Source organism: Grimontia sp. AD028 (assembly GCF_000973155.1).
Lineage (GTDB): Bacteria > Pseudomonadota > Gammaproteobacteria > Enterobacterales > Vibrionaceae > Enterovibrio > Enterovibrio indicus.
Genome location: NZ_LASY01000018.1, coordinates 1 through 57,671 on the forward strand (window position 1 = coordinate 1; position 57,671 = coordinate 57,671).

48 protein-coding genes, 1 tRNA gene and 1 riboswitch (1 of these 50 running past the window's edge) are annotated in these 57,671 nt (G+C 48.2%); of the genes, 22 read left to right on the plus strand and 27 right to left on the minus strand.

Annotated features, from left to right (window positions below; all coding sequences use genetic code 11):
* Window positions 1-288: 288 nt before the first annotated feature.
* Genes RN22_RS04485 through RN22_RS04500 form a run of 4 tightly spaced genes read left to right on the plus strand, consistent with a single transcriptional unit; the run spans window position 289 to window position 4,369 of the window.
* Window positions 289-939, plus strand: a complete 651-nt coding sequence (locus RN22_RS04485; RefSeq protein WP_082111356.1) for a GntR family transcriptional regulator — start codon at window positions 289-291, stop codon at window positions 937-939.
* A gap of 41 nt (window positions 940-980) precedes the next feature.
* Window positions 981-2,045 carry a Gfo/Idh/MocA family protein gene (locus tag RN22_RS04490; RefSeq protein WP_046303272.1) on the plus strand — a complete coding sequence of 355 codons (1,065 nt, stop codon included), beginning with the start codon at window positions 981-983 and terminating at the stop codon, window positions 2,043-2,045.
* An 11-nt stretch (window positions 2,046-2,056) separates the two neighbouring features.
* Entirely contained in the window at window positions 2,057-2,512 is a 456-nt protein-coding gene (aroQ, locus tag RN22_RS04495) for a type II 3-dehydroquinate dehydratase (RefSeq protein WP_046303273.1), read from the plus strand.
* A 3-nt stretch (window positions 2,513-2,515) separates the two neighbouring features.
* Window positions 2,516-4,369 carry a bifunctional sugar phosphate isomerase/epimerase/4-hydroxyphenylpyruvate dioxygenase family protein gene (locus tag RN22_RS04500; RefSeq protein ID WP_046303274.1) on the plus strand — a complete coding sequence of 618 codons (1,854 nt, stop codon included), beginning with the start codon at window positions 2,516-2,518 and terminating at the stop codon, window positions 4,367-4,369.
* A gap of 51 nt (window positions 4,370-4,420) precedes the next feature.
* Here the strand turns inward: RN22_RS04500 and RN22_RS04505 are convergent, their stop codons facing one another.
* Window positions 4,421-4,651: a hexameric tyrosine-coordinated heme protein gene (locus RN22_RS04505; RefSeq protein ID WP_046303275.1), complete on the minus strand. Its 231-nt coding sequence runs from the start codon at window positions 4,649-4,651 to the stop codon at window positions 4,421-4,423.
* Window positions 4,652-4,779: 128 nt separating this feature from the next.
* On the opposite strand from RN22_RS04505, the gene RN22_RS04510 reads away from it, so the two are divergent.
* A complete protein-coding gene (locus RN22_RS04510) occupies window positions 4,780-5,193 on the plus strand; it encodes a MarR family winged helix-turn-helix transcriptional regulator (protein ID WP_039850553.1) in 414 nt (137 codons plus the stop codon).
* 42 nt (window positions 5,194-5,235) lie between these two features.
* Here RN22_RS04510 and RN22_RS04515 read toward each other — a convergent pair whose 3' ends face one another.
* From RN22_RS04515 to RN22_RS04535, 5 genes are all read right to left on the minus strand, one after another.
* Window positions 5,236-6,246, minus strand: coding sequence for a GTP-binding protein (locus RN22_RS04515; protein ID WP_046303276.1), 1,011 nt, complete (start codon window positions 6,244-6,246; stop codon window positions 5,236-5,238).
* A complete protein-coding gene (locus RN22_RS04520; protein WP_046303277.1) occupies window positions 6,236-6,796 on the minus strand; it encodes a carbonate dehydratase in 561 nt (186 codons plus the stop codon). Before RN22_RS04520 ends, RN22_RS04515 begins: the two co-directional genes overlap by 11 nt.
* 81 nt (window positions 6,797-6,877) lie before the next feature.
* Window positions 6,878-7,330 (minus strand): Fur family transcriptional regulator, encoded by a 453-nt coding sequence (locus tag RN22_RS04525; protein WP_046303278.1) that lies wholly within the window; start codon window positions 7,328-7,330, stop codon window positions 6,878-6,880.
* Between the two features lie 215 nt (window positions 7,331-7,545).
* On the minus strand, window positions 7,546-7,899 hold the full coding sequence (locus tag RN22_RS04530) for a tRNA-binding protein (RefSeq protein WP_046303279.1): 354 nt from the start codon (window positions 7,897-7,899) through the stop codon (window positions 7,546-7,548).
* 79 nt (window positions 7,900-7,978) lie between these two features.
* Window positions 7,979-8,356, minus strand: coding sequence for a VOC family protein (locus RN22_RS04535; protein WP_046303280.1), 378 nt, complete (start codon window positions 8,354-8,356; stop codon window positions 7,979-7,981).
* A gap of 155 nt (window positions 8,357-8,511) precedes the next feature.
* Between RN22_RS04535 and RN22_RS04540 the strand changes: the two genes are divergently transcribed.
* Window positions 8,512-8,871 carry a hypothetical protein gene (locus RN22_RS04540; RefSeq protein ID WP_046303281.1) on the plus strand — a complete coding sequence of 120 codons (360 nt, stop codon included), beginning with the start codon at window positions 8,512-8,514 and terminating at the stop codon, window positions 8,869-8,871.
* A 400-nt stretch (window positions 8,872-9,271) separates the two neighbouring features.
* On the opposite strand, the gene RN22_RS04545 is transcribed toward RN22_RS04540, so the two are convergent.
* Window positions 9,272-9,946: an imm11 family protein gene (locus RN22_RS04545; protein ID WP_046303282.1), complete on the minus strand. Its 675-nt coding sequence runs from the start codon at window positions 9,944-9,946 to the stop codon at window positions 9,272-9,274.
* A 345-nt stretch (window positions 9,947-10,291) separates the two neighbouring features.
* Here RN22_RS04545 and RN22_RS04550 point away from each other — a divergent pair, with 345 nt between their 5' ends.
* The gene (locus RN22_RS04550; protein ID WP_046303283.1) at window positions 10,292-10,738 is read left to right on the plus strand and encodes a hypothetical protein; all 447 of its coding nucleotides are present in this window, start codon (window positions 10,292-10,294) and stop codon (window positions 10,736-10,738) included.
* Window positions 10,739-11,956: 1,218 nt separating this feature from the next.
* Here the strand turns inward: RN22_RS04550 and RN22_RS04565 are convergent.
* The gene (locus RN22_RS04565) at window positions 11,957-12,460 is read right to left on the minus strand and encodes a hypothetical protein (protein WP_046303285.1); all 504 of its coding nucleotides are present in this window, start codon (window positions 12,458-12,460) and stop codon (window positions 11,957-11,959) included.
* A 172-nt stretch (window positions 12,461-12,632) separates the two neighbouring features.
* On the opposite strand from RN22_RS04565, the gene RN22_RS04570 reads away from it, so the two are divergent.
* Entirely contained in the window at window positions 12,633-12,815 is a 183-nt protein-coding gene (locus tag RN22_RS04570) for a hypothetical protein (protein WP_046303286.1), read from the plus strand.
* 181 nt (window positions 12,816-12,996) lie between these two features.
* Window positions 12,997-14,448, plus strand: a complete 1,452-nt coding sequence (modF, locus tag RN22_RS04575) for a molybdate ABC transporter ATP-binding protein ModF (protein WP_046303287.1) — start codon at window positions 12,997-12,999, stop codon at window positions 14,446-14,448.
* 63 nt (window positions 14,449-14,511) lie between these two features.
* Here modF and RN22_RS04580 read toward each other — a convergent pair whose 3' ends face one another.
* The 9 genes from RN22_RS04580 to RN22_RS04620 all read right to left on the minus strand — a co-directional run bounded on the left by RN22_RS04580 (window position 14,512) and on the right by RN22_RS04620 (window position 22,037).
* Window positions 14,512-14,850, minus strand: a complete 339-nt coding sequence (locus RN22_RS04580) for a hypothetical protein (RefSeq protein ID WP_046303288.1) — start codon at window positions 14,848-14,850, stop codon at window positions 14,512-14,514.
* 119 nt (window positions 14,851-14,969) lie between these two features.
* Entirely contained in the window at window positions 14,970-15,980 is a 1,011-nt protein-coding gene (locus RN22_RS04585; protein ID WP_046303289.1) for an aldo/keto reductase, read from the minus strand.
* Window positions 15,981-16,028: 48 nt separating this feature from the next.
* A complete protein-coding gene (locus tag RN22_RS04590) occupies window positions 16,029-16,973 on the minus strand; it encodes a Gfo/Idh/MocA family oxidoreductase (protein ID WP_002542361.1) in 945 nt (314 codons plus the stop codon).
* Window positions 16,974-16,976: 3 nt separating this feature from the next.
* Complete coding sequence (locus tag RN22_RS04595; protein ID WP_046303290.1) at window positions 16,977-17,855, minus strand: class III extradiol dioxygenase subunit beta; 879 nt, start codon at window positions 17,853-17,855, stop codon at window positions 16,977-16,979.
* Window positions 17,848-18,285, minus strand: coding sequence for a protocatechuate 4,5-dioxygenase subunit alpha (gene ligA, locus RN22_RS04600; RefSeq protein WP_039850619.1), 438 nt, complete (start codon window positions 18,283-18,285; stop codon window positions 17,848-17,850). The genes RN22_RS04595 and ligA overlap by 8 nt, the downstream gene beginning before the upstream one ends.
* A 13-nt stretch (window positions 18,286-18,298) precedes the next feature.
* Complete coding sequence (locus RN22_RS04605; protein WP_046303291.1) at window positions 18,299-19,348, minus strand: amidohydrolase family protein; 1,050 nt, start codon at window positions 19,346-19,348, stop codon at window positions 18,299-18,301.
* The gene (locus RN22_RS04610) at window positions 19,345-20,055 is read right to left on the minus strand and encodes a 4-carboxy-4-hydroxy-2-oxoadipate aldolase/oxaloacetate decarboxylase (protein ID WP_046303292.1); all 711 of its coding nucleotides are present in this window, start codon (window positions 20,053-20,055) and stop codon (window positions 19,345-19,347) included. The genes RN22_RS04605 and RN22_RS04610 overlap by 4 nt, the downstream gene beginning before the upstream one ends.
* 18 nt (window positions 20,056-20,073) lie before the next feature.
* Window positions 20,074-20,946, minus strand: a complete 873-nt coding sequence (locus RN22_RS04615; RefSeq protein WP_002542356.1) for an amidohydrolase — start codon at window positions 20,944-20,946, stop codon at window positions 20,074-20,076.
* Window positions 20,947-20,975: 29 nt separating this feature from the next.
* Entirely contained in the window at window positions 20,976-22,037 is a 1,062-nt protein-coding gene (locus RN22_RS04620; protein ID WP_046303293.1) for a 4-oxalomesaconate tautomerase, read from the minus strand.
* Between the two features lie 119 nt (window positions 22,038-22,156).
* Here RN22_RS04620 and RN22_RS04625 point away from each other — a divergent pair, with 119 nt between their 5' ends.
* From RN22_RS04625 to RN22_RS04650, 6 genes are all read left to right on the plus strand, one after another.
* A complete protein-coding gene (locus RN22_RS04625) occupies window positions 22,157-23,044 on the plus strand; it encodes a helix-turn-helix domain-containing protein (RefSeq protein WP_046303294.1) in 888 nt (295 codons plus the stop codon).
* A gap of 321 nt (window positions 23,045-23,365) precedes the next feature.
* Window positions 23,366-24,370 carry a sialic acid TRAP transporter substrate-binding protein SiaP gene (locus RN22_RS04630; protein ID WP_039850618.1) on the plus strand — a complete coding sequence of 335 codons (1,005 nt, stop codon included), beginning with the start codon at window positions 23,366-23,368 and terminating at the stop codon, window positions 24,368-24,370.
* A 173-nt stretch (window positions 24,371-24,543) separates the two neighbouring features.
* Window positions 24,544-25,692, plus strand: a complete 1,149-nt coding sequence (locus RN22_RS04635; protein ID WP_046303295.1) for a Gfo/Idh/MocA family protein — start codon at window positions 24,544-24,546, stop codon at window positions 25,690-25,692.
* A gap of 217 nt (window positions 25,693-25,909) precedes the next feature.
* Complete coding sequence (locus RN22_RS04640; RefSeq protein ID WP_046303296.1) at window positions 25,910-26,566, plus strand: hypothetical protein; 657 nt, start codon at window positions 25,910-25,912, stop codon at window positions 26,564-26,566.
* Window positions 26,567-26,599: 33 nt separating this feature from the next.
* Window positions 26,600-27,793: a Gfo/Idh/MocA family protein gene (locus RN22_RS04645; RefSeq protein WP_046303297.1), complete on the plus strand. Its 1,194-nt coding sequence runs from the start codon at window positions 26,600-26,602 to the stop codon at window positions 27,791-27,793.
* 18 nt (window positions 27,794-27,811) lie between these two features.
* Window positions 27,812-28,867, plus strand: a complete 1,056-nt coding sequence (locus RN22_RS04650) for a LacI family DNA-binding transcriptional regulator (protein ID WP_082111357.1) — start codon at window positions 27,812-27,814, stop codon at window positions 28,865-28,867.
* 15 nt (window positions 28,868-28,882) lie between these two features.
* On the opposite strand, the gene RN22_RS04655 is transcribed toward RN22_RS04650, so the two are convergent.
* Window positions 28,883-29,938 carry an AraC family transcriptional regulator gene (locus tag RN22_RS04655; RefSeq protein WP_082111358.1) on the minus strand — a complete coding sequence of 352 codons (1,056 nt, stop codon included), beginning with the start codon at window positions 29,936-29,938 and terminating at the stop codon, window positions 28,883-28,885.
* A 660-nt stretch (window positions 29,939-30,598) separates the two neighbouring features.
* Between RN22_RS04655 and RN22_RS04660 the strand changes: the two genes are divergently transcribed.
* Window positions 30,599-41,983 (plus strand): S8 family serine peptidase, encoded by an 11,385-nt coding sequence (locus RN22_RS04660; RefSeq protein WP_046303298.1) that lies wholly within the window; start codon window positions 30,599-30,601, stop codon window positions 41,981-41,983.
* A 543-nt stretch (window positions 41,984-42,526) separates the two neighbouring features.
* Here the strand turns inward: RN22_RS04660 and RN22_RS04665 are convergent.
* Window positions 42,527-43,681: an amidase family protein gene (locus RN22_RS04665; protein WP_046303299.1), complete on the minus strand. Its 1,155-nt coding sequence runs from the start codon at window positions 43,679-43,681 to the stop codon at window positions 42,527-42,529.
* Window positions 43,682-43,743: 62 nt separating this feature from the next.
* Window positions 43,744-44,880, minus strand: a complete 1,137-nt coding sequence (locus tag RN22_RS04670; protein ID WP_046303300.1) for a hypothetical protein — start codon at window positions 44,878-44,880, stop codon at window positions 43,744-43,746.
* A 386-nt stretch (window positions 44,881-45,266) separates the two neighbouring features.
* Window positions 45,267-45,379: riboswitch (glycine riboswitch) on the plus strand.
* Between the two features lie 70 nt (window positions 45,380-45,449).
* On the opposite strand from RN22_RS04670, the gene RN22_RS04675 reads away from it, so the two are divergent.
* A complete protein-coding gene (locus tag RN22_RS04675) occupies window positions 45,450-46,838 on the plus strand; it encodes a sodium:alanine symporter family protein (protein WP_046303301.1) in 1,389 nt (462 codons plus the stop codon).
* A gap of 61 nt (window positions 46,839-46,899) precedes the next feature.
* Here RN22_RS04675 and RN22_RS04680 read toward each other — a convergent pair whose 3' ends face one another.
* From RN22_RS04680 to RN22_RS04690, 3 genes are all read right to left on the minus strand, one after another.
* Complete coding sequence (locus RN22_RS04680; RefSeq protein ID WP_046303302.1) at window positions 46,900-47,580, minus strand: HAD family hydrolase; 681 nt, start codon at window positions 47,578-47,580, stop codon at window positions 46,900-46,902.
* A gap of 275 nt (window positions 47,581-47,855) precedes the next feature.
* Window positions 47,856-48,113: a DUF6482 family protein gene (locus RN22_RS04685; protein WP_002540574.1), complete on the minus strand. Its 258-nt coding sequence runs from the start codon at window positions 48,111-48,113 to the stop codon at window positions 47,856-47,858.
* A 118-nt stretch (window positions 48,114-48,231) separates the two neighbouring features.
* Window positions 48,232-48,305: transfer RNA gene (locus RN22_RS04690), tRNA-Cys, on the minus strand.
* A gap of 347 nt (window positions 48,306-48,652) precedes the next feature.
* Between RN22_RS04690 and RN22_RS04695 the strand changes: the two genes are divergently transcribed.
* From RN22_RS04695 to RN22_RS04710, 4 genes are all read left to right on the plus strand, one after another.
* On the plus strand, window positions 48,653-50,809 hold the full coding sequence (locus RN22_RS04695; RefSeq protein WP_046303303.1) for an adenosylcobalamin-dependent ribonucleoside-diphosphate reductase: 2,157 nt from the start codon (window positions 48,653-48,655) through the stop codon (window positions 50,807-50,809).
* 64 nt (window positions 50,810-50,873) lie between these two features.
* Window positions 50,874-51,572 carry a hypothetical protein gene (locus RN22_RS04700; protein WP_002540572.1) on the plus strand — a complete coding sequence of 233 codons (699 nt, stop codon included), beginning with the start codon at window positions 50,874-50,876 and terminating at the stop codon, window positions 51,570-51,572.
* A gap of 192 nt (window positions 51,573-51,764) precedes the next feature.
* Complete coding sequence (locus RN22_RS04705; protein ID WP_046303304.1) at window positions 51,765-52,355, plus strand: FMN-dependent NADH-azoreductase; 591 nt, start codon at window positions 51,765-51,767, stop codon at window positions 52,353-52,355.
* 172 nt (window positions 52,356-52,527) lie between these two features.
* Window positions 52,528-53,004: a hypothetical protein gene (locus tag RN22_RS04710; RefSeq protein WP_046303305.1), complete on the plus strand. Its 477-nt coding sequence runs from the start codon at window positions 52,528-52,530 to the stop codon at window positions 53,002-53,004.
* A 108-nt stretch (window positions 53,005-53,112) separates the two neighbouring features.
* On the opposite strand, the gene RN22_RS04715 is transcribed toward RN22_RS04710, so the two are convergent.
* Window positions 53,113-54,468 (minus strand): MipA/OmpV family protein, encoded by a 1,356-nt coding sequence (locus RN22_RS04715; RefSeq protein WP_052737493.1) that lies wholly within the window; start codon window positions 54,466-54,468, stop codon window positions 53,113-53,115.
* A gap of 160 nt (window positions 54,469-54,628) precedes the next feature.
* Window positions 54,629-55,264, minus strand: coding sequence for a 2OG-Fe dioxygenase family protein (locus RN22_RS04720; protein ID WP_046303307.1), 636 nt, complete (start codon window positions 55,262-55,264; stop codon window positions 54,629-54,631).
* A gap of 322 nt (window positions 55,265-55,586) precedes the next feature.
* Between RN22_RS04720 and RN22_RS04725 the strand changes: the two genes are divergently transcribed.
* Complete coding sequence (locus RN22_RS04725) at window positions 55,587-56,345, plus strand: hypothetical protein (protein WP_046303308.1); 759 nt, start codon at window positions 55,587-55,589, stop codon at window positions 56,343-56,345.
* Between the two features lie 30 nt (window positions 56,346-56,375).
* Here RN22_RS04725 and RN22_RS04730 read toward each other — a convergent pair whose 3' ends face one another.
* The gene (locus tag RN22_RS04730; protein WP_046303309.1) at window positions 56,376-57,146 is read right to left on the minus strand and encodes a class II glutamine amidotransferase; all 771 of its coding nucleotides are present in this window, start codon (window positions 57,144-57,146) and stop codon (window positions 56,376-56,378) included.
* Between the two features lie 91 nt (window positions 57,147-57,237).
* Window positions 57,238-57,671, minus strand: partial view of an NnrS family protein gene (locus RN22_RS04735; RefSeq protein WP_046303330.1) — the 3' end only. 754 nt of this gene lie beyond the right edge of the window; only the last 434 of its 1,188 coding nucleotides appear in the window; the start codon falls outside the window, past its right edge; its stop codon occupies window positions 57,238-57,240.

Genomic DNA, 57,671 nt, shown 5'->3' on the forward strand with positions numbered 1-57,671 from the left:
TCTGAATGCGAGCATCTTCATGTTGTTTGGGTATAAGACGAAGCCTCATGGCATTCGCCCTTATTGACCTGTTACTAGCCTAGACGAAGTGATTGTGGATTTGTTACCCGATTGTGTCTCATTTGTTAAAACGTCACCTATTTTTCAAATTAGGGGATATTTTTAGATTTATAGCCCATTCACAAAAACGAGACAGATGCGAAGAAATTTAGGGAGTAAAACTGAAAAGGCATCGTGATGAAGTCGATGCAGATTTCTTAAGACTCAGTTTCTTTGAGGCACGGATAAATGACGCTGTACGAAACACTTCGCACGGATTTGTTGAAAGGTGAGTTTGAGCCGGGAAGCCGACTCAGAATGGAATCGCTGAAAGAACGCTATGGCAGTGGTGTGAATCTTTTGCGCGAAAGCCTGACAAGACTCTCCTCTGAAGGCTTGGTGATTGCAGAAGGCCAGAAAGGTTTTCATGTCGCAAGCTTTTCAATCCAGAAGATGGAAGAACTCACCCGACTTCGCATTCTTCTTGAAACAGATGGCGCCCGCGCGTCCTTTGAAAACGGCGATATGGAATGGGAAAGCAACCTGGTTGCTGCCCACCATAAACTCGAACACGTCGAGAGCAAAATGCGCGAAAACATCGATGAGTATTTCATGATGTGGCACCGATGCGATTACGAATTTCATGCAGCTTTGATTGGCGCATGCCAGTCAGAATTACACATGCACTATCACAGACAGGTCTACGATCAATTTAGGCAGTTTGTCGTCATGGAACTTCGCACAGAAGGATTTCGTGGCAAATACGTGGTTGATGAACACCAAAGCGTGTTGGAGGCGGCATTGAATCGCGACCTCGATGCCTGTGTGAAAGCATTGGAAACCCATCTAGGTGGTTTCCTTACCCGAATGAAAGAAACAAGTGCCCAAAACCGACAGTAAAGCCTGTCGCATCATAATCATAACAAGGAAGTAAGCAGTAAATGGAGAAGCCAAGAATCGCCGTCGTCGGAGCAGGATTGATCGGCAAAAACCACATTCGACTCGTCTCGGAGAGCAAAGCGTGTGACTTAGCCGCCATTGTTGATCCGTTTGAAGCGAGCATCGACCTCGCCAACGAATATGGCGTGCCCCACTTTGAAACTCTCGTGGAATTGCTGGATTCAGGTTTGGCGGATGGCGTAATTCTCGCCACCCCTAATAACCTGCATGTCCCGCAAGCCAAGCTCTGTATTGAATATCGCATGCCGGCACTGATTGAGAAGCCAGTGTCTCACACCGTTGAAGAAGCCAACTCATTACTCGACATCGCCACCAAAGAACCCGGTATCTGGGATACTTTGCTGGTTGGTCACCACCGCATGCATAGCCCAATCATCAAGCGTACCCGTGAAATCATTGAAACGGGTGCTATTGGTCAGGTGGTAGCAGCTCATGGTAGCGCCATGTTCTACAAACCCGATGATTACTTTGTCGCTGCGCCATGGCGAACCAAAGAAGGTGGCGGCCCTATTCTGATAAACCTTATTCATGACATCGGCAACTTACGTTACCTATGTGGCGAAATCGTTGCTGTGCAATCCATGGCGTCTAATCGCCGCCGTCAGTTCGAAGTCGAAGACACTGTTTCGATCAATCTCAGCTTTGCCAACGGTGCACTCGGTACTTTCCTGCTTTCAGACACCGCTGGCTCTGGTAAGAGTTGGGAACAAACCTCGCAGGAAAACAAAGCCTACGCAAGCTATCCCGATGAGGATTGTTACCACATCGCAGGCACCAATGGTTCGATTTCAGTGCCAACCATGCGTCTCAAATACTACAAGAATGAAGAAGATCGCTCATGGTGGAAACCGTTCGAATGTGAAGATGTGTCGCTTCACCGCAAAGACCCATTGGTTGAGCAGCTCAACCACTTCTGCCGCGTGATCCGTAAAGAAGAAAAGCCATTAGTCACAGTACGAGACGGCCTGCAAAACCTTCGCGTGACTGAAGCCGTTGTTGAAGCGGTGAAAACCGGTCGCACCGTATACATTGACGACATCGCATAGGAGGGCGTGACATGAAATCTATTCTCGTGATGAACGGCCCAAACCTGAACATGTTGGGTCAGCGCGAGCCTGGGCTCTACGGACACAGCACCTTGGCAGATGTCGAACAGCTTTGCCGAGATACCGGCGAAAAGCACGGTGTCGTCGTCGAGTGCTTCCAAAGTAACCATGAAGGTGAACTGATTGAAGCACTGCACAATGCAGGCCGCGCAGTGAAAGCAGGAAAAATGATCGGCGTTGTGTTCAACGCCGGCGCTTACACGCATACCTCTATCGCCCTTTATGACGCGATTAAAGCGGCTGAAGTCCCTGTGATTGAGCTTCATATTTCCAATGTGCATGCTCGTGAATCGTTTCGCCATCACTCCTACCTTTCACCTGTTGCAGTCGGTGTGATTGTCGGGTTTGGAATTGAAGGCTACGCCCTGGCTATCGACGGGCTGGTCGCAAAGCTGGGGAGCAAATAACGCATGATTTACTCCATCGCAACGGTTTGCCTTTCAGGCACCCTGAGACAAAAAATCGAAGCCATCGCCAAAGCAGGTTTTCGTGGGATTGAAATCTTCGAGAATGATCTGATCACTCACAACGGTTCGGTTCACGAAATCCGAAGCATGTTAGACGATCACGGTCTTGAGGTTGTTACCTATCAACCCTTCCGCGATTTCGAAGGCCTTCCTTCCCCTTACCGGGAAAAAGCGTTTGATCGCGCGGAAAGAAAGTTTGACCTGATGGAAGAACTGGGCACCGATTTGTTGATGGTCTGCAGCAGTGTATCGCCCCAAGCTTTGGGCGGTATCCAACGGGCAGCAGATGATTTCCATGAGCTTGGCGAGCGCGCAGCCAAACGCAATATGCGGGTTGCCTATGAAGCCTTGGGATGGGGTAAATATGTTTATGATTATCGCGACTCATGGGAAATTGTGCGTCGCGCTAATCACAAAAATGTCGGGCTGTGTCTCGACACTTTCCACATTTTTTCTCGCCAGACCGAGCTGGATACCATGCTCAACATTCCCGGCGACAGAATTTTCCTCGTACAGGTTGCGGATGCCCCTAGCCTTTCGATGGATCATCTCAGTTGGAGCCGACACTATCGCTGCTTCCCTGGACAGGGCGACCTTCCTATTGGTCAGTTTGTGTCTAACCTTCACGCGACGGGTTACGACGGGCCTTTCTCTCTTGAGATTTTCAACGATCAATTCCGTGCGGGCTCGACGGAAAAAACCGCCCGAGACGGCTACCGTTCACTGGTTTACGCCAACCGCGCGGCAGAAAAGTCCGCTGATACAGAAGCGCTTGAAATTCCAAGCGTCAACCCGCCCAGCGAAGTACAGTTTATTGAATTCGCCGTCAGCGACAATGAAAAGCTCGCCCTGACCAAGCTGCTGTCTCAGCTTGGCTTTTGTCACGCCGCTACCCACAAACGTAAAGATGTGGAATTGTGGAAACAGGGGAATATTCATCTGGTGATGAATATGGAGCCAGATAGCTTCGCCCAAAATTTCCACCAGCAGCATGGCGTCTCCGTTTGTGCTGTGGGTTTAACCTGTACCAACGTGGGCGATATGGTGGAGAGAGCCAAGAAGCTTGAGTTCTCGCCGGTTTACGGAAACCCAGAAAACGACACGCATGGCATTCCTGCCATCTATGGCCCGGGTCAAAGCCTCCTTTACATGGTGGATGACGCCGACCAGCCTCCGCATTGGGAGCGCGAGTTCAAATGGCATGAAGACGCCACTCAACACGCTTTCCTTAACAAAGTTGACCACGTAGCCACCACCATGAGCTATGAAGAAATGCTTCACTCGGTGCTGCTCTATCGTGCAATGTTCAGTATGAAAACCATGCCGACCGTCAGCGTTTCAGACCCTGGTGGCTTGGTGAAAAGTCAGGCCCTACAAACGCCAGATAAAGGGGTAAGTTTCACGCTTAACAGTACCCAAGCTTCGCGCACCGTATCTAGCCGAATTCTTGATCAATACGCGGGTACCGGCGTCAACCATATCGCTCTTTCAACCAAGGATATTTTTGCCACCGCCGAATTTATGGCAAAACAGCAGACTGAGACGATGCCCGTCACCGCCAATTATTATGATGACTTGGCCGCCCGGTTTACCCTTTCTGATGAAGTGATTGAAAAGCTCAAACGCTATAACATTCTTTACGATGAGGACGAGAATGGCAGCTTCTACCAACTCTACACTTCGATGTTTGCAGGCAGGTTCTGTTTCGAAATCGTTCAGAGAAATGGGTATCAGGGATTTGGCGCTGCAAACAGTCAGATGAGATTGACCATGCAGGCAAGGGAATTGAGCAGCTGACCTAACCACTCAAAGCCATCACCATGATGGCTTTGAGTCCTTAACATACAGTCAAGCCTTCCAATAATTATTCGCCGCCGCAACCGTCTGAAAATTCACGGCAATAACGTGGGAAACCGCGATCAAACTGTCTGCACTTTCCGCATATTCGGGACGTAGCTTCTCTCTCGCTTCCGCTGAAGGCTGTGTATATTTCACGCCCATTCGGGACATTTTAATGGCAAGTTGATAGCCAGCTTCTGGGCTGTCTGTGATTAACGTCGGTAACCATGCATCACTCATATTACTCTCCTTATTCTTAATTGCTCGCATACATACTGTTCGCACACAAACTATATGTCAACGAAATGATGTGACAATCAAGGCAAGTCGTAGATAATGAGACAAGTTACAAGTTATTGGAGATCACCTTGGCCGTTGCAGATATCGATAAACAGCTTTGTTTCGCCCTTTATTCAGCGTCTAACCGCGTGACGTCTTTGTATAGACAATTGCTGGACCCATTGGGACTGACCTATACACAGTTTGTGGTGATGATGGTGCTTTGGAAAGAAGACAAGCTATCTATCACTGAGTTGGCTTCAAGAGCAGAACTCAGCAAAGCAACGATGACGCCGCTGTTAAAACGATTGGAACAAAAAGGACTTATCCAACGTGCCGCCCTCCCAGACAATGACAGGCAGAAGTCTGTCGTATTAACCCAAGAAGGCATTGAGCTGTCCCGAAACAGCGCAGACATTACCGACAAAATATTCTGTATGACCGGACTCAGCGCTGAAGAAGCGAACACCATGATCTCGCTTTGTAAAAAGCTAGGCCGCTAACACGCCGTGAAAAAAGCCGTCTTTCGACGGCTTCGCATTACCTCAAGAATTCAAACACCCCATGAGTTTATCTTCGAAACTAACGTCCACGACTTGTGCAATAAGCTCAATCCGGCTTTCGAAACAATCATCCAGCTCCATTTCCAGCATGCTCGAATCGGAAAGGTTGTAACCAAACACTCCATCATCAGTGATGAATACGGCTTTCATTCGCTCGACATCAAGGTCATGCAGAAGCAAAGAAAGTTTCTTTCTATCAAAGACCTTGTCTGGTGAAAATCGCCAGCCTACGCTTTCAAAACCTTCACCCTCATTCTTTGCCATCAACACCCCGCTTTCTGGCATAGGTGCTTCTGAGGCAAGAGGTTTACTGCCGTGGTGATGATGATGGTGGTGATCATGCGCATGTGGCTGCGTCATGAAGGTCTCACCTTCAAATTCCTTGAAGTCGATTTGTCCGTGACGTGTAAACAGCACGTTCACATCTGGATGAGCATGCTTTTTCACATACGCTTCCAGTAAGGCTTTGTCCCCTTCTGCATAGAGATCAAGCTTGTTGCCCACCACAGTGTCAGCAATCGCAATCTGCTGATTAAAAGTATCGTGATGGGTGTAGCGCGCCTCTGACAGTTTTCTCGCATCAACCAAAGTCAGTGTTTTCTGAAGCGAGAGGACATCTCGATAGTGTTCAGAGGACAAGACTTCCAAGACTTCTTTGGGATGTCCAAGACCGGTCGGTTCAATCAGCAGTCGATCAGGTTTGGCTTCGATCAGTAATTGATTTAGCGCGATTTGCATAGGAAGTCCCGCTGCGCAGCACATGCAGCCACCTGGAACTTCCTGAATGAACACTTTCTCTCTTTCGCTATGCTGCCCTTGAAAAAGGCTGCCATCTACACCGATCTCACCAAACTCATTGACCAATACGGCCCAACGCTCGTTCTCCGGCTTGTTCTTCATCAGATGCAAGATGGCGGTGGTTTTACCTACGCCGAGGAAGCCGGTAATGATGTTGGTTGGCACACTCAGAATCGCCGAATTATCAGAGCTCATTGGCGATCCTCCTGTAACCCTGTACCAAGGTGTGGTTTGCGGAAACCACAGACTCAGAAAACGCTGAATACTCCGGTGGTACTTTAGAGATACTGTTTAGATCGAAGCCCACACCGATGTTGGTCATTGGCGGTACATGGAAGCTCTCAGGGAGATCCATTCCGTCTACAACACAGTTATGGCGGATGACACAGTGCTTACCCACAACAGCATTAAACACCACAGAGTTAAAACCAATGAAAACGTCATCACACACTTCGCATGGGCCGTGGATGATTGAGCGATGCGCAATCGATGTGCGCTCTCCAATGGTTACCGCAGCGCCTGCTTTAGAGTGAATCACCACACCATCCTGAATATTGGTGTCACATTTAATCAGGATGGGTTCCATTTCACCCGCATCGTTCACCTCATCCGCACGAATCACGGCATAAGGACCAATAAATACGTTATCTTCGATGATGACTTTGCCGCAGATAATTGCGGTGGGATCGACGAACGCATTCTCCGATACGATTGGCATGTCGCCGTTTGGATTTTTTCTTAACATATCAGCGCTCAATTCTTCCTTTAAATCTCTATGTCAAAGAGTGTTACTGTTCAAAACGGCTTTCAACTCGGTTGGAGTCGCTTACTTTTCACATTCATCGCATAAGCAGGTGATTTCAAGCTGGGGACTGACAACGGTAAAGCCCTCTTTTCGGGCACCTAGTTGCAAGCTGGAAGCGAGTTTGGGGTCGATGGCCTGTTCTATGATCTTGTCGCACTTCGCGCAGATGAGGAACTGAGGGACGCCATGCTCGTGATCGCAAGAGATGTGAGAGCAAGCAATGAACTTGTTCGATACTTTTAGCTTATGAGCGAAATGTTCGCCTTCCAGAAAGTCGAGACTGCGATATACCGACATAGGCTGAACGCTCTGCCCAAATTCCGTTTTGCAATAATCAACCAGCTCGTAAGCGGAGAGGGATTTTTCAGAATGAACGAGCGCTTTTAGAACCAATTTGCGTTTGGCGGTGAGTTGCCTCCCCTTCGCTTTGCATTTCTGCGCGACTTTTTCTATCAGTGCGTCTAAGTCAGTCATGGTGAGCCTTTAGCGATTTCTCCGCTCGAAATATAAACACAATTGTTATGTTATAACATACCAACAATGAGACAACCAAGTTATCTATAGACTTGTGATTACCATGGAGAGGCTGTTTCAGCAGAGAGTGATGAAGCGTTGAATCAGACGACCTAAACAAAAAAAGCCATCTCAATGATGGCTTTTTCATTCTTGATGGCGTTCGTGTTATTGGTTTAACCCGCTCTTGCACCATTCGGCGTTTCGGTTTCTGGGCAGGCCAAGCAAGGCTGCAGCTTATCTTCATAACCAATATCGAAAAGCATGCCCTGAGACACCTCACCAGCCATTTTTCTCTCCGGCAGGTTTACGACAAACAAGGCCTGTTTACCTTCAATCTCCTTAGGATTTTCACGCTCTTGCTTAATCCCCGCCAAAATTGAACGTGTGTGGTCGCCGAAATCAACGGTCAGCTTCATCAGTTTGTCGGATTTAGCAACTTCACTGACTTCGATGATTGGTCCAACTCGGATGTCCACTTTTGCAAAGTCATAGAATGTAATTTCGTCTTTAATCGGCGCAGGTTTCATACAGATATCCTTAACAGTGTTTAGGGGCTGTTAAATCCCTATGACTAGGAAATCTCAAAAGTGGTGCCTGAGAATTTCCTTAATCAATTTTCCAAGGCGGATTCAGACGATTCTCTCCTGCCCAATACAGTTTGATTTCGTTGCCTGATGGATCTCTTAGCGCCGCTTCTTTCCAGAGATACGGCTTCATCGTAGGCTCTTGGTCGAATTCAATGCCCTCAACTTTCAGTCGCTCGAACAGCTCATCCAGCGCTTCATGTTCAAAGTAAACCACGCCACGACTTATCACCCCTTTCTTTCCAGGATCGAGGAAGATAGAGAAGCTTGCGTTACCTTCTGGAAAGGAAAAACGTGCGTAGTGATCGTCACTAACAATCTGAATAAGCCCGAGCTTTTTATAGAATGCGACCGCAGACTCCATGTCATGTACCGCTAATGTCACTTGGTTTAAGTTCATGTTTTCCTGCTTTTTATTAAACTTTCTTTAGTAGATAGCTCAGACTAAATCCTTTCTTGGCGTCATTGACCAAAAAGCCGACTTTCAGGACGAAAACTGCGAACGACATCCGCCGCCTTGATGAATACGACAAGCATTCCTTAAATCGGCGGTCGATGACTTTATTGAAAACAGACGGCCAGAAAACACAGATACTCAACGACTACGCCGCCGAGCACCTGTATCTCTTCAAGCTAATCAGCGATTGGCAAGATGTGGCATTTAAGCCGAAGGATGACTTTACGGCACTGGTGAAAGCTCGCATCGCGGAGCACAAGGAAAAGGCTGAGAGTATTGCGGCGAAAGTACAGACGAGGATGCCAGCAAGCCAAGTCCAAACCATCACAAAGAAGCAACTCGATAACGGCATGATAAGCATCGCCAAGTGCGACTATGGCTACCTGATGGAAAGGGATGCGAAATTGTCTGCGTTGGAAGCGGCTGGCGTGGATAGCTGGGCAGGTTATTTTGTATGAGCGCCTCGAAGGAGGCACTGTAAACTGGAAATGGACAGGAATCAGTTAGGACTATTGCTCTAAAGCGTTCACTTCGGATAACCTCAGGTTGGGGAAAACGAAGTAAATGGCTTTGATGTTTGTTGGAGAACGTTGACTGTCCTTGCCTCTGAGTTAAAGAAACTATTGAGGTAGAGTAGTTGTCCACATTCATGCCTATTTCTTTTACGAGTAACAATTTCGCTATGAGATAGCGTATCATATGGACGATTCTTTTTATTAAAAATAATATTATTGTGATAGTAATCACTGCCATATGAAATAATATCCACTTCAAACCATCACTATATTATTCTGAAATACAATAAAGAATTACTAGATTATTAAATGCATAGGGTGATTTTTATTTTTCCTATTTTTCCTATTTTTCTACAAAGGTTTGTATGGTTATCATATTGACATTAGAGAGATTCTTTTCTTTTATAATCCCGTAAAGTTCATCTGAAACTATTTTTATAATTCCCATTCTCATCTCATGCCAAGCAGCCTTTCCTACTACTCTGTCGGCATAAATATTTATACTTCCCTCATAAGAAAAAGTAAGACGAGAGTCTGGTGTAATTTCCAATCCTGACACAGGCTTAATTCCGCCCGAGTCAAGTCTTATTGAATCAATAACATTCAATATCCTCCAAAAATATGCATCTCCCAGCTTTTTTGAATCTGCATTGAAAATTTCAACAGGAATAAACTGATGACCACCTGATGGCTCAATATTTTCTATGCAACTTTTTAATTTTTCAGTTATTAGCGCTAAACCACACTGCCATCCTTGATAGTCATAAATCATTTTATTTGAAGGGGTAATTAATTTCTCAGGGAGTAGAGCTATCTGTTCTTCATTTAGAGGCACCGATAAAAAATCAAACCTCGCGAACATCTCTCTTGCACCAGATTTCCGAGCAGCTCTTTTGGCTAGCCTCTCTTGTTCTTCTAGAATTAATGAAAGTGTGTGGAGTTTATTTTCACATTCTTCGCTCAGACAATAAGTTTCGATTAACGGGAGATTAAAATCTCTCTTCAATTCTTTGGCCATTAATGTAATTCCTTCTATTTTCTCTTGGTTGGCATTGCGCCCATACCTTCAAGTACAGACGGTTCAACCTATTTTGCCATTAACATTGCTGAAAGCACCGACTCAACAAAGAGATACGAAGCATCAAATCAAATGGGAATTCTGCCATGCCCAGCATTGAATAATGTTCTCGCCAACGTCAACCCTTTCTTTTCTTGGTGTTTTAGATTAGTTTTTGTATGGAAAGATGTGGATTTTTGGAGTTGTTAAAAAACACTGGCCAAACAACTTTGGGGCATGAAACATTCGGTATGTCCCCAGTGATGCTAAAGTTTCATTAGCAACTGAACAAATTGTAGGGTTGTGATGTCATTGAGAGATACTTTAAAAAACGTAGCCATATTTAGCATCGTAGCTGGTTTTCTTTTTCAACCAGCAACCGCTATGTCGCCAGATGTTCACATGTTTTGCCAAGGGCAAACAGATAAGCTGAAAATGCTGGCTCAATACACACCAGAGCAACTTCGGAAGCTGCGAAGGCACTTTGCAAATGCCACCTCATTTGAGGCGCTTAGTATCCTAACCGACTATCCCATTGATTTAATGATTGCTGGCGCAATGGGACATCAAGACATTACGAAATTTGAAGCTGAACAAGCCGTTCGTAACCTCATTAAAGAGATAGAAATTCCAGTGATTAATGATGCTATTGAAGTTTCCGGAGTCAGCAATGAAAAGGTTTGGGATCAGGCGTATAAAAACTGCGTATCCACTAATGTGGAAGACTTCCAGAAGTATCTGTCTAGCCAGTGACCAAAACACCTACAGCGACACACTGAATGTGACCAGAGGGGATCACGTCACTTACTTTAACGTTTTTGGGATTACTTAATATAAGTCAAATTTGTGTCTGCGAATTGAGTTGCCTCAACTGTCGAAACTCACTTTGGGGCACAAGCAACTTACGCTACCGCCCTTCGCTTCTCGGCACGCAACACGCCATCACTGTCTAAAAATTTTGGCGGGAATGTACCACAAAGTGCATAAAGCGAGACTTGATTTTGATCGCATGAAGTGTCGAGTGTGGAGATTTTGTTCTAATAAATCAGATGGTTGAAAAATGAGAGGGTTGAGGGGATAAGGTTCAGATTTATCTAAAGCCTCTAACGTTGATTAATGACCTCTTACTGCGAAAGTAACACCACAGATTATGAAAAGAAAAACAAGCCACAAGATAAGAGGCATGGGATTTCCATTTTTCGCCTCGGACGCTAGATATGCATTGAATTCCTTTTTACTCTGCCTGCGACCATATTTTGTTGAATGGTTGTGCTGACCCAGAGGGGTAGTTCCTGACTCAACATACTGCTTTGCTGCTTTTAGTGTAGGAACCGGGCCAAAGTCATGCGAACCGTTAGCATCTAATATAAGCCAACCTGAGCCCTGCTTTACTATGAACCGGCCATCTTCCACAGAGTACTGACCCGCCTGGATTCGACTAACTCTCATCAACACTAACTCCCCAATGAACTGATAACAGAAATGTACTACGAAATTTATGAAGCAAGATTTGATTTTGATCGTATCAGGAGTCGAGTGAGGAGATTTTGTTCAAAGAAATGAGTTGGTTGCATGGTGAGAGGGCTAAGGGCAATATAGTGCTGCTCTTTTTTCAAGGACCCCAGTAGTCGAAGTAATACGTCGTCCCCTTTTTAACGTTAACGGCAATCCTAGAACCACATTCAATGGTTACGTCCCCAGGCATTATTTCTGCCTTTTGATAAGGTCCGTGGGGCCATTCCTTCCCGTTGACGACTAGAGGACCACACATGCCTCCGTTGTCATCTTGTATCACAAGATATGTCTTTCCATCAGGCGATGGTATGTACCGACCTCTCAGCTCATAAGTGGCATCTGGGTTCTTTCTTAGGTGACTATCAACCATTACCCCGAGGACAACTGCCACGAGGAAAAGGGATATGAATAGTAGGTACTTTAAAAACGTTTTCAAATGCTGCCCTACCCGCTAAGTTACTTCCTTAACTCCAGCTTTATAATGTCATTGTCAATGTAGGATATACGTACATATTTACCCTCTCTGATGGGTCCACCGTGTGATGCGGTGTTATTAAAAGCAGGTGTAACTATAGAGTCTGAATAGCTGAACCTTATGCCATTTACACTGAACGTCTCTCTTTGGCGTCCGGTATAAGGCATAGAATTAAAATCTTCGACATATCCCTCTACGACAAAGTAACTGCCCCTGTCGTAGCTGCTGATTAGAGATAGCGTTTTCGAACCTAAGCTAAATGCCGAACTGCCTGTACAAAGCACTGAAAAGATTAAGAGCACCGACGCAGAAATGGCAATACTTTTTGTTGTGGCCGGTTTACCTAGAACCAGTATATTCCAGCTTACTAACTTCTCTCTAAACCGAATGATCAGAAGAAATAAAGCGATGAATGCCAATCCTGGGAGGACAAAAAAAAGCGCTAAAAAGCCCTCATACTTAACGTTAAAAGCAACTTCATACATATGACTTCAATACCGTATTATCAAAGAAAACAAAGGCGTTTCCTGCCAATTTGAGATAGCTTAAGCGATTAGGGAATGAGCTTCCAACTTCGAATCATTTCTCATTTAACAACACAATCTTCCAGCGCCAACAACTGCTAGAATATAAGCGCTTTCCTTTTCAGAGATAACCATGACAACCACAACACCTAAGAGCCGCACTGACTGGCTCATCTTCTTCCGCCGTGCAAAGAACGTAGATACATTGGATTTGATGCTGGATGGCGCATTGAAGAAGCTCAATACACCTGCCGAACAGGCTGATGCGATACTTGGTCATGAAGCCAGATTGAATGAGCTGGAGGGCCCAGGTTGATAAGTTGAGAACCCACCCACTAAACAGGTTGAAAAGTTGAATAAGAAATTCAGCCAGTGCCCCATTTAGAGGAAACACGAAGAACTAATTTATTAAGTTCAAAACATTAAATACTTACACTGATTTATAAACTTGCTATAACTCCCCTACTTGCTGACGAAACAACCAAAAACGAAACGATATGGATATCAACTTCAAGCAGCTCATCTCAGAAAGCTCAACGTCTGCCCTTCAAATCGAGAACTGGACGATTGCCAACAATGAATCTTGGGCGGTTTTTAGCACGGAAGGTGACATTGGCTCTCTTCTGGGTGGCGTGTTGTGCGAAACCATCGAATTCGATGGGGAGCTGGCAATCGGCGATGGAAAAATTGCGCAGGTTTCGCTAGTCGAACAGCAAAAACTCTTAGAGGAAGAACGCGCCAAAGATGACACTGACTTTCTTGACCGCATAGATAACGGCACCAGCGTCTATGACCTGATTTTCGAACAATGCGAAGACGCGGCACTAACCCGTCAATTGATTGAAGATCTCGATCTCGTACACCTCAAAGAGAGTGGCTTTCGTGTGCTTTCCACTGGCGAAACCCGTCGGGTGATGTTGGCTCGTGCGTTGGCAGAAAAGCCTGACTTTGTGGTGCTGGACAACCCTTTTGCAGGCTTGGACATTGCTCACCGTCAATCACTTGCTGACTATTTAGAAAAGCTTTCTGAATCAGTTCAAATGATGGTGGTATTCGCGCGGGAAGAAGACCTTCCCGATTGGGTTGATCATGTCGCCATGTTTGAACGTGGAAAATTGGTAGAACTGATAGACAAAGCAGGATGGGACAACCACCCCATCATTCAGCAAATTGCCGCACAGTCTGAGCAACAAAGTGAAGAGATGATGACGCTTATCCGTCGTTATCAGCACGCCACACAATTCGAAAACCCGATTTTCGAATTGAGAGATGGCAAAGTTGAATACACAGAGAAAACCATTTTCACCGGCGTAAACTGGCGAATTGATAAAGGCGAGCATTGGCAAGTTAAAGGCCCTAACGGCTGCGGAAAAAGCACCATCCTAGGAATGATCTTTGGCGATCATCCGCAATGCTACAGCAACGACATTCACATCTTCGGGAAAAAGCGTGGCTCAGGCGAGACGGTGTGGGAGATTAAAAAGCATATCGGCATGGTTTCTTCTGCCCTTCACCTGCAATATCGCGTTAGCTGTTCGGCATTGGATGTCATTCTTTCCGGTTTTTATGACTCTATTGGCTTGTATTCCCAACCTAGCATTCAGGAACGCACCATAGCCCGTGAATGGCTGGATATTCTCCACATGAGCCAATATGCCAAAACGCCTTTTCGTAAGCTGGAATACGGACAGCAAAGACTGTTGCTAATTGCTCGCGCAATTGTGAAGCAACCCACTTTGTTGATTCTGGATGAACCCTATCAAGGCTTGGATTATCTGGGACGACGCTTGATGAAGAATACTTTGGAGTTGATAGCGCGGGAAAACCTGAGTCAGCTCCTCTATGTTTCGCACTATCAGGATGATGAGCTGGAAAGCATCAAAAACGCACTGACTTTTGTTTATGACGACAGCGCTCAGTGCTACCGCGCCGAATTAGAAAGAAGATAAAAAAGGCCGCGTCAACGGCCTATCTTTCAAATCAGCTTGTTTAGGTCTATCCGTTTATCCGCATTAATAGCCCATAAACTTATCAATCAGCAGTTCCAGCTTCCCTTCAAGTTCGCCTTCAAAATCGTCAAGGCTCTTGTCGAACTTCTCCAGGTACTTACCAGCCTGATCCCGGGTCAGCTTTCTTCCTGACATATTGAATTGCATTTCCGGTAAGGATTTGTCGTTTCTTGGTACCACGGCAAGAGAGATAAACCCAGAGTTCAAGGCATTCATCTCATCCAGAATGTATTGGCAGAAATCGTCGATTTTGCTCGCGCCCTCTGGCCCTAAGCAACCAGGTTCCAAACGGCAAATCACGTTCAACTTCATCTCTTCTGGCACTGTCGCTGCGCTTCCCATAGATCTCGTCCTTATTGTTATATTTAACATTTATCCTAGACCAGCAGACGCAAAAAAGCCCAGAGAGGCATGACGATTATCTCTGAGCAAAGGGATAGCTTGGGATTGATAGTTAGGTGTTAATCCCGATCTCGTTCCGAATCCATCACCTTCATCTGACCTTCGCTATAACGCTCTCCCACTACAAGGTCATCATGGATTAGCGTAGAAAGGTGCGAGACAACATCAGGTGTCATAGTGACGTTGAGGGCGCCAATATTTTCCCGCATGTATTCGATGTGTTTGGTACCTGGGATCGGGACTAACGTTTTGTTGCCCTGGCGATTGGGCTGATGAATCACCCAAGCCAGCGCGAGTTGTGCCAGTGAACAGTTCAGCTCTTTGGCAACTTCTTCCAGTGGTTTCAGCAATTCGCTGTTTTTTGCAAAGGCGTCAGCGTCAAACCTTGGCCTTGCGTTATTGGTACGAATATCGCCGTCGGTCAACAACGAGGCTTCTTGGGCTTTCCCCGTCAGGAATTGACGACCGAGCGGCGAGAATGGCACAAAAGTGGTGCCGAGTTTTTCGCAAACATCGAGCATTTTAAGTTCAGGCAATCTTGTCCAAAGCGAATATTCCGACTGCACGGCCGCAATAGGATGGATCGAATGTGCGCGTCGCAATGTATCGCTTGAAACTTCAGATAGCCCGATTTCGCGGATTTTCCCCTCTTTGACCAGTTCTGCCAACGCACCGACGCTCTCTTCTATGGGCACTTTCGGATCGAGTCGGTGCAGGTAGTACAGGTCGATAACATCGGTTTCCAATCGCTTTAGGCTGGACTCACACTGAGAGCGAATGGTTTCCGGTCTGCCATCAATGGTGGGTTTTCCGTCTTTCTTAAAAAGCGCGCATTTGCTGGCAAGAACGTACTCACTGCGGCGATGTTTCACTGCCTTGGCGATCAGTTCTTCGTTTTTACCGCCGCCATACATGGTGGCGGTGTCGAGGAAATCATAACCTGCGTCGAGCGCTTCATTGAGCAACTGGATGGAGGTCGGTTCGTCGCTTGGGCCATAGCCATGAGACATGCTCATACAACCAAGTCCAATCGGCGATACCGCCAGTGAGCCAATGTGTCGCTTTTCCATAGGTGTCATTCCTTCTGCTTTTTCTTATTCTTTGCTGGTTAGCATGATTTACTCACCCAGTGCTTTCTCGATGCGATCCAGGACCTTCATGGCAATCAATGCCTGGTTCACACTGGCGTTCGGCTCGCGGCCTTCGCGGATAGCGGCGATGAACTCACGATCCTGCAATTCGATGCCGTTCATGGATACATCCACTTTGCTGACATCAATCGGGTTCTCTTTGCCATCGACCAGGTCGTCATAACGGGCAATGTAAGTGCCGTTGTCACAGATATAACGGAAGAAGGTTCCCAACGGACCATCATTGTTGAACGACAGCGACAGAGTACAAAGCGCGCCAGACGTGGTTTTCATGCCGATGCTCATGTCCATGGCGATACCGAGTTCTGGGTGTTTTGGTCCTTGCATGGCCATCACATCCACAATCTCTTCGCCGGTTTGATAAGCAAACAGGTCAACCGTGTGGCAAGCGTGGTGCCAAAGCAGATGATCCGTCCAGCTGCGCGGCTGACCCAAAGCATTCAGGTTTTTACGACGGAAGAAATAGGTCTGCACATCCATTTGTTGAATGTTCAGTTCACCCGCGCGGAACTTCTTGTTCAGATATTGATGGCTTGGGTTAAAGCGGCGCGTATGACCCGCCATGGCAACCAATCCGGTTTCTTTCTGAACATCACACACGGCTTGGGCATCAGCCAGAGAATCCGCCATCGGGATTTCTACCATGACGTGCTTGCCCGCTTTCATTACTTCGATGGCTTGTCTGGCGTGAATAGGTGTCGGCGACGTAATAATTGCCGCTTCAACGCCCGGTTGAGCCAGCGCTTCCTGTAAGTCCAATGTCCAGTGCGCGATCCCATATTTTTCGGCCGTTGCCTTGGTGCTTTCCTCTACACCACCGGCAATCGACACTACCTCCACATCGTCAATGTTCTTTAGCGCATCCAAGTGCTTATGACCGAAAGCACCTTCACCCACCATAATGATTTTCATTGTCTATTCCTTAAAAGTTCTTTTACCTTCCGTGACCCTGTCACTCGCATTCTCTAAAATCGTCAAACCATAATGCGAGTTTGACACTGGGGCATGGGTGAAACGGTAAACTTCATCCACCTTGTCATCGAGCGCGCCACGCATTACCAGCCACATAATTGCTTCAATGCCTTCTGAGCCTGTTTCACGCAGATATTCTGTGTGGGAAACTTTCTTCGCTGCTTCCGGTTCATTCACCATCAGATCTAGCCAGTTACAGTCGTATTCGACGTTGATCAGACCTGCACGTTCGCCTTGCAATTGGTGAGATAATCCACCGGTGCCGAAAATGGCGACTTTGGTCTCTGCCGGGAAACTTTCCACGGCTTTGCGGATCGCTTTACCGAGGTTGTAACAACGGTTTCCTGTTGGCTGAGGATACTGAACCACGTTGACCGCCAGCGGAATCACCTGACAAGGCCAGGCTTTTGGTCGCCCGTAAACCACGGAAAGTGGAACAGTGAGGCCGTGATCGACATCCATTTCGTTCACAATGGTCATGTCGAACTCATCCAAAATCAGGGATTCGGCAATGTGCCAAGCCAGTTCGCTGTTACCTTCACACACCGGTACCTGACGCGGGCCATAGCCTTCATCCGCAGGGTTAAACTGTGGAGCAACACCGATGGAGAAAGTCGCAATAGATTCCAGCGAAAACGCCGACGCATGGTCGTTGTAAACAATCAGGCAAACGTCTGGCTTCACCTCTTCCATCCAATCACGCACTGGCTGAATGCCGTTCACGAAACGCTGCCAGTATTCGCCTACCATGGTGCCGTTATCCATGGCTGCACCTATCGATGGGATATGCGAAGTCCCTATACCGCCAACAATCTTACCCATCGTACTGCTCCTTGTTCTCAGGCTTGGCGTAATACTCGGCCCATTCCGCTTTGCTGCGGTTGCCTTCGATCGAACGACCACCATTCAGCATCATCTGCTTGAAGTCTTCGAAGGTCATGCCATTGCCCGACATCGCTGCTCCGGCATGTTGCATGGTCATGCCATCAAAGATCGCGATTTTAAAGGTGTAATAGATATTGCCGCCAAGACGCAGCATGCCTAGCCAATCGCGCTTCAACACGGCTTCACGCTGCTCAGCAGTCATAGGAAACTTGTCGATATACGCTTCTTCGCTCTCGCGGAATTGGTCTCGGTTCTCAGCTTTGTTCAGCGACATGCAAAACATGTTGAGGTGATACCCGGCTCTCGACTTCTCACCGTCAAAGACATAGGTTCCGGGAATATCGTCGTAATCTCTGTGTTCACGCATTTCCATTTCCCCCTCAGATCAATCCTACTTCTTTCAATCTGTTATCCAGACGGGCAAACACATCTCGGGTGTTGCCGTTGAAGACTTTGGCTTTGTCTTCATCATTAAGCTTAGAACCATCGATGTAACGTTTGGTATCGTCGAAGTAATGCCCTGTCATTGGGTCAATACCACGCACCGCGCCAATCATTTCTGAGGCAAACAGGATGTTTTCGATTGGCACCACTTCCAACAGCAAATCGATACCTTCCTGATGGTAAACACAGGTATCAAAGTAGATGTTGTTTTCGATGATTTCTGTCAGCGAAGGCAGATTCATCATGTCACACAGACCGCGGAAGCGACCCCAGTGGTAAGGCACTGCACCACCGCCATGTGGAATGATGAACTTCAGGTCAGGGAAGTCTTTAAACAGGGTTTTCGACATCATCAGTTGCTGGAACGCTGTGGTGTCTGCACCCAGATAGTGTGACCCAGTGGTATGGAAACAACGGTGACAACAGCCACTCACGTGGATCATCGCCGGTACTTCCAACTCACACATTTTTTCGTAGATTGGATAGTAGAACTTGTCATCGAGTGGAGGTGCAGTCCAGTAACCGCCTGATGGGTCCGGGCTCAGGTTGCAACCCACAAAACCGAACTCTTTGACCGTTCGCTCAAGCTCTGCAGCACTCGCTGTCATATCCGCATTCGGTGACTGAGGCAATTGTGCGGCACCGATGAAGTTCTGCGGATAAAGCTCAGTAATACGGTAGATAAGCTCGTTACAGTGTTCAGTCCAATATTTACTGGTGGTTTGGTTACCAATGTGGTGCCCCATCCAGCTTGCACGCGGCGAGAAAATGGTGACATCCGTACCGCGCTCGTTTTGCAGTTTCAGCTGTGCGCCTTCAAGGCTGTCACGGATTTGGTCATCCGAAATGTTTACGATGCCTTTTACGTGATCAAACAGAGGATCAATTGCGAGCTCTTTTTTCTGCTGTTCACGGTATTCGCCCAATTCAGCCGGTGCTGTGGTGTAGTGACCGTGACAGTCGATGATTAAAGGTGCCTTGCTCATTCTAAATCCTCCAGCTTATCCACGTAGCGAAATCCTGATTGCTCCAACTTTGGACGCATGTTGTACATGTCGAGCCCAAGAATGCCTTGCGCCAACATACCGCGTTTTGTTTCTTCGTTTTCCATGCGTGCCTGAGCAGACTCCAATACGGTTTCTGCGGTTTTACGCGGTACGACACACACACCGTCGTCGTCAGCCACAATCACGTCACCAGGATAAATTGACTGATCGCCACAAATCACCGGAACGTTCACGGAACCCAAGGTAGCTTTCACCGTGCCTTTGATGGAAACCGCTTTTGACCACACTGGGAAGTTCATTTCCGTCAGGTCTTTGGTATCACGCACACCTGCATCAATGATCAGTCCTTGCACACCTCTCGCTTGTGCCGAGGTCGCCAGCAAGTCACCGAAATAACCATCAGTACATGGCGATGTGGTCGCAATCACCAGTACATCACCTGGCTGACAAAGCTCGATAGCGACGTGCACCATCCAGTTATCACCCGGTTGCGCCAGCACAGTGACTGCGCTACCCGCAATTTGTGCGCCTTTGTAAATCGGACGCAGTTCATGGTTTAGGTTGCCTGTACGTTGTTGCGCTTCGTGTACCGTTGCACTGCCACAACCGGCCAGCCCTTCAATCACATTGGCATCGGCGCGTTCTATGTGTTTAACCGCCACACCTTGAATCGTTCTCATAGACATACTTCTGTCCTTGCGTCTTTAGTCATCAAATCCGTAAAGTCTTGCTGGGTTGTCCACCAGAATTTTTTTCTGGGTCGCTTCGTCACGTGCAATCAACGGAACGAGATCCAACAGATCTGCATCATTAGGCATGTGTTTTTTAATATTAGGATGCGGATAGTCAGTCCCCCAGAGCACGCGGTCTGGTGCCACTTCCACCAAGCCCTGCGCATAAGGTACGGCGTCATAAAATGGCGGTGCCATTGCAATTCGTTCAGAACCACACACTTTTACCCACCAGCTCTCACGGCGCATAAACTCAAGCAGGATTTGATACGCCTGCTGACCCACACCTTCTGAGGTAGGTACACGACCCATATGGTCAACCACGATGGTCATGTCGATACGGTTGAAGAAATCTTCATACTTGATGATGTCCTCAGCATTCACGTGAATGACCAAGTGCCAGCCGTATTGCTTCACACGCTCGAGCACTCTCGCCATCATTTCCAGGTTTGGCGCTCCACCCAAATGGGTCACAAAGTTAAACCGGATACCGCGAACGCCGCCTTCATGCAGATCCTGAAAATCGTTGTCCGTAAAGGTGTCATCCGCCATACAAACGCCACGATAAGCTCCGTTGCTTGATGCAATCGCATCCATCATGGCGCGGTTGTCGCGGCCATGGCAGCTCGCCTGTACAAGCACTGCACGCTCAATACCCAGCTTGTCGTGGACACGTTTCAGCGCATCCTTACCCGCATCGGGCGGCCAATAAGTCGCCGTTTCCGCATAAGGAAACTGTGCGTGAGGACCGAACACGTGGCAGTGCGCATCACACGAGTTTGGCGGCGCTACAAAACGCGGCGTTCGCGTGTTGTTATCTGGTGGCATACAGCTTGGCTTGGTCATTCCATGACTCCTCATTCTTTTCGTTGTTTTTATTTGTTGATAGGGACAAAGAGCTCACCTCTGGCGAGCAATCTAGCGGTTCTCAGCAGCCCGGCTTTTGTGACGTTGTTTTGATCATCGAACGTTAACGTCATTGAAAACTCACCAGAGGGATGCTCAACAGAAATCGTCTTCACATTTCCTTCCGGGATTTCAGCAATGCCTTCAGCCACGTTTCCAGGCATGGCAGCAGCTGTTGCTACTGACACAGCACCGAGAACACCTATTGCGGTGTGGCAGACTCTTGGGATAAAGGTGCGTGAACAGATGTGCCCACCGTCTACAGGTGGTGCAATCAGGCTCATCTTAGGGACAACTTTGTCAGTCACATCCCCCAGATTCATCGCCTCACCCGCCTGCAAACGAATTGATTCAATTTTGGCTTTCAGTGTTTCGTTGGCGTTAAGTTCGTCGGCCGATTCATAACCCGACACACCCAAATCAGAAGCGCGCATCAAGACAACGGGCATACCGTTGTCGATACAGGTGACCTCTACACCATTGAAGGTATCTTTGATATTTCCAGTAGGAAGCAGGCTCCCAGTAATCGAGCCTGCGATGTCTTTGTAGTTGCAGATAACAGGCGCTGCAGTGCCCGGCACGCCATCAATCGCAGCGCTGCCTTCGTATTGCACTTTTTGATTCGGAGTCTGTACATCGAGGTCACAGCGGTTTCCGCTGTTGAGCATGTTCACACGGACAGTCGTGGTACCATCTTCGGCATCGACCAATCCGTTTTCGATAGCAAATGCACCAACACCGGCGAGGATATTGCCGCAGTTTGGAGAGGTATCTACCCGGTTCTCCCCTACCACCACCTGAACAAACAGATAGTCGACATCGCAATCGGGTAATGATGATGGAGAGACAACAGCAACCTTACTTGTCAGCGGATGAGCGCCGCCTAAACCATCTATCTGGCGGGCATCTCGGCCAACAGCATCGAGAATAACCTGATCACGTAATGCTTCATTTCTCGGCAGATTAGAGGCTAAAAAATAAAGCCCTTTAGAACTGCCACCGCGCATTTGCATATAGGGAACTGCCAGCATCTCTCACCTTCCTTGTGTGCTTTAAAAACAGCATAGGCATGATTTCGCTCGCAATAAATTCAACTTATTTACATTTTGTTGTACATTTTTAACATTCCGTTTTCCTGAGGTTGTACTGAATGGCTGATATCCCCCACTACTTTCTCTATGGCGAAGAACTTCCAGAGACCGCGCCGGACTACATGCACATTGCGCGATTGGAGCAGTCATTACCTAAGCACAATTGGGAGATCCACCCACACCGCCATGACAATCTCCACCAGCTGATGATCCTCGAGTCAGGCTCGATGCACGCTCAAATTAGGGAAAAAAGCGACGAATACTCTGGTCGTTGTGTTCTCTCCATTCCCGCCAAAGAAGTACATGGCTTCGCGCACCAGCCTGGAGTGACCGGATTTATTGTTTCGGTTTCCCACCCTTTCATGATGAGTTTATTTAACGACGCAGAAAGGCAGGGACTTGCGCAACTGTTTCGCGAACCTATGGTGATTCCACTCACTGTCGACACCGATGAAGGAGAAATCACAAGAATGGGTGAACGGTTGCTTGAAGAATTCCACACGCCAAAGATTGGGCAGGCTTCCATCATCGGTGCTTACCTGAAAATCGTCTTCGTCATGCTGGCAAGGCACCGGCAGCACAGTGAACTTCAAGAAAATACCGATGGAAAAACCGCCCTGTTCGAGCGCTTTGTCCGTTTGGTTGACACTCATGCCACCGAGCACTGGCAAGTCAGCCAATACGCCGAAGCATTGGGGCTCAGTCAAGGACAGCTTAACCGCATCTGCCAGCGTGCAGCAGGTCAACAAGCGTTAGCCATTGTTCACGAGCATTTACTGGATGAGGCAAAGCGCTTGCTAGTTTTCACTCAATTGTCAGCTAAAGAGATTGGCTACCAACTTGGGTTTAAAGATCCCGGCTATTTTTCTCGATTTTTTCAAAGACATACCGGACAAGCCCCTAAGCAATTCAAAACGCGGGTAGCAGAAAGTCAGCGTCAAATTTAGCGTTCGTTATGCGCTTAAATCGCGGTTGAAAAAATTTTTTGGCTTTTTTATGACGTATTTCTTCAAACGACATAAGCAATAAATACATCATTCATTTTCGTCCAAGTTTCTATTCAAAGGCTTGCTAATCAATTTATTAGTTAACCATTTTCCTGTCTGCATTTTTAAACACTCACCAAATAATGATGTTTTTCTTTCATTTTTCATGATTGATTTGTCTCATTTAAAATACTGTTAACATCTTGCTAACTAAAATTAACAAGACCAATAATGAAACGGAATGGAATGCAAACCAACAACACAAATGCAGGGGTAAAAAGCATGAAATCGACAGCACTATTGGCACGACCAAAACTGAAGCAAGTATTCACAGCAGCAGCGATGGTCGTTGCAATGGGCGCAACCTCTTTCGCTCACGCGGCAGACACCAAACTGAGAATGTCTGCTTCAGCGTCTGCGACTGACCAACGCGCAGTTGCGATGACCGAAGTTTTCGGTCCAGCCGTTTCCGACTTTGCTGAGTTCGAAGGACACTGGAACAGTTCACTATTTAAACAAGGTACCGATCTGGAAGCCATTGCCCGTGGCAACCTGGATATGACCATCACTTCCGCGCAGGAGCTTGCCGAGTTTATTCCTGCTTTCTCCATCTTCTCGGCAGGTTATGTACACCGTGACGCAGAACACCAGAAGCGTGTGTTCGCTGCAGACTTCATGGATGACCTGAAAGAAGAAGCAGAAGATCTCCTTAACGTGAAACTGTTGAGCGTCATGTACCTCGGCCGTCGCCACGTTAACCTTCGTGAAGACTTTGAAGTAGCGACCCCAGCGGATCTGAAAGGCGTAAAACTGCGTATGCCAGGCAGTGACGCATGGCAGTTCTTGGGCAAAGCACTGGGCGCAAACCCAACACCAATGGCTTTTGCAGAAGTCTACACTGCGCTGCAAACTGGTGCGGTTGACGGTCAAGACAACCCACTGCCAACCGACAAAGACGCGAAGTTCTACGAAGTGACCAAGCAAATCGTTCTGACCGGTCACTTGGTTGACCTGAACTATATCGCCATCTCGAAGAAAGTATGGGACAAGTTCACGCCAGAGCAGCAAGCAACGCTGCAAAAAGCGTCTGATGATGCGGCAGAATCTGCACGTCAGAAGCAGCTTGCACTTGAAGCAGAACTGGTTCAGTTCTTCAAAGATCAAGGCCTGAAAGTGTACGAACCAAACCTGAAAGCGTTCCAGGAAACTGTACAAGGCGCTTACCTGAACTCTGATTACTCTGAGCAATGGCCAGAAGGTCTGCTGGACAAAATCAACGCTCTGTAAATCCAACGAAGTAAACCGGGCATCGTGGCAGCAGTATCGCTGCGGTGCCTAACTCACCTCCCTCTGTAAGCAATGAAACAGGTGCCATTTGTGCGCTTTGGGTTCGTGCACCCTGGGGATGGTGAACAACACAATTAGAAATCCTAAGACAGCAACGAGCAACGAGAACGAAGATGGAAAAGTTTCGAATCGGCTTAATCGGATGTGGCGTCATCAGTGATAAGTATCTGACAACGTGTCAGGCATTTAACTTCATCGACATTGTCGCTTGTGCCAGCCTGAACATCGAAGAATCAAAACAAAAAGCCGAAGCCTACAACATCCCGCGTGTCTGCACGCCTGATGAAATCATTAATGACCCTTCTATTGACTGTGTATTGAATCTTACGATTCCCGCCGCTCATGCGCAGATCTCTATCGCCGCATTGAACGCTGGAAAACACGTTTACTCTGAAAAACCGTTCGTGACTGATTTAGCGGATGGAGAAGAAATTCTCGCCCTTGCTAAGGCAAAAGGCCTTTACGTGGGCAATGCACCAGACACCTTTCTTGGTGGAAGACTCCAGACTTGTAAAAAGCTGATGGACCAAGGTGTGATTGGTACGCCCACCGGAGTGATGGCGTTTGTCCCAACCCGAGGCGTCGAGCGTCACCACCCTAACCCGGACTTTTACTATCAAAATGGCGGTGGCCCTCTGCTAGATCTGGGGCCTTATTACCTGACAGCCATGGTTGCTCTTCTTGGTCCAATCACCCGCGTTTGTGGTTTGGCCAAAAAGACGCTGGATGAGCGTTTGATTGAATCACAGCCGCGTGCTGGCGAAAAAATTCCTGTTAATGTTGATACTCACATCAACGCCCTTCTGGAGTTTGAATCCGGCGTTCAGGGCTCACTAATGGCAAGTTTCGATGTGTGGGATTCACAAACGCCGCGCATGGAAATTTACGGCGAAAACGGGACGCTTTGCATCAATGATCCTGACCCCACCGACGGCTTCAACATCTTTGGCGGTCAGGTGCTCTACAAAACACGCGAAACCGCCCGTTGGGTTTATCGCCCTCGCACACCTAACCTTGAATTTTGGTCAGTGGCTGAAAACACCCACGGTTTTAATCAAGAAGCCCGCGGCCTTGGCCTGCTCGACCTGGCTTATGCGGTGAAAAATCAGCGCCCAGCCCGCGCCAGTGGTGAACTTGCACAGCATGTTTGTGAAGTGATGTTTGGCATTCTTGAGTCGGCCAAAACCGGACAGTTTGTCGAGATAAAAAGCCGCTGTGAATCACCAAGCGCTTTACCAGAAGATTTCCCAAGGGTCTGTTGACCTTTGGTGATGATTTTTGCGGAGCTTGTGGGGACTTTATGCAAGGCAGAGGCTTCGACGTGTAGCTGGCCTACACGAGAAGCCGATAACGCAGAAGAAAGTCCCCACAAACGCCGCCCGAAGGGTTCGGCTAAAAGCGTTTTATGCTTTTAGCGAGAACAAAATTTAAACACCAACGGTCAACAGACCCTAGCAGTGTAAACGGAGCCTGATAGTCATGAGCCTAGAAACATTGGATTTTGCGGAACCGTTTTTCACCGTGAAGTACATCGTTGATGAACCAGAAATCATCATTACAGAAAGAACCATCGTCCTGAATCTCGCTGATTCTCCGCTTTATGCAGCTGGCATGTGGCTGGCACCTTTTCAATCTATCATCGCTACCGATGTCACGCTGTTCAACGTAGAAAAGTGCGTATTGGTGGAACGTTTTGATGATTTTGAAGATGAAAATGCGCTTTTGGAAAAGGTCAGAGGCACTTGGCCACTGGCTTATGAGATTCGTCGTGAAGAAAGATTAAAAGGCGTTGGACACTATATGTCGCCGAAAAACGCAGTCGGCAACATCCAGTTCAGCATGTATCACGCGTCTACTGTGCCTTTGAATGTGGGACTTCACAAAAACCATGTGCACTTGGGCGGCGAGGAGCCTCAGGAAGTGCATACCCAAATCGTTGGGTTCGGGAAAATGCAGCAGTGCCGCGAAAAAGACATATCGACACTGTTTCTCGAAGAAACCATGGCACCGGGTTGTACGCACAAACCCATGTTTGATGCCGAGCTGAATTACCCATGGCACCAATACGAAACCATTACGCCAGGTATATTTATGGCGATTGAAATTCTAACGTCCGGCAATCCCATCCCAAGATAAACCTGACGTTAAGCCCAGAAAAAAGGATTCAAAATGGCAACACGATTATTACCAGAAAACATCGATTTTGAGGGTACATTCCCTGCCCTTTCGCGTCGACTGAGAATTGGCGTTGTAGGTGGCGGACGTATTGCAGTGACGCAAGCGATGGCAGCGAGACTGAGCGATCGATGGGAGATCGCAGCAGGCGCGCTTTCTTCTGACCCAGAGCAAGCCAAGGCAAGAGGTGCGCAATGGTTTTTGCCGGAAGATAGATGCTATTCCTCTTATCAGGAGATGGCAGAAAAAGAATCCCAGCGCGAGGATGGCATTGATGCAGTGATGATCACCACGCCGAACCATGTTCACTTTGAAGCAGCAGAAGCGTTTCTGAATGTGGGCATTGATGTGCTCTGTGATAAACCGCTTACCAATGTGTATTCTGAAGCTGCAGATTTAGTCGCTTTAACTGAATCTACCGGACAAGTGTTTGGTGTTTGTTATGCCATGTCCTGCTTCCCCATGATTCGACAAGCCCGCGAAATGGTAAAAAACGGTGCGATTGGCAAAGTCGTGCAAATCCACGTTGAGTTTATGCAGGATTGGATGATCCCTGATGATGTTGGCGAAGCGGCGCATGTTAAATGGCGCTTAGACCCTAAGAAGTCCGGCTCCACCAGCTGTACCGGCGATATTGGCACTCACGCCGCCCAACTCGCCACTTTTGTATCAGGGCTGGATATGACCGACCTTCGCGCTGAAATGCATGTCTGCGGTGCGCCAAAACCCTTGGAAGACACTGTTTTCATGATGACCCGCTACGAAGGCAATGTACCGGGAACCTTAATGGCAACGCGTATCGCTTCCGGTAACCGCGGTGGATTGCGTCTGCGTGTCTTTGGTAGCGAAGGCGGCATTGAGTGGGATATGGAAAATGCCGAACAGCTTAAATACAACAAATATGGCGAGCCTGATCGCGTGTTAAGCCGCGGTCAGGGGCATGGTATCTACCCTGCTGTTGAACGCTTCGTTCGCACTGGGCGTGGTTTCCCGGAAGGCTTGATTGAGGCATGGGCAAACCTTTATACCGAGTTTGCAATGGCTGTTGCCGCAAGAAAAGACGGGGTTACTGCACCTAAAGATTGGCTCAGCTACCCGACAGTAGAAGATGGCGCCAAAGGCGTGAGATTCATCGAAGCATCCGTTGAATCAAATACGTCGGGCGGCGCATGGGTAAGTTGCCAATAATTAAATAAGGCGGAGCGAGTGTTCCGCCAATCACAATGTCAGGGGGCGCGATTGGCAAAGCGAGTCACAATAAAGCAAATCGCTGAGTACGCGAAAGTGAGTGTCGCTACGGTAGATAGGGTGATCAACCAGCGTGCACCGGTAAAAAGTGCCACGGCGAACCGCATCATTGCGGCAGCAAAAGAGTTAGGCTGGCGCCCCCCTGCTGCGTTTGTTGAAACGCAAAGCGCCTCTCCAACCCCTTCGATACACTGCGGCATTCTGTTGCAAAGCAACATCTCCCACCTGCTGCGTGAGGCGTTTGAAGCGCAATCCACCAAGCTGGAAAATACCAATTCGAAGCTGACTATAGAAACTTTTGACAGCCTTGAGCCGGAGAAGATTGCAGCGCGAATGCTAAAACTCGGCAAGAAAGTGGATGTCCTTGCCATCACTTCCATCGATCATCCTTTCGTTGCAGAAGCCATCGACAAGCTGGCAGAAAAGAATGTACCTGTGGTCGCGATACTCTCCGATCTGTCCGCAAATAATCTCGCCGGCTTTGTTGGAACCAACAACCGAACGCGAGGTAGAACAGCGGCGTGGGCCATGGATAGGTTCTGTCGGGACAGAGGCACCGTGGGCGTCATCATTGGTAGCCACCGATACCTCAGTCAGCAAGATCGGGAAATCAGCTTCCGCAGTTACTTCCGTGAAAAAGCGCCTGCTTTCAGAATATTGGAATCCGTCGTCAGTTCAGATGACGACAGCCAAGCCTATGAAGCAGCCAAGAAACTGGTGTGTGAAACACCGGATTTGGTTGGGATTTTCAGCGCAGGTGGCGGCGCCAGTGGTATTCGGCGCGCCATCATTGAATACGGCGGTGACAGGCGACCCTTCTTCGTTTCTACCGAACTCACGGCGCAAGCAAAGACAGAATTGCTTCAAGGTGGTGTGGACATGGTGCTGTCCGCCGACTTTGATCAAGTGGCTGAAAAAGCCGTGGAAATGTTCACCAGTCTCAAACAACAAGAAGGACAGCAAAAGAAAATGAGCGTGCTTCCTTTCTTTATTTACACCAGCGAAAACACATAACTCACGCAGACGGCACTATGCCGTCAGCCGCCCCTTGGAAAAGTAACGTTCGCGGTATTCCCCTGGCGAACAGTCTTCCCACCGTCGAAAAGCACGATTGAAGTTTGCGACGTTGGAAAAGCCCACCATATGCCCTACTTCACTGATCGTGTATTGCGGCTGCTTGATATACGTTGTGGCGAGGTTTTTCCTTGTTTCTTCAAGAATGTCTTTGAAGCTCGTTCCTTGCTCTCTCAAACGTCGTTGCAGGTTACGAAGGCTATAGCCCAGTTCCTCTGCAATTTTGGACTGCGAAGGGTTGCCATAACGCAACTCTTCGGCAATTTTGTTTTCGACAAGATAAGTGATATTGGAACGGTCAAAACGCTCCATGAAAGTATTCAGCAGCTTAGTGTGAACCATGTTCATCAAAGGATTACTGCCTGGAGACTGCAGGCTGGCAAGTTGGAGATCAAACACAATCGCATTTTTCTCGCACTGATATTCAACAGTGCAGTCCTTTTCTAACAGATAGCTTGCCACTTCTGGGCAGGGTTCAGAAAAAGGATCAAATGAGAACTTGATATCAATAGGACCAATATACCCGCTCATCATCTCTCGGGATTGACTTATCACCCCAATGCTCAATGCTTCGATCAGCTGTGGGGTTAACGCGAGTCGGCCACTGTCTTTGTAACGTTCAACATCAAATTCAATGAAGAGTTTTGCATTTTCGACACGCGTGTGGATTTGAACGCTGTTTGAGAGCATACGGCGGTATTTAGCGAATTGCTCTAGGGCGTCTTTCAAGCTGTATGACGACTGAATCGCATAGCCAAAGATGTGTAATGTGGAGAGCCGGAAGTTCTGAGCAACATCGAGTCCGAATGCTCTTCCTCCAACTTTCTTATTACAGAAAGCGAAAAGATGGCCCAAGCGATCAACCGACACTCGTCCTTCTGGATTGTTTGCCTCGCTTTCCAAAATACCGAATCGAGACAGAGTGGGTTCAACGTCAAATTCAAACTTTTTCATCGACATAATGATCGGAATGAGGAACCCACTCAATGCTGAATATTCTGCACTCATCATTCACACTTTTCTTTATCGCCCAGCAAGTTACCGAACAATTATAAAATTTGTAGATTAAGTTTGACTGTGTTTCGACTGATAATCCATATTAAAAACTACTGATTTTTAACCTTCACCAAAGCTCATTCAATTTTACATCAATAAGTTACACAGCATGCCATGTGCAACAAGACACATTAACCAGAAGTCCCTCACATGAGGCCAAACGTCAGAACTCAACTTTTCATCAGATTTTTGAACTAATACTTTTGTATGATCTCACTCCATTTGCACATTTACTACACATCCCGCCAATATGCACTTTAATTCATTGATAGACATTGTGGTAATTAGATAATATCGCGAACCTCAATAATATAAATCTTCACATAAAGACAAAAACAAAATTCAGACACCTTTAGCACATCTAATAATTGTTAAGCATTAGCAGAACCAAAACTAAAAACATTAATTAAGCACTTACTAAAGATACACCCCCCAAATAAAAATATAAACAGGCCAAGTCGTAAAACTGCTACACGGTAAAATTAATCTCTAGCACTAGGATAATTTCATCACTAATTAATTATAAATTCATACCTACAATGGATCGAACCGGGTCACAAAAGAGCAAAAACTAACTAATTATCAATTAGCTATTACTTGCAAAAGGTATCTACTGTGGAAAAGAAAAATAGCCATACAGACACTGACCAGAAATTTCGCCCCCTCTTCAGGAAAGTAATAACAAAAACGGCAGTATCACTCTCTGCCATTGCCTTTTGCTTACTTACCGCTCTTGCGATAAATGATCTCAGCAAGCCTGCACTCAATGGCAACGCTTATCTTTTCGATGGTTTAGAATCCTTCAAAACGCCATCATCACCTATTTCACTAGCAAACGCAGACTCAACAATTCCAAGAATTCCATTTGAACAAAGTCTCGCTGGGAATGGGGTGGAATATCCTATCAATGCGGAAAGACCTTGGCTGCAAGAGGCATTGCGAAACTATCCAGATAGCGAATATTGGCGCAATCAGATTGCGATTCACCTAGCACAACCCAGAACCCCGGGCTGGATAAAATTTGAAAGCTATCATGTCAGCCAGGGACGTAACCCCATTCTGTTGCCGACTTTTGCGCGAATGGTTGAATCAAAGCATGTACCCGATGTGCTGACCGTTCGAATCACTGAGAGTGCGGAGCCTTTAACCGCGCTGGAAGACATAGGTTTTTCCCATCTACGCAGTATTGACCCAGCTAACCCATCCACAGCGGTTCATGTATACGAGATCCCCAAAGAGCTGACGTTTACCCAAGCACTCGAAGCATCAAATGCTCACGCTAACGTGGCTTTTGCGGAGCCTGATTACCTGATTGAGTGGGCCCTGGCACCCAACGAATCAAATGCAGGGATCAGCAATGGTACTGCATGGTGGCTCAATCAACTGCGCGCTTATGAAGCTTGGGAAACGACGACTGATGCGACAGCCATCGGACCTGTCGCCGTTTATGACCAAGGCATTTTGCGAACTCATGAGGATTTACGGAACAACTTCTGGGTAAATCCAGATGAAATAGCCGGCAATGGCGTCGATGATGACGGAAATGGCATCGTTGATGACATAAATGGCAGAACCAATCAGGTATTTGGCAGTCACGGTACGCCTGTGGCAGGTACCATTTGTGGCGAAGGGAACAACGGGATTGGCTATGTCGGCAGTGCCTGGAAATGCCAGTTAATGGACACTGGTGGCCCATTGAGCTTTTCTGCTGCGGTATCCGATGCCATGGCTTCTTTGTTGTATGCCACAGAGAAAGGATCCCGCATTTCTAACCATAGCTGGGGTATCAGTGGCGATTACAGTCAGGCGTTCAAAGATGTAATTGGTCAAATCGCAGAAGATGACCACCTCATGGTTATCGCTTCCCACAATTTCAATAGCAATATCGATAACAGCCCTGTCTACCCTGCCTCTTACGACAACGAAAATATCCTGAGTATTGCTGCATCTAACCAAAGTGAAGGTCGTATCAGCTATTCCAATTACGGTGCAGTGAGTGTTGATATTGCAGCGCCCACCGAATTTAACACGGCAAATTCCTCCGGTGGCTATTCCGGGTTCAGCGGCACGTCTCAGGCCACCCCTGTGGTCACGGGCGCCGTCGCACTGGCTTGGGCGTTAGACCCAAGCATGACTTATCGCGAAATTAAACAGCTGGTGATGGACACCGCCCGCCCTGTTTCAGCCTGGTCTGGTTTAACAGTCACAGGCGGTATTCTGGATATGAAAACCCTCGTTGAATCCGTCACCACAGACACAGATGGTGATGGCATTTTCGATGATGTCGACACCGACGATGACAATGATGGGGTTCCAGATGAGGAAGATGCTTTCCCGAAAGATGCAACAGAGTCAGTAGACACAGACGGCGATGGCATTGGGAATAACGCCGACAACGATGATGATGGCGACGGTGTTAACGACGATGAAGACTGGCGCCCACTTGATCCTAATGAACAATACGACACTGATGGCGATGGTATTGGTAACTCTCAAGATGATGACGATGACAATGACGGCGTTCTAGACGAAAACGACGCCTTCCCACTGGATGCAACGGAAACCACGGACTCTGATGGTGATGGTGTCGGCGACAACAGCGACGAATTTCCATCTGACCCCAACGAATCGAAAGACTCCGATGGTGATGGCGTTGGTGACAACAGCGATATCGACAAAGACAATGATGGTCTCTCCGATGAACTGGAATCCCGCACTCAGGCAGATATCGTTGACTGGCCTGTGCTTTACGGAGCCAGCTTCTCAAACGGTGTTCTCTCAGCCAACGGCGGAAGCTGGAGCTATCAGGCGAACTCAGCCCGTTTCTCCAACTATGGCTTCACGGATAACTACCGTCTGAACTTCCATGTTGATGCTCTTGGTACCTACAACATGTTCGGGTTGGGCAATACTGAAAGCTCAGCGAGCTATACCGATATTGATTACGCCTTCTATATCGCAGGCACGACCCTCTACATCTACGAAAGCGGCGCGTATATCGGCAGCTTTGGCACGGTCGCAGCGGGTGATGATCTGGCGCTGGAAGTGAATGACGGCACCATTGTTTACTATCGCAATGGCTCGCTGGTTCGGTCGGTAAATTACAGCGGTTCAACACCGGATTTCTATGTCGATACCAGCTTCTATAGTGGTGCAATTCAGCTATCTGGTATTGAGATTACGCCACTCTCGGGCTCAGGCGTTTCTTCGGATGCAGATAACGATGGAATAACCAACGATGTGGATCTGGATTCCGACAATGACACCATCCCAGATGTGATTGAAGCGGGTCTGGCTGATACTGACGGCGATTTAACCGTCGACTCGATTGATCAGCAAGCTTCTGTCAACCCTGCCCCAGACACTGATAATGATGGCATTCCAGACTTCCTCGATTTGGAAAGCCAAAACCCAGAAAACGATGGCACGGCCTTCGATATGCATGGCTATGATTTTGCTGCGTTCGATTCCAACGGCGACGGTAAACTAGATAGCAATGATGAGCTCGGCGGCAACGATGTGAACGGCAACGGTGTCGATGACCGCGCGGAAGACGCGGACGGCGATGGGATCTCTAATCCGAACGACGATGATGACGATAATGACGGTACGTTAGATATCTATGATGCCTTCCCGTTCGATCCGAATGAAACCACAGATTCGGATGGTGACGGTGTGGGTGACAACAGTGATGCCTTCCCGACAGATGCCACTGAAACCAAAGATACGGATGGTGATGGCGTCGGTGATAACGCTGATGCCTTCCCTGAAGACGCGTCTGAGACCACAGATACCGACGGTGACGGCGTAGGCGATAATGCTGATGTCTTCCCGGAAGATGCCACTGAAACCACAGATTCTGACGGCGACGGCGTGGGTGATAACAGTGATATCGACAAAGACAATGATGGCCTTTCCGATGAGCTGGAAGCCCGCACCAGCGCACCTGTCGTTGATTGGCCTGTTCTGACTGGCAATGCCGCTTTCACTGACGGAGTACTCACCGCCAATGGTGGAAGCTGGGGTTATCAGGCCAACTCAAACCGCTTCTCCAGCTATGGTTTCACAGACCAATACAAACTGAGCTTCCATGTCGATGCCCTTGGCACTTACAACATGTTCGGCTTGGGCAACGTTGAGGGTTCAGCAAGCTATACCGACATTGATTACGCCTTCTATATCGCAGGTTCAACGCTTTATATCTACGAAAGTGGCGCCTACAGAGGCAGCTTTGGCTCTGTCGCTGTGGGTGACGACCTAACACTGGAAGTGAATAACGGCACCATTGTTTACTATCGCAATGGCACCCTCGTTCGTTCAGTCAACTACAGTGGCAATACGCCTGATTTCTACCTTGATACCAGCTTCTACAGTGGCGCTATCCGCCTATCAGGTATTGAGCTTTCGCCACTTTCAGGTGCTGGCTTTGCTATCGATAAAGACGATGACGGCATTAATAACGATATTGACCTCGATTCCGACAACGACACTATCCCTGATGTGATTGAAGCCGGTTTAGCCGATGCTGATGGCGACCTGAAAGTCGATTCCGTCGATCTGCAAGGCACTGTCGACCCTGCCCCGGATTCAGACGGTGACGGCATTCCTGATTACCTCGATCTGGAAAGCCAAAACCCAGAAAACGATGGTACGGCCTTCGATATGCATGGCTACGACTTTGCTGCCTTCGATTCCAACGGCGACGGCAAACTCGATGGCAATGATGAGCTCGGCGGCAATGATGTGAACAGCAACGGTGTCGATGATCGGGCGGAAGATGCAGACGGTGATGGGATTTCCAACCCGAATGACGATGACGACGATAACGACGGCACCTTAGACGTTAACGACGCCTTCCCATTCGACCCGAATGAAGACACCGATTCGGATGGCGATGGCGTCGGCGATAACACAGATGCCTTCCCAACAGATGCCACGGAAACCAAAGACACTGATGGCGACGGTGTGGGCGATAATTCGGATGCCTTCCCACAAGATGCGTCAGAGACCTCGGACACTGACGGTGATGGCGTGGGCGACAATGCCGATGCCTTCCCCAACGATGCCTCTGAAACCACGGATTCCGATGGCGATGGTGTTGGCGACAACAGTGATATCGACAAAGACAATGATGGCCTTTCAGATGAGCTGGAATCCCGCACTCAGGCAGATATCGTTGACTGGCCTGTGCTTTACGGAGCCAGCTTCTCTAACGGTGTCCTCTCAGCCAATGGCGGAAGCTGGAGCTATCAGGCGAACTCAGTACGTTTCTCTGAATACGGCTACCGCGATAATTATCGTCTGAATTTCACGGTTGAGTCACTGGGCAGCAACAATATGTTTGGCTTGGGTAATGCTGAAAGCAGCGCAAATTACCCTGACATTGATTACGCCTTCTACATCGTGAACACCACGCTCTATATCTACGAGAGCGGTTCATACCGTGGCAACTTTGGCGCTAACAGTGTCGCTACTGGCGATACGCTTTCATTGGAAGTTAACAACGGCAATATCCGCTACCTCCGTAACGGTGAAGAAATCCGTGTGGTGACTTACAGTGGAGAAACACCGGACTTCTACGTTGATTCAAGCTTCTACAATGGCGCGATTCGCCTGAGCAATATTAGCCTCACGTCAATGTCCGGTAGCAGTGTATCCACTGACGCCGATCAGGATGGCGTCAACAACGATATTGACCTCGATTCCGACAACGACACGATTCCTGATGTCATTGAAGCCGGATTAGCTGATGCGGACGGCGATCTGAAAGTCGACTCAGTAAATCTGCAAGGCTCTGTCGACCCTGCCCCGGATTCAGACGGTGACGGTATTCCTGATTACCTCGATCTGGAAAGTCAAAACCCAGAAAACGATGGCACGGCCTTCGACATGCATGGCTATGACTTTGCTGCCTTCGATTCTAATGGCGACGGTAAACTCGATGGCAATGATGAGCTCGGCGGCAACGATGTGAACGGCAACGGTGTCGATGATCGGGCCGAAGATGCTGACGGGGATGGACTGTCGAACCCGAACGACGATGACGACGATAACGACGGCACGTTAGATATCTACGATGCCTTCCCGTTCGATCCGAATGAAACCACAGATTCCGACGGCGACGGTGTCGGCGATAACAGTGATGCCTTCCCAGCGGATGCGACTGAAACCAAAGATTCCGATGGTGACGGCGTGGGCGACAACAGTGACGCCTTCCCTGATGATGCCACCGAGACCACTGACTCAGACGGCGATGGTGTGGGTGATAACGCCGATGCTTTCCCGAATGATGCTTCAGAGACCACGGATTCCGATGGCGATGGTGTTGGTGATAACAGTGATATCGACAAAGACAATGATGGCCTCTCCGATGAATTGGAATCACGCACTCAGGCAGATATCGTTGACTGGCCTGTGCTTTACGGAGCCAGCTTCTCAAACGGTGTTCTGTCTGCTAACGGCGGAAGTTGGAGCTATCAGGCGAACTCGGCCCGTTTCTCCAGCTATGGTTTTAATGACAACTACCGCCTGAACTTCACGGTGGAAGCCCTCGGCAGCAATAACATGTTCGGACTGGGCAACACTGAAAGCTCGGCAAGCTATACCGATATTGATTACGCCTTTTATATCGTCAACACCACTCTCTACATCTATGAAAGTGGTACCTACAGAGGCAATTTTGGAAGCGGCAGTGTTGCGGTTGGGGACACCTTGTCTCTGGAGGTGAGTAACGGCACCATCAGGTACTTGCGCAACGGCAATGAAATCCGTGCAGTTGACTACAGCGGCACAACACCGGACTTTTATGTTGATTCGAGCTTCTATAACGGCGCAATCCAACTGAGCGGCATCAGCCTGACACCACCGTCTGGTGGGGGAATTAACTCCGATGCAGACGGCGATGGCATCAATAACGACGTAGATCTGGATTCCGACAATGACACCATCCCGGATGTGATTGAAGCAGGTCTGGTTGATGCTGACGGCGATTTAACCGTCGACTCGATTGACCAACAAGCTTCCGTCAACCCTGCTCCGGATTCTGACGGCGACGGCATCCCCGATTATCTGGATCTGGAAAGCCACAACGCTGCCAATGACGGCACCGCTTACGACATGCACGGCTACGACTTCGCTGCCTTCGATACTAACGGGGACGGAAAACTCGACAGCAACGATGAACTTGGTGGTAACGATGTAAACGGTAACGGCGTGGACGATCGTGCAGAAGACGCAGACGGGGATGGTATTTCCAACCCGAACGACGATGATGACGATAACGACGGCACGTTAGATATCTACGATGCCTTCCCGTTCGATCCGAACGAAACCACAGATTCGGATGGTGACGGCGTTGGCGATAACAGTGATGCCTTCCCAACGGATGCGACTGAAACCACAGACACCGATGGTGATGGTATCGGCGACAACAGTGACGCCTTCCCAGACGATGCCACCGAGACCGCTGACTCAGACGGAGACGGTATTGGTGACAATGCCGATGCCTTTCCGAATGATGCGTCTGAAACCACAGATTCCGATGGCGATGGTGTGGGTGACAATTCGGATATCGATCGTGACAACGACGGTCTTGCGGACGAGTTAGAGCTGCGCACCAAAGCTGACATTGTTGATTGGCCCGTGCTTTATGGGGCGAGTTTCTCCAATGGTGAACTCTCTGCCAATGGCGGTACTTGGCGCTATCAGGCGAACTCAGTACGTTTCTCTGAGTACGGCTACCGCGATAATTATCGTCTGAATTTCACCGTTGAGTCACTGGGCACCAACAATATGTTTGGCTTGGGTAATGCTGAAAGCAGCGCAAATTACCCTGATATTGATTACGCCTTCTACATTGTGAACACCACGCTCTATATCTACGAGAGCGGTTCATACCGTGGCAACTTTGGCGCGAACAGTGTCGCTACCGGCGATACGCTTTCATTGGAGGTGAACAACGGCACGATCCGTTATCTCCGTAACGGTGAAGAAATCCGCACAGTAAGCTACAGCGGAGAAACACCGGACTTCTACGTTGATTCAAGCTTCTACAATGGCGCAATTCGCCTAAGCAATATTAGCCTCACGCCAATGTCCGGTAGCGGTGTATCCGCTGACGCCGATCAGGATGGCGTCAACAATGACGTCGATCTGGACTCTGATAACGACACCATCCCAGACGTGATTGAAGCCGGATTAACTGATGCTGATGGCGATCTCAAAGTCGACTCAGTAAATCTGCAAGGCACTGTCGACCCTGCCCCGGATTCAGACGGCGACGGTATTCCTGATTACCTCGACCTGGAAAGTCAAAACCCAGAAAACGATGGCACGGCCTTCGACATGCATGGCTACGACTTTGCTGCCTTCGATTCGAATGGGGACGGAAAACTCGACAGTAACGATGAGCTCGGCGGCAGCGACGTTAATGGCAACGGCGTCGATGACCGCGCGGAAGACGCGGACGGCGATGGACTCTCAAATCCGAACGACGATGACGACGATAACGACGGCACGTTAGATATCTACGATGCCTTCCCATTCGATCCGAACGAAACCACAGATTCGGATGGTGACGGCGTTGGCGATAACAGTGATGCCTTCCCAACGGATGCTACTGAAACCACAGACACCGATGGTGATGGTATCGGCGACAACAGTGACGCCTTCCCAGACGATGCCACCGAGACCGCTGACTCAGACGGAGACGGTGTTGGTGATAATGCTGATGCTTTCCCGAATGACGCGTCTGAAACCACGGATTCCGATGGCGATGGTGTTGGTGACAACAGTGATATCGACAAAGACAATGATGGCCTTTCAGATGAGCTGGAATCCCGCACTCAGGCAGATATCGTTGACTGGCCCGTGCTTTACGGAGCAAGCTTCTCTAACGGTGTTCTGTCTGCCAACGGCGGAAACTGGAGCTATCAAGCGAACTCAGCCCGTTTCTCCAGCTATGGCTTCACCGATAACTACCGTCTGAACTTCCATGTTGATGCTCTTGGTACCTACAACATGTTCGGGCTGGGCAATACTGAAAGCTCAGCGAGCTATACCGATATTGATTACGCCTTCTATATCGCAGGCACAACCCTCTACATCTACGAAAGTGGCGCGTATATCGGCAGCTTTGGCACGGTCGTAGCGGGTGATGATCTGGCGCTGGAAGTGAATAACGGTACCCTTGCCTATTATCGCAACGGCTCGCTGGTTCGGTCGGTAAATTACAGCGGTTCAACACCGGATTTCTATGTCGATACCAGCTTCTACAGCGGGGCAATTCAACTGTCTGGCATTGAACTTACTCCGCTCTCAGGCTCAGGCGCTTCTAAGGACGCAGATAACGATGGTGTCACCAACGACCTCGATTTGGACTCTGACAATGACACCATCCCGGATGTGATTGAAGCGGGTCTGGTTGATGCCGACGGAAACCTTCAAGTTGACGCCATCAATCTTCAGGGCTCAGTGAACCCAGCCCCAGATTCAGACGGCGATGGCATTCCGGATTACCTTGATTTGGAAAGCCAGAATGCTGAAAACGATGGCACGGCCTTCGACATGCACGGCTATGACTTTGCTGCGTTTGACTCCAACGGTGACGGCAAGCTCGATGCCAATGATGAGCTCGGCGGTAACGATGTGAACGGCAACGGTGTCGATGACCGCGCGGAAGACGCTGACGGGGATGGACTCTCTAACCCGAATGACGATGACGACGATAACGATGGCACCTTAGACGTTTACGACGCCTTCCCATTCGACCCGAATGAAGATACCGATTCAGATGGCGATGGTGTCGGCGATAACATTGATGCCTTCCCAACGGATGCCTCTGAAACCACAGACACCGATGGGGATGGTGTAGGCGACAACACTGACGCTTTCCCTAGTGATGCCACCGAGACCGCTGACTCAGACGGAGACGGTGTTGGTGATAACGCCGATGCTTTCCCGAATGACGCGTCTGAAACCACGGATTCCGATGGCGATGGTGTCGGTGACAACAGCGATGTCGACAAAGACAATGATGGTCTCTCCGATGAGCTGGAATCCCGCACTCAGGCAGATATCGTTGACTGGCCTGTACTTTACGGAGCCAGCTTCTCTAACGGTGTCCTCTCAGCCAACGGCGGAAGCTGGAGCTATCAGGCGAACTCAGCCCGTTTCTCCAGCTATGGCTTCACGGATAACTACCGTCTGAACTTCCATGTTGATGCGCTTGGCACCTACAACATGTTTGGACTTGGCAGTGTCGAAAGCTCAGCAAGCTATACCGATATTGATTATGCCTTCTATATCGCAGGCACAACCCTCTACATCTACGAAAGTGGCGCCTACCGGGGCAGCTTTGGCTCTGTCGCTGTGGGTGACGACCTAACGCTGGAAGTGAATGACGGCACCATTGTGTACTATCGCAATGGCGCACTTGTCCGTTCAGTTAATTACAGTGGAGATACGCCTGACTTCTACCTTGATACCAGCTTCTACAGCGGGGCAATTCAACTGTCTGGCATTGAACTTACTCCGCTCTCAGGCTCAAGCGCTTCTAAGGACGCAGATAACGATGGTGTCACCAACGACCTCGATTTGGACTCTGACAATGACACCATCCCGGATGTGATTGAAGCGGGTCTGGTTGATACCGATGGAAACCTTCAAGTTGACGCCAGCAACCTTCAGGGCTCAGTGAACCCTGCCCCAGATTCTGACGGCGATGGCATTCCTGATTATCTGGATCTGGAAAGCCACAACGCCGCCAATGACGGCACCGCCTACGACATGCATGGCTACGACTTTGCTGCCTTCGATTCGAACGGCGACGGTAAGCTCGATGCCAATGATGAGCTCGGCGGTAACGATATGAACGGTAACGGTGTCGATGACCGCGCGGAAGACGCGGACGGGGATGGACTCTCTAATCCGAATGACGATGACGACGATAATGACGGCACGTTAGATATCTACGATGCCTTCCCGTTCGATCCGAACGAAACTACGGATTCGGATGGCGACGGTGTGGGTGATAACAGCGATGCCTTCCCAACGGATGCCTCTGAAACCACAGATACCGATGGTGATGGTGTCGGGAATAATCGTGATATGGATAGGGACAACGACGGTATCGCCAACAATCTGGAATCAAACATCAACGCCAGCGTAACGGATTGGCCTGTGCTTACTGGCAATGCAAACTTTAGCCAAGGAACCTTGGTTGGCAACGGCGGCTATTGGCAGTCCCAAGCAAACTCTAAACGTTTTTCTAAGTACGGCTTCCGCTCGCACTATCAGCTAAGTTTTCTGGTCGACAGTCTTGGCACGTACAACATGATAGGTTTGGGTAGAGATGAAACTTCCGCCAGCTATCAAGATATTGATTATGCGTTTTACATTGTTGGAAGCACGCTCAACATCTATGAGAGTGGCGCTTCAAAAGGCTCATTTGGCGGTATTGCGATTGGGGATACCCTTTCCATTCAAGTAGCCGATCGTGTCATTGCGTATTTCCGAAACAACGAACTGCTGCGAACCCACGTATTTGAAGGAGAGACCCCTGACTTTTACGTAGATTCCAGCTTCTACAGCGGTACCGTTGAAATCAGTCGCTTCCTACTCTCTCCCTTACCTGGAGCGCAGTTTGTCGCTGACTCGGACAATGATGGTATTCCCAATGACTTAGATTTGGACAGTGACAACGATGCCATTCCAGACGTCGTTGAAGCTGGCTTTGAAGATGTAGACAACAACTTTAAGGTGGATAACTTCGATCCTGGTGCCACTGTCGCAAGCCTGCCGGACAGCGATAATGATGGCATTGCAGACTTCATCGATTTAGAGAGCCTTAACCCCGGTAACGATGGCACAAACTTCGATATCGACAGCTCCGATTTCGCAGGTTTTGATACCTATCGGGACGGAAGGCTGGATGCGCGGGACGCACTTGGCGGACAAGATGCCAATGAGAATGGGGTCGATGACCTTATCGAGTCTCTTTAAAGGCAGCAAACCAGACTGGGTAACCCAGTCTGATTTTTCGTTCGATCTTCCCCCGAATGCGAAAGAATATCGGTCAGTTTTAAAACAATTTCTATCTTTGAGTTTAATAAGACTGTAACAAACCTCATTCACAGCCAAACAGCCATTCACAAATCGACCACGAGGGGGTTTTTATATCATTAAAATCATAACTTTATATTTTTTGCCGCCCAACTAATTCACCTAGTTATCCACAGATTCTGTTGATAGGTTCACCATGGGCTAATGGCTATTTTTCCCTTTAATATAAGTGACTTACCAGTAATTTGAAGAAAAAATAAATTTTTCTTGACCTGATGTCTAAAGGAGAGGTCGAAAGGAGTGGTCGGAGTTCGGTAAAAATAGTTCGTTAGATGACGAATAAACCATTTGCACATCACCGTGTTACATGTCGGTCAAAACAGTGAGACAAAATGAGACTGGCTGTTGACAACTCAATCCAAAACGAAAGTGTCACAGAAAAAATGTGGCAGAAATCAAAGAGGTTTAAACGCAGGAAGTCGTTTATTGATACCAACGAGCGGCAGCTTCAAACACCAGTCTATCTTCGCCAGGATGAGCAAGAAGAGACACACCCATCGGCGTACCATCCACCATCAAAAGAGGCAACGTCAGCTGGGCCAAACCAGCCACTTCAGCAATAGCATATAAGCGGCGTTGGTTAATAAGGAATGTTTCGTCCATAAACATTTCAGTGGGTGCCTGACCAGGAGATGTAGGAATCATCAGTACCTCTCCCGAGCCAAAGAAACCCTGCAGACTGTCACTGAAAAATTCACGCTTTTTCTTGGTCTCGACGAAGTCTTTAAAGCTTTTACCGCGAATTTGCTTTAAGTGTTCTTCCGTCTCTTCCGAGAACTTAGGTTTATGCACATCCAGCCACTGGCCATACTGCAAATCCACTTCCCTGCCCAGAATCACAGAGTGGATATTGTGTGCCTGTGTCAGCGTTAACTTGCTGAGATTTGGCATGTCATTTCGGAAGATTTTCGATTTGGATAACTTTTCTTCCCACTCTAGCAGCGCTTCGATAGAAAGTAGCTCATGGAATAAAGAAGACGCGTTAACAATGTTCTTGAGCCGGCCCGCCCTAGGCGGTTTCGTCCAACACTTCTCGGCAACCTGTTCCAGCGTGGGAAGATGCCTTGTCATAAAACCCACTGCATCGAATGACGGTGAAAACGGAGTGATCCCACGAAGGTCAACCATACCTTGCGACGGACGATAGCCATACAAGCCACAATAGGAAGCCGGAATCAACACTCCGCCACAACAGTCATTACCGATACCAATCGTCGCTTTACCTTTGGCTACAGCGATAGCAGCGCCTGATGATGAACCACCTAATCGGGCTTCCGGAGAGACGGGATTTTTAAGGTTTGCAAGGAAAGGGTTAAGACCGCTAATACTGGTGCCAAAATCATCAACTTGCGCTTTGCCAATCAATCGACAACCTGAGTGCATCAGGGTTGAAACCACGTGCGCGTCGTTTTTTGCCGGCTCGTGCCCATCAGCCCATGCAGGAATCCCAATACCCGTCACCATGTCTTGTATGCCCACATTGTCGCTGACAACAAGGCGCTGACGGGCTAACACACCAGAGGGAAAATCCTGCCGCTCTGGTTTGTACACATTTATGAGAAAGTTGTCCTCGGCCATATCGATTAATTATTTCCTCTAGTTATTCATAAGGTTATAGCTAAAAGTCAAACTCTGCGTAATTAAGAGCGACATTTTTCCAACAAGGCGCTGCGACTGTCCCGGAATGCCTCACTGGTAAAGAGCTCGTCGTTTATCTGAAGCTTTCTGCTTTGCAGCCAGCTCTCCGCTGATGACCCTTGTCCATATGGAATCTTATATACGTGGAAATGCTGATTTTGGTGCAAATAGATCAGGTTCGCTGCCACTCGCAACGGTTTAAATGGCTCATTGAGGTAAAGCCTGAACTCACCGCTACAGTCATTCACTATGTAAGAGCCGTTGTCACTGCGAATAGCAATATACGGCCGTTCTGTCTCGGTGTATGACGCCAGCGACCAAACCCCAGTCTTATTTGTCAGTTGAAGAAATGGCTTGCGCAACGCCTCTGACATCACGGGTGTGGTTTCTTCTGTGGCAGGCTCATTATCAGCCGCAATAGGGCTCTTTGATTTGGCATGCACGACTGTGACCTTGGGTGGAATCACTTCTGGCTCTTCACTATCAAACCACGCGGTCATTGCCGACCAGTTCACCATTGTTGCCCCGAGAAACAACACTGCGACCAGTGAAGACATCGCCATCGCAGGCAACCAAAACTTTTGTGCCCATTGAACAGCTCCCGGCATTTTCACGCCGGCATTACGCTCAAGTTCAGTTTCCAGCATTTCGTTTTCTGACAAGGCGCGACGAAGCTCACCAGCCAGCTTGCCCTGCTCTACAATGGCTGCATCTTTCTGGCTTTGAAGGCGATTTCGCTCTTCTTTGAGCAGCACCATTTCCCCTTCAAGTTGAGCGATCTTGCGGGAGTAATCAGTACTGTTCGATGTATTGCTGCTTCCTTTTCGCGCTTGATTAAGCTGCACCTTGAGTAACTGGTTCAACGCAGACAACTCGTCTCGTTCTTTTTTAACCGCTGACAGCTCTCGCTCTAACGCCGCGGTATTACCGCCGGTTGCAAAAGAGGCCGCTGGAATCGCAAGAGGATGCTCCCCTTTGCCTTTGACAATGTTGTCGTAGGAATGGCGAACGAGGTGCATCAACGCCTTGGAACCACCTTTATCTGGGTGCACGCGAACAGACAGCAACTTGTAGCGCTGTTTCACAGTAGATTCAGTATCACCCGATTTGGTACCAAGGATTTCGTTAAACGTGGTCATTGACAGATTTAATTACAGTTCAGATGAAGTTATATCGGCCTCTCAGGGACTTTCTTGAGCCAGATTCTGTCTCAAAATTAAGATAGACCAATGCTCACATCCCCGACCGGACAATTGTTCAAGGTTTGTTCGACATCTCCTTTTTTCACCCAGCCAAAGAAACGTTTCATTAACACACATTTATCTTTTTAGGCGATTCTGGCCAATTCTTTACCAAACAGCCCATTTTCAATTGCATTCATATTTTTGTGATCTATGATGCTAACGAAAATTTGAAGACCCGGTGAACGCTGCTGGAGAGAGATGGCATTGGCCATCCGCCGAAGAAGTAAATCTTTCAGGCACTCATTAACACTGACTTTGGTGTTTGAGTAAGGACAGTAGCGGGAGGGAACTCTGGAGAGAGGTAAGCCAGACTTACCCGCCGAAGGAGCAAGCTCGCCCAACTTAATTGATGGATTCGAGTGAAACTCTCAGGCAAAAGGACAGAGGAGATAACCGCATTAATCTGCGTTCTTTTTGCTATTTTTCTGCGGCTACTCTCCTCCTTTTAATCTAAAGGGGGATAAATGAACCATTCGCTTTACGACTTTTTGCAAATCATCGATAACCTCGTCTGGGGTCCACCACTTCTGCTGCTACTTGTTGGCACAGGTATCTATTTCACTTTCCGTCTTGGCGCGATCCAGTTTTCTAAATTGCCTTTAGCGCTATCTTACGTGTTCAAAAAAGAAGAAGGCGTCACTGGTAAAGGTGATGTTTCAAGCTTCGCTGCGCTTTGTACTGCCCTTTCTGCCACGATTGGAACCGGTAATATTGTTGGTGTTGCTACCGCCTTGAAACTGGGTGGCCCGGGTGCATTGTTCTGGATGTGGATGGCTGCACTTTTCGGCATGGCAACCAAATATGCTGAGTGTCTACTTGCGGTGAAATACCGTGAAAAAGATACCCAAGGCAACATGTTGGGTGGACCCATGCTTTACCTGGAGAAAGGTGCGGGCAAAAAATGGCTCGCGCGCCTGTTTGCTTTCTTTACCATTGGCGTTGCTTGCTTTGGTATTGGCACTTTCCCGCAGGTGAATGCGATCGTGGATGCCAGCCATATCGCGTTCAATATTCCACATGAAATCACCGCGATTGTGCTGACCGTGCTGGTTGCCGCGGTGACTATTGGTGGTATCAAATCCATTGCAGGCCTCGCGAGCAAGATCATTCCGACAATGACAGTGGTTTACGTCACCGCTTGTGTCGGCATTCTGGTGAACAATGCAGGTGCTATTCCTTCTGCGATTAGCTTAATTGTGGAGTCTGCGGTTACCGGTCAGGCTGCGACAGGTGGTTTCGTAGGTGCCTCTATCATGATTGCCATTCAGGCAGGTGTCGCCCGTGGTGTGTTTTCAAACGAATCAGGCTTGGGAAGTGCGCCAATGGCAGCCGCTTCTGCACAAACCAACTCTTGTGTCCGTCAGGGTTTGATCTCTATGGTCGGCACCTTTCTGGATACCATCGTCATCTGTTCAATGACAGGTTTGGCACTGGTGCTAACCGGTGTTTGGTCGATGGATATTGAAGGCGCACGCATGACCACAGAGGCGTTCTCACTTGGCCTGAACGAAGGTTTTGGTCCTATGATTGTTGCTATTGGCCTGATGTTCTTTGCCTTCACCACGATTCTTGGTTGGAACTATTACGGCGAACGCTGTGTGGTGTACTTGTTTGGTCAACGTGCGGTGCTGACGTATAAGATTGTTTTCGTAGCGCTGATTTTGTCTGGTGCGTTTATCAAGCTGGATATGATTTGGCTGATTGCCGACATCGTGAATGGGCTGATGGCGGTACCAAATCTGATTGGCTTGATCCTGCTCCGCCATGTTGTTGCGGAAGAAACTAAAACCTACTTTGAAGCGTTAAAAAATGTGGTTAGCTCATCGTCTGATTCCAAAGCCGCTAATGCCTGATTAGTGATTCGATAGAACGAAAAACAGCGCCAATTGGCGCTGTTTTTGTTTTTCCTGATTCCTACGCGGTTTTGGCATTTAGCATATCACTAAGACCCAATTTGCCGAAGATCGCATCATAATGAACGAAGTTCGGAATTCGGGTGTGATGTTGAACTTTCGTGCCTACGGCGACAAATTCATAGCCCAGAGTGCTGGTTGCCATTTTGTCCCATTCCCCATCACCGAAGTAAACGCGGCGAGAGAATACGGCACCCGTGTCTTGCTTAGCACGGAAAGCGGCCAGCGCCATAATTTCACTCCGTGTCATTGCATCGGAACAAGACGCAAAGCTCACGCCGGTGATATCAAAACCCGCCGCCCTCAGCTTCATCTTGGCAGATTCTTGCCAACCACCCGTTGCGATAGCCAATACCACATTTGGGTGTGACTTCATGTCATTCACAAACTCGATCGCGCCTGGTGTGGCAACAAGGTCATTTTTGTTTGAAGAAATATATTCTCTCAGTTTTTGCAGGAACAGCGCTTTCACTTCGCGAAGGATGCGCATTCTGTCTTGACGCATACCCTGTTGTTCAATCAGTTCTTCCAAAATGCCGACGTCGGTCACGTTGGTAAACGCGCCCCAATCATCGGTTAGCTCAATTCCTACCACTTCCTCTACAGCAGAGCGAAAACAATCGGAATCGAAGTCGTAGCTGTCGATCAACGTCCCATCGACATCCAACATAAACAGGTTCATTAACGCCAGTCCTCAAATCTAGGATACAGAAACAACCCTCAAGGCTGATTTGAAATTGCGCGTGGCGACCACCATTTTCCGCGCAAGCCGAACATTGTATTTACAAATGCAACGTCTGGGCAACAATCTTTACTGATAATTACAGATAGTAGACGCACATCAAGATTGGCGCATACGCTAGAAAAGAAATGTGACAAGGTGATGGCTACTAACAATTTGTAACCATCACTTTCAAAGATTGTGTGATGTGGGGCGATGCTGAAGTTTAACCAGACCTAAAGCGAAATCACGTGACTACTGGTTTCACTGGCTTCTTCACCAATCATTTCGTCGTAGGGATTGTCCATCACCAATGTCGCTGATGTAAAACCCTGCTGTGTCAGCGCTTCTTTTGCTGTATTTAGGCATTCGAAGAACATCAAATCCCCGTCCTTGCTCCGCTGATAAGTTACAGTGCCGCGACCTGCGCTGGTACCAATGAGGTATTTGCTGGTATCTCCGCAGCTAACAATGATGGCTTCTGCATTCGACATCGGTCTTCCCTCTTGTTGTGATTTAAGAGAGTTACGCGCGGTAAAGTCACAGCGATCAGAAAGTAGCGTTTTTGGAAAAGCAGGAAGTGGGAACACGGAAAGTCGAAGGGAGAGAAAATGGAGGCGCGTCCCGGAGTCGAACCGAGGTCCACGGATTTGCAATCCGCTGCATAGCCACTCTGCCAACGCGCCTTTAAGTATCAGAGAGTGTCTCTGGCTACGGGACGGAATTATAGAGAGGCTCACGCTCAACGCAACGGTTTTTTTCACCTTTCCAACTGAGTGTTTCTGATTTGATCACTTCGAGCAAAAATGCGCCTTTGCAAGCACAACACCTCTCACATTGAGAGGCTTTAGATGCACAACACACTATCCTGTAAGGAGAAGTGAAATTTCTGCCGAAAAGAGTGTTTGTCAAGACTTGAAGATCACAGGATATAGTGGTTTGATCTGCGCCCTTGTCGATCAGGGGCACAATATAGTGTTTCTGGCCAAGCTTCGCTCAACAAGACGGCATTACTTTCGAGGTGCAATTCATAATGGCTAAAACCAAGTCAGCTTCTGATATCGAATCCACTGGCGTACTCGCTATTCCTTACCAAGATACGTCGATGGAAATTTGGGACAGCAAATACCGCCTGAAAAGCAAACACGGTGACGCAATCGACGCGACACTGGATGACACTTTCAAGCGTGTTGCTCGCGCACTTGCCGATCTCGAAGAAAAATCAGTACGCGAAAAATGGTACAACGAATTTCTGTGGGCACTTCGTCACGGTGCTATCCCAGCAGGCCGTATTACGTCTAACGCCGGCGCTTTCGAGCACAAACCTGCGACCTCAACCATCAACTGTACTGTAAGTGGCACCATTGAAGACTCAATGGACGACATCCTGGGTAAAGTGCACGAAGCTGGCCTGACCCTGAAAGCGGGCTGTGGTATCGGCTATGACTTCTCTACCCTGCGTCCACGCGGTGCGTTTGTCTCAGGCGCAGGTGCATACACCTCTGGCCCACTGTCGTTCATGGATATCTACGACAAAATGTGCTTCACCGTTTCTTCAGCAGGTGGTCGTCGCGGTGCGCAAATGGGCACCATGGATATCCGCCATCCAGACGTGATGGAGTTCATCCGTGCGAAGCGTGAAGATGGCCGTCTGCGTCAGTTCAACCTGTCTCTGTTGATCACTGAAGAGTTTATCGAAGCCGTTAAGAACGATGGCGAATGGCAACTGATCTTCCCTGTGACCGCGAAAGAAGCGCGTCAAGACGGCACCGATCTGCAGAACGATGAAAGCATCGTATGGGCAGACTGGCCGAGCAAAGATGGTCTGGTTGAAGATGATAAAGGCCGCGTAGCGTGCAAAATCTACCGCACCATGCCTGCGCGTAACCTGTGGAACGTGATCATGTCGTCGACTTACGATTACGCAGAGCCAGGCTTTATCCTGATCGACAAAGTTAACCAAATGAACAACAACTGGTTCTGCGAAGACATTCGTGCAACCAACCCATGTGGCGAACAGCCGCTGCCTCCTTACGGCGCGTGTCTGCTAGGTTCAGTAAACCTGACCAAGTTCGTTCGTGACCCGTTCACCGAAAATGCCTACTTCGACTGGGACATGTACCGTAAGGTTGTGGCTATCTTCACCCGTATGCTAGACAACGTGGTTGAGATAAACCAACTGCCGCTTGAAAAACAACGTGAAGAAATCGAAACCAAACGCCGCCACGGTATGGGCTTCCTAGGCCTGGGTTCTACCCTGACGATGCTTCGCCACAAATACGGCAGTGCAGCATCTATCGCTTTCACTGAGCAAGTTTCTCAGGAAATGGCGATCACCGGTTGGGAACAAGCGATCGAGCTTGCTGCAGAGAAAGGCGCAGCACCAGTGATGGACAAAGAATTCGACGTTACCCCTAAAATGATGCGTCTGCGCCCTGAAATGGCGAAAGACGGCATCAAAGTGGGCGACAAAGTGAAAGGTAAAATCCTGCACGCGAAATACAGCCGTTATATGCAGCAAATTGGCGAAGTGCGTCCAGACCTGATTGAGAAACTGGCGGCTAACGGTGGTCGTTTCACCCACCACAGCTCTATCGCACCAACGGGTACCATCTCTCTGTCACTGGCAAACAACGCAAGTAATGGTATCGAACCAAGCTTTGCTCACCACTACACCCGTAACGTGATCAAGCCAGGTAAGAAATCAAAAGAAAGCGTCGATGTGTTCAGCTTTGAGCTGTTGGCATACCGCGAACTGATCAACCAGAAAGCAATGCCATACAGCACGAAAGAAGACGAGCAACTGCCTGAGTACTTCATCACTGCCGATGACATTACACCAAGCCAGCACGTTGAAGTTCAGGCTGCTGCACAGCGCTGGATTGACTCGTCAATCTCGAAGACAGCAAACGTACCGACTGACTTCCCGTTTGAAAGCTTTAAAGACATTTACATGGATGCGTATGACAAGGGTCTGAAAGGTTGTACCACCTTCCGCTTCAACCCAGAAGTGTTCCAGGGTGTTCTGGTGAAAGAAGAAGATCTGGAAAACACCACTTACGTATTCACGCTGGAAGATGGCACCACCTTTGAAGCCAAAGGCAACGAGAAGATCGAGTATGACGGTGAAGAACACACCGCAGCTAACCTCTACGACGCCCTGAAAGAAGGCTACTACGGTAAGTTCTAACCGCAGACAGACAAATAAAGGGGTGGCGATTTCGCTGCCCTTTGTGAGAAAGAAGTAATTCGTTATGACACGTAAAATCGAAAGCAAAATTGTTGCGTACAAAGTAAAAAGCAAAGACGCCGTTCAGGAAGCGCCTGTTGCTCCTGTTGTTGAAGTACCAACATTTGAAACCATGCATGAAGAAATGCCACGCCCAGAAAAACTGCTGGGTTCGACGTATAAACTGAAGACGCCAGAGCACGTTTCTGAGCATTCTCTGTTTATTACCATCAACGATGTTGTGTTGAACGAAGGTACTGACCACGAAGTGCGTCGTCCTTTTGAAATCTTCATTAACAGCAAGAGCCTTGAGCACTACCAGTGGATCGTGGCGCTGACTCGCATCATTTCTGCGGTATTCCGCAAAGGTGGCGACGTCACTTTCCTGGTGGAAGAACTGCGTTCCGTATTCGACCCTAAAGGCGGTTACTGGAACAAAGGTAAATATGTACCTTCTCTGATTGCCGAAATCGGCAATGTGATTGAACAGCACCTGATGGAAATCGGCATGCTGAAAAACCCAGAGATGGACGAACACCAGAAGGCATTTCTGGAAGCCAAACGTGCTGAGAACGCTGCAAAAGCAGAAGTGAAAGAGGAAGAGCCGGTAAACACGGGCTTTCCACCGAGCGCTACCCTATGCTACAAGTGCCACAACAAAGCCGTTATCGTGAAAGACGGTTGTCAGACATGCTTGAACTGTGGCGACTCTAAGTGCGGTTAATGTACTGAATCCTATGAAAGAAAAGGCTTCCTGATGGAAGCCTTTTTGCTATCTGAGATACCTTCCCTCATCTTATTCAATTAATTCGAACAACCGATACGAATTTTTCCGCTATTTTGCGAATAAACAACCATCTATAGTTTGTTCTAACAACACAAGACACGTGACCAAAATACTTAAACGGAGCAAATTATGGCTAGCGTACTGGTTTTAAAATCAAGCATTCTCGGCGAATACTCTTCTTCAACCAAATTGATTGACCAGTTGGTTTCACAATTTGGTGAAGACACTTTCGTGATTGAACGTGACCTGGCAGCTCACCCCATTCCAGTATTGGACGGCGAACTGATGATGGGGTTGCGTGGCGCAGAAAACCCAACCAAACGCCAACAGGAAGCGCTGGCTCAATCAGACCAACTGATTGAAGAAATTAAGGCAAGTGACACGCTGGTTATCGCGGCACCCATGTACAACTTCAACATTCCAACTCAGTTGAAAAACTGGATTGATTTTATCGCCCGCGCTGGCGTCACTTTTTCTTACACCGAGAATGGTCCAAAAGGCCTGCTTACCGGAAAGAAAGCCATTGTCGTCACGACTCGCGGCGGTATGCATAAAGACATGCCGACCGAGCACATCACCGGTTATATGACAACCGTACTGGGTTTTGTTGGTATCACCGAAGTGCAATTTGTTTATGCCGAAGCGCTGGCAATGGGTGAAGAACCTGCACAGGCATCCATGGAGCAAGCAGCCAAAAGTCTTCAGGCGCTTGTTTCGTAAAGAGCAATTTCCTTCATGCTATTGCTAACTTAAATTTCCTTTTTCATTTCGGGTGTCTATGTAGACACCCTTTTTTTGTTGGATCTTTCTCTCAGCATCGCCTTTTCGGCATTTTCATTTGGTGAATAATCCGTTCTTATGTGGCCTTTGATTTGCCCTGCTGGAGCCTTAAGTGATTAAAGCAAATCCATTTTTAGGAAATGACGAAGACCGCGCTGAAATTTGGGACATGTTAGTCGCAAAAGATATCCGCGCTTACACCCAAGCGGATTGGTCCATGGTAGAAAATGATTTCCTCGAGGACGAATTCTTTGCCGTCAACGCGGGTTTCGACAATGACCCAGGTAAATGGAATCTCGCCTTCTCACGCTTTGAAAACTACCGCGACTCCTGGCTGGAAGCCGCTCGCGCAAGTTTAGATACTGAATATGCTGAGCCTTTGGAAGACGCCGTTCACAAGCTGACAACGCTGGAACAGATTGAAGTAAAAGATGGCAAGGCGATTGCGAGAAAACAGTTTGATGGCACGATTCAAGTCGTCGGCAAAGAGCCTGAAGTACTGAATTGGCAAACGCTCTACTATCTGAAGAAAACACCTGCGGGTTGGAAAATTGTCGGCTTCACCGGCTACCTACCTTACACAAAATAACACCAACGAATTAGAGCGTCGGGAAGTTGAAAGTATCGTATCCTTTCTCTCCCAAATATCCCGGCGCTCGCCTTATCTTCTCTATAGAAACTTCCTGTCCAAAAGCCCCTAGAACTCGATCTGCAAGTAAATCGTGTTGTAGTTACTCCCGCCTTTGATACGGCCAAACTGACTCGCTTTTTCAAAGATTGCTGAGCGGTGGTGAATCGAATACCCCAACCAGGCGCGGTTCCATTCTGACTTCCCAAACAGATCCCCAAGATTCACATCAAGAGACAGATCGATGAAGTTGAGCAAGTTGCTTGGCTCATACCCTTTTTCATCCATTTCCGTCTGTTCGATATACGTGATGTTATTCACGTAAGAAAGGCCTTCTGCCACACCGAGTCGCCACTTGGTTGGCCAATCGACCGTGTAAAAGGCTTTAATGGCCATCACAATTTCTGCTGAAGAAGCCTGAACCTCTGAGTTCCAGTGCCAAACAATACCCGGTGTCAAGTACAAGTCCATCGGGATACCAAACAACTCGTCACTCAGTGGGTGACCATAGAAAACGGAAGTCAGTTGGTTGTTAAACGGGTCTTTTTCAGTGTCACCGGCGAGGATATCGCCAATATTAGAGGGGGTGGCCCAGCCATGCGCTAAACGCCAATATGGACGGGTCGAAATTTCACGCTCGCTGTGGCGGCGGTTATCATTAAAGAAACCGAAGCCCGCATAAACTTCACCGTGCCAGTCATTGCTGACAGTCGGCGCATTGCGAACATTCTCGTCGAAGTAGGTCGCATAGGCTGCGCCAACCAAATAAAGATTGGAATAGACGTGATAACGCCCTTTCACGCCCGCCTTGAAATCCATCCCTGCGCCCAGTTTCACGCCATCATTTCTGTATTCAGAAAGACCGTAATAGAAACTGTTAAAGTCAGCATCTTTGTATCGCGCGGAAACTGTCGCATTCAAATCGTAACTTTCGCCTTCGAGTTTTTTACCCAAGGTCGCTATACCGTGAAAACGGCTACTTTTATCTGAAAGTAGGTCTAAATCCGCATACCAGCCATCACCCAATTGACGTTTCAACTGGAAACCAAAATCCCCGGTGTCACCACCAATGTCATTTTGTACTGCTGTAGGAAGGTCGATAAAACGCATACGAAGAATGGTATTCAACCGCCACTCATCTTCTTCCCATAGCCTCAAGCCTCCTTCAATACCATCAATAAAGAATGCTTCATCTTCATAGAACATCATCGGTACAAAGCTGGAGACGATATCACTACCGCTGTCTGCATAAGGAATACCCGCAGAGCGAATTGTTGCCGCTAAACCCCAGTTCTCACTCCGCTTTAAGCGCAGTGTCTCTAAAGTCTCTGACTTTTCAATGGGTTCGGGTTCGCTGTTCGCGTGTGATACCCCAGTAAAACAAAGGGACGCTGCAGCAAGCATTAAGGGAAACTGATATTTCATTCATCTTTTATATATTGACTCGAGTGACGTAAGTGTAACGTATTCAAAGAAAAGTGTTTCGGATTAATGCATGAAATCAGTGAGTTAAGAACGTATGAAAAAGGACTGGCGGCCAATTTGGCCACCAGTGTCTATGGTTTTAGCGCTTTACTTTTTGGTGTTAATGCTCTCTTGCTGTCAAAACAAAGAGATCCAGATGACCATGCTCTGATGGATTGAGCGGTCTGATGGGATTGGCGTTATGCCAAACCGCATGATCATCGAGTAGAGCAACATCACCATTGTTCATTGCCAGCGAGAAGAACGGCTGTTCACTTCTGTCTTTGTAAACCAGAATTTCACCACCTTGTACGTTTTGTCTGTCTATTGCGGCAATCGCGATATGGTCAAAGCCATCTTGGTGAATCCCTTCCGGGGAGACGGGAGTGATGTCGTTCAGTGTAACAACGCGCATCTGGTGGATTTCGATGTCCTGTTCGTCTTCAAGCTCGTTGTTGTCTTTAAACAAGCGGCAGAGTTCAAACAATCCTTCAGAGTGAAGTACCGCTGGCGTCAGTTCTTCAAAGTCACGGACAACACCGCCTTGATGCTGGTTGATAGCCTGCGACTGCACAAAAGTGTGGTGTTCCATTTGTCGAAGCGCACCGTCATGACAATGCACAATCGAATAGCGTCTTAACCGATATTGACCGTCTGCATAAGGGGTAGTTGGCAGATCATCAAACATGGGTACAAGTTCTTTCACAGCCTGGTCGCTGATATGACAAAGCTGCATAAGGTAATCTGGATGGTACATGTTACGTCCTCCATATTGTTCCTCAATCGGGCACTCTGGATAAGAGTTCACCGACCACAGTTATCACATAAAGTTAACGACACTGCATCATTTTTGACAATCTTTTATAGATTATAAAATCACCTTAAACACCAAATACGCTCATATAATTGGCATATCTTAAAATAGAAAGGATTTTATTTTGCATTATTTGATCTGTACCAAATTGGTCAAACACACTTTGAGAACTCGAGCGCGAACCTGAATCTTCCATTCAGCTAACATTCATACTCCATGGATACAATAGATTTGTGGATGCCCAAGGAAACCAAGAGGTAAGTAAATGGGAAGAATGATTAAGGCGCTGATTATCGTACCGATTCTGGTAATTCGTGTTCCAGCTTATGCCAATCAACCAGACATAAAGTCCCTCCCTGAACACCCTAGCCCTACTTATGAGCAAATTGAACCTCAACAAGCATTGTCTGATTTGCTCGCGATTCCTTCATTCAGAGCTAACCAGGTCAATCAACCCGTTAGCGACTTGGATACTCTCTATAAGCTCGCCCCTGACGCACAACAAGAGTTGGAAACACTTGCAACAGGCATTGCCGATTCTGTAAACGCAAAAGTGCTGAGTGCTGGCGTGAAGGGGCAAGATCGCGCTGCTGTAAAAGTGGATAAAGAGCTTAATGGTGATGTGTCTAAGCTAACTGATATCGTGCGAATCACCATTGAATCTGACTCGATTGATTCTCTGAATCAGGCGTACGAAAAGCTCGCGGCCCAAACCCAGACACTTGAAGTGATTAACCGATTTCAGGCTCCTCGCCCTTCTGGCTATCGCGATCTGAAAGTGCTGGTGACACTGCCAGAAAGTCAATTGGTGGCAGAAGTACAACTGCACCTTAATGCCATCTCTAAAATCAAGAATGGCCCTGAGCACGGTATCTACGAGCAAATTCAGCGCATTGAGCGGGATGCAGCACATCGCGAAATGACGGAGTTTGAAGTCACCAAAATCGCTCAACTCCGCCAACAATCCCGAAAAATGTACCAAATGGCCTGGGCGCAATATCAGCCATACAGCATGGCGGTATAACCCAGCAAAATTGTAGGGCGGTTCTCCGCCCTATCTCATCTCGAATTGCGTAATCTCTACCTGCTCGCCTTCGAGCGCAATGAAGCTCTGTGCAGGCACACTCTTCCACCCTTCTCTGTCAGTATCATATGGCTCTGACGCCAGTACCACGCCACTGTCTAGATGCTTGTAGAACAACGTCGGAGGTACACCATGAGTGGCATATCTTAATCCCCAAAATTGTTTACCGTTACTGACGCAAATCGATGCTTTAAAAGGATCCTCTACCTCTTTGGCGCGCATTTCAGCTTCCACCCTAGTGATGACTTTTTTAAGCGCTTCTTTAGGTGACAACTCCATGTTGTACTGCAACAGAAGAAGGAAGATAAGCTCACTGTCTGTGGAGCCTTTTCGCTTCAGATAGTATGACTCTTCCAGATGCCGCTCAAGGCTGTAACGTGTCTGTTCAAATTCAGGGATTTGCCCGTTATGCATGAACAGCCAATTATCGACATTGAATGGATGACAGTTTTCTCGGGAAGTATTTGTGCCGGTTGACGCACGAACGTGCGCCATAAAACGGTGAGATCGTGTGTGTTCAGCAAGTGATTTTAGGTTGGCATCAGACCAAGCAGGCAAGACTTCACGATAAAGCGCTGGCGTTGGTTTTTCGCCATACCACGCGATACCAAAGCCGTCAGCGTTGACCGCCGTTACGGCCTTGTTTGCATCCATACTTTGCGACACCAGCGAATGATTTGGCTGATGAAGCATTTCATCCAAAAAACACGGCTTTCCTTGATACGCTAACCACCTACACACAGCAACCTCCTATCACTTCAGACATTTAAGTATGCGTGAGTTATGGGAAATTGCCGTGCCAGACAGCGCATTTTTATGTTGGACAGTTAAATCAACCGGGGTGGCCGTCCGTTCTTGCTTTTATCAGCATTGGGCCAAAAATAACCGCAAAGGCGACAAATGATAGCGACCATCCCACCGCTGCAATCACTATCCAAGTACTCAAATACTCAGGCCAAATCGCAGGCCCAATTACTCGGATAAGGGTAGCGAATGCGAGGGAAAGAAATGCAAAAGCAAACGGCGGGCCTTGATAAATTGCACGCCCGGTGTGCCCCATCGTCACTCTGGCAATCATCGCGAGAATAACGCCGGCTAAAGTACCCATAGCCAGTAGGTGGATCAAAGTATGAGATACCCAAGGGCTGCTGGTTGCCATTGCTTTGGCAAACAGTCCCAACGGCAAAGCAAGATAAAACAGGTGCAATGACCAAACCAGAGGCTCACTCATTGACTTAACACCACCCCAGCGAAAGAGACGAATCA

What these genes read in the sequence shown, in the direction of transcription:
- RN22_RS04675 (WP_046303301.1), top strand. Translation starts at nt 45,450, where the DNA reads ATGAACCATTCGCTTTACGACTTTTTGCAAATCATCGATAACCTCGTC.
- RN22_RS04540 (WP_046303281.1), top strand. Translation starts at nt 8,512, where the DNA reads ATGACTTTATTGAAAACAGACGGCCAGAAAACACAGATACTCAACGAC.
- RN22_RS04530 (WP_046303279.1), bottom strand. Translation starts at nt 7,899, where the DNA reads ATGAAACCTGCGCCGATTAAAGACGAAATTACATTCTATGACTTTGCA.
- RN22_RS04640 (WP_046303296.1), top strand. Translation starts at nt 25,910, where the DNA reads ATGAGCCTAGAAACATTGGATTTTGCGGAACCGTTTTTCACCGTGAAG.
- RN22_RS04505 (WP_046303275.1), bottom strand. Translation starts at nt 4,651, where the DNA reads ATGAGTGATGCATGGTTACCGACGTTAATCACAGACAGCCCAGAAGCT.
- RN22_RS04615 (WP_002542356.1), bottom strand. Translation starts at nt 20,946, where the DNA reads ATGACCAAGCCAAGCTGTATGCCACCAGATAACAACACGCGAACGCCG.
- RN22_RS04670 (WP_046303300.1), bottom strand. Translation starts at nt 44,880, where the DNA reads ATGACCACGTTTAACGAAATCCTTGGTACCAAATCGGGTGATACTGAA.
- ligA (WP_039850619.1), bottom strand. Translation starts at nt 18,285, where the DNA reads ATGCGTGAACACAGAGATTACGACGATATTCCCGGAACCTATGTCTTT.
- RN22_RS04695 (WP_046303303.1), top strand. Translation starts at nt 48,653, where the DNA reads ATGGCTAAAACCAAGTCAGCTTCTGATATCGAATCCACTGGCGTACTC.
- RN22_RS04610 (WP_046303292.1), bottom strand. Translation starts at nt 20,055, where the DNA reads ATGTCTATGAGAACGATTCAAGGTGTGGCGGTTAAACACATAGAACGC.
- RN22_RS04655 (WP_082111358.1), bottom strand. Translation starts at nt 29,938, where the DNA reads ATGATGAGTGCAGAATATTCAGCATTGAGTGGGTTCCTCATTCCGATC.
- RN22_RS04720 (WP_046303307.1), bottom strand. Translation starts at nt 55,264, where the DNA reads ATGTACCATCCAGATTACCTTATGCAGCTTTGTCATATCAGCGACCAG.
- RN22_RS04490 (WP_046303272.1), top strand. Translation starts at nt 981, where the DNA reads ATGGAGAAGCCAAGAATCGCCGTCGTCGGAGCAGGATTGATCGGCAAA.
- RN22_RS04645 (WP_046303297.1), top strand. Translation starts at nt 26,600, where the DNA reads ATGGCAACACGATTATTACCAGAAAACATCGATTTTGAGGGTACATTC.
- RN22_RS04565 (WP_046303285.1), bottom strand. Translation starts at nt 12,460, where the DNA reads ATGTATGAAGTTGCTTTTAACGTTAAGTATGAGGGCTTTTTAGCGCTT.
- RN22_RS04595 (WP_046303290.1), bottom strand. Translation starts at nt 17,855, where the DNA reads ATGGGTAAGATTGTTGGCGGTATAGGGACTTCGCATATCCCATCGATA.
- RN22_RS04550 (WP_046303283.1), top strand. Translation starts at nt 10,292, where the DNA reads ATGTCATTGAGAGATACTTTAAAAAACGTAGCCATATTTAGCATCGTA.
- RN22_RS04580 (WP_046303288.1), bottom strand. Translation starts at nt 14,850, where the DNA reads ATGGGAAGCGCAGCGACAGTGCCAGAAGAGATGAAGTTGAACGTGATT.
- RN22_RS04485 (WP_082111356.1), top strand. Translation starts at nt 289, where the DNA reads ATGACGCTGTACGAAACACTTCGCACGGATTTGTTGAAAGGTGAGTTT.
- RN22_RS04590 (WP_002542361.1), bottom strand. Translation starts at nt 16,973, where the DNA reads ATGAAAATCATTATGGTGGGTGAAGGTGCTTTCGGTCATAAGCACTTG.
- RN22_RS04500 (WP_046303274.1), top strand. Translation starts at nt 2,516, where the DNA reads ATGATTTACTCCATCGCAACGGTTTGCCTTTCAGGCACCCTGAGACAA.
- RN22_RS04715 (WP_052737493.1), bottom strand. Translation starts at nt 54,468, where the DNA reads ATGAAATATCAGTTTCCCTTAATGCTTGCTGCAGCGTCCCTTTGTTTT.
- RN22_RS04685 (WP_002540574.1), bottom strand. Translation starts at nt 48,113, where the DNA reads ATGTCGAATGCAGAAGCCATCATTGTTAGCTGCGGAGATACCAGCAAA.
- RN22_RS04700 (WP_002540572.1), top strand. Translation starts at nt 50,874, where the DNA reads ATGACACGTAAAATCGAAAGCAAAATTGTTGCGTACAAAGTAAAAAGC.
- RN22_RS04620 (WP_046303293.1), bottom strand. Translation starts at nt 22,037, where the DNA reads ATGCTGGCAGTTCCCTATATGCAAATGCGCGGTGGCAGTTCTAAAGGG.
- aroQ (WP_046303273.1), top strand. Translation starts at nt 2,057, where the DNA reads ATGAAATCTATTCTCGTGATGAACGGCCCAAACCTGAACATGTTGGGT.
- RN22_RS04605 (WP_046303291.1), bottom strand. Translation starts at nt 19,348, where the DNA reads ATGAGCAAGGCACCTTTAATCATCGACTGTCACGGTCACTACACCACA.
- RN22_RS04630 (WP_039850618.1), top strand. Translation starts at nt 23,366, where the DNA reads ATGAAATCGACAGCACTATTGGCACGACCAAAACTGAAGCAAGTATTC.
- RN22_RS04570 (WP_046303286.1), top strand. Translation starts at nt 12,633, where the DNA reads ATGACAACCACAACACCTAAGAGCCGCACTGACTGGCTCATCTTCTTC.
- RN22_RS04585 (WP_046303289.1), bottom strand. Translation starts at nt 15,980, where the DNA reads ATGGAAAAGCGACACATTGGCTCACTGGCGGTATCGCCGATTGGACTT.
- RN22_RS04520 (WP_046303277.1), bottom strand. Translation starts at nt 6,796, where the DNA reads ATGTTAAGAAAAAATCCAAACGGCGACATGCCAATCGTATCGGAGAAT.
- RN22_RS04515 (WP_046303276.1), bottom strand. Translation starts at nt 6,246, where the DNA reads ATGAGCTCTGATAATTCGGCGATTCTGAGTGTGCCAACCAACATCATT.
- RN22_RS04635 (WP_046303295.1), top strand. Translation starts at nt 24,544, where the DNA reads ATGGAAAAGTTTCGAATCGGCTTAATCGGATGTGGCGTCATCAGTGAT.
- RN22_RS04725 (WP_046303308.1), top strand. Translation starts at nt 55,587, where the DNA reads ATGGGAAGAATGATTAAGGCGCTGATTATCGTACCGATTCTGGTAATT.
- RN22_RS04705 (WP_046303304.1), top strand. Translation starts at nt 51,765, where the DNA reads ATGGCTAGCGTACTGGTTTTAAAATCAAGCATTCTCGGCGAATACTCT.
- modF (WP_046303287.1), top strand. Translation starts at nt 12,997, where the DNA reads ATGGATATCAACTTCAAGCAGCTCATCTCAGAAAGCTCAACGTCTGCC.
- RN22_RS04680 (WP_046303302.1), bottom strand. Translation starts at nt 47,580, where the DNA reads ATGAACCTGTTTATGTTGGATGTCGATGGGACGTTGATCGACAGCTAC.
- RN22_RS04545 (WP_046303282.1), bottom strand. Translation starts at nt 9,946, where the DNA reads ATGGCCAAAGAATTGAAGAGAGATTTTAATCTCCCGTTAATCGAAACT.
- RN22_RS04625 (WP_046303294.1), top strand. Translation starts at nt 22,157, where the DNA reads ATGGCTGATATCCCCCACTACTTTCTCTATGGCGAAGAACTTCCAGAG.
- RN22_RS04525 (WP_046303278.1), bottom strand. Translation starts at nt 7,330, where the DNA reads ATGACTGACTTAGACGCACTGATAGAAAAAGTCGCGCAGAAATGCAAA.
- RN22_RS04665 (WP_046303299.1), bottom strand. Translation starts at nt 43,681, where the DNA reads ATGGCCGAGGACAACTTTCTCATAAATGTGTACAAACCAGAGCGGCAG.
- RN22_RS04535 (WP_046303280.1), bottom strand. Translation starts at nt 8,356, where the DNA reads ATGAACTTAAACCAAGTGACATTAGCGGTACATGACATGGAGTCTGCG.